Origin of the sequence: Lysinibacillus sp. CD3-6 (assembly GCF_006351725.2) — a bacterium.
Lineage (GTDB): Bacteria > Bacillota > Bacilli > Bacillales_A > Planococcaceae > Lysinibacillus.
Genome location: NZ_CP085880.1, coordinates 4,324,869 through 4,382,539, shown reverse-complemented (window position 1 = coordinate 4,382,539; position 57,671 = coordinate 4,324,869). Strand labels below are relative to the sequence as shown.

General features: G+C 38.4%; 48 protein-coding genes, 9 tRNA genes and 3 rRNA genes (2 of these 60 cut by a window edge). 50 read left to right on the top strand and 10 right to left on the bottom strand.

Annotated features, from left to right (window positions below):
• The 3 genes from cls to FH508_RS21695 all read right to left on the bottom strand — a co-directional run.
• Window positions 1–647, bottom strand: the beginning of a protein-coding gene (gene cls / locus FH508_RS21705) for a cardiolipin synthase (protein ID WP_228134195.1). Its footprint begins 811 nt before the window's first position; the window shows 647 of its 1,458 coding nt (coding positions 1–647); its start codon is at window positions 645–647; the stop codon falls past the left edge of the window.
• Window positions 648–930: 283 nt separating this feature from the next.
• The gene (locus tag FH508_RS21700) at window positions 931–1,728 is read right to left on the bottom strand and encodes a YwqG family protein (protein ID WP_228134194.1); all 798 of its coding nucleotides are present in this window, start codon (window positions 1,726–1,728) and stop codon (window positions 931–933) included.
• Window positions 1,729–1,825: 97 nt separating this feature from the next.
• A complete protein-coding gene (locus tag FH508_RS21695) occupies window positions 1,826–2,986 on the bottom strand; it encodes an MFS transporter (RefSeq protein ID WP_228134193.1) in 1,161 nt (386 codons plus the stop codon).
• 477 nt (window positions 2,987–3,463) lie between these two features.
• On the opposite strand from FH508_RS21695, the gene FH508_RS21690 reads away from it, so the two are divergent.
• Window positions 3,464–3,601 (top strand): Lmo0850 family protein, encoded by a 138-nt coding sequence (locus FH508_RS21690; protein ID WP_004232019.1) that lies wholly within the window; start codon window positions 3,464–3,466, stop codon window positions 3,599–3,601.
• 69 nt (window positions 3,602–3,670) lie between these two features.
• On the opposite strand, the gene FH508_RS21685 is transcribed toward FH508_RS21690, so the two are convergent.
• Window positions 3,671–4,858, bottom strand: a complete 1,188-nt coding sequence (locus FH508_RS21685) for an FtsW/RodA/SpoVE family cell cycle protein (RefSeq protein ID WP_228134192.1) — start codon at window positions 4,856–4,858, stop codon at window positions 3,671–3,673.
• Between the two features lie 172 nt (window positions 4,859–5,030).
• Here FH508_RS21685 and FH508_RS21680 point away from each other — a divergent pair, with 172 nt between their 5' ends.
• The 8 genes from FH508_RS21680 (at window position 5,031) to FH508_RS21645 (ending at window position 13,922) form a co-directional block, all read left to right on the top strand.
• Window positions 5,031–5,783, top strand: coding sequence for a hypothetical protein (locus FH508_RS21680; RefSeq protein WP_228134191.1), 753 nt, complete (start codon window positions 5,031–5,033; stop codon window positions 5,781–5,783).
• 201 nt (window positions 5,784–5,984) lie between these two features.
• The gene (locus tag FH508_RS21675; RefSeq protein ID WP_228134190.1) at window positions 5,985–7,064 is read left to right on the top strand and encodes a D-alanine--D-alanine ligase; all 1,080 of its coding nucleotides are present in this window, start codon (window positions 5,985–5,987) and stop codon (window positions 7,062–7,064) included.
• A gap of 11 nt (window positions 7,065–7,075) precedes the next feature.
• Window positions 7,076–8,443, top strand: a complete 1,368-nt coding sequence (gene murF, locus FH508_RS21670) for a UDP-N-acetylmuramoyl-tripeptide--D-alanyl-D-alanine ligase (protein WP_228134189.1) — start codon at window positions 7,076–7,078, stop codon at window positions 8,441–8,443.
• Between the two features lie 146 nt (window positions 8,444–8,589).
• A complete protein-coding gene (locus FH508_RS21665) occupies window positions 8,590–9,282 on the top strand; it encodes an alpha/beta hydrolase (protein ID WP_228134188.1) in 693 nt (230 codons plus the stop codon).
• 348 nt (window positions 9,283–9,630) lie between these two features.
• Window positions 9,631–11,175 (top strand): degradosome RNA helicase CshA, encoded by a 1,545-nt coding sequence (locus FH508_RS21660; RefSeq protein ID WP_228134187.1) that lies wholly within the window; start codon window positions 9,631–9,633, stop codon window positions 11,173–11,175.
• A gap of 111 nt (window positions 11,176–11,286) precedes the next feature.
• The gene (locus tag FH508_RS21655) at window positions 11,287–11,766 is read left to right on the top strand and encodes a PH domain-containing protein (RefSeq protein ID WP_228134186.1); all 480 of its coding nucleotides are present in this window, start codon (window positions 11,287–11,289) and stop codon (window positions 11,764–11,766) included.
• Window positions 11,759–13,234, top strand: a complete 1,476-nt coding sequence (locus FH508_RS21650) for a PH domain-containing protein (RefSeq protein WP_228134529.1) — start codon at window positions 11,759–11,761, stop codon at window positions 13,232–13,234. Before FH508_RS21655 ends, FH508_RS21650 begins: the two co-directional genes overlap by 8 nt.
• 112 nt (window positions 13,235–13,346) lie before the next feature.
• The gene (locus tag FH508_RS21645; RefSeq protein ID WP_228134185.1) at window positions 13,347–13,922 is read left to right on the top strand and encodes a GNAT family N-acetyltransferase; all 576 of its coding nucleotides are present in this window, start codon (window positions 13,347–13,349) and stop codon (window positions 13,920–13,922) included.
• Between the two features lie 102 nt (window positions 13,923–14,024).
• Here FH508_RS21645 and FH508_RS21640 read toward each other — a convergent pair whose 3' ends face one another.
• A complete protein-coding gene (locus FH508_RS21640) occupies window positions 14,025–14,645 on the bottom strand; it encodes a rhomboid family intramembrane serine protease (RefSeq protein ID WP_228134184.1) in 621 nt (206 codons plus the stop codon).
• 64 nt (window positions 14,646–14,709) lie between these two features.
• Here FH508_RS21640 and acpS point away from each other — a divergent pair, with 64 nt between their 5' ends.
• From acpS to tsaD, 27 genes are all read left to right on the top strand, one after another.
• A complete protein-coding gene (gene acpS / locus FH508_RS21635) occupies window positions 14,710–15,063 on the top strand; it encodes a holo-ACP synthase (protein WP_228134183.1) in 354 nt (117 codons plus the stop codon).
• Between the two features lie 91 nt (window positions 15,064–15,154).
• On the top strand, window positions 15,155–16,246 hold the full coding sequence (locus tag FH508_RS21630) for a LolA family protein (RefSeq protein ID WP_228134182.1): 1,092 nt from the start codon (window positions 15,155–15,157) through the stop codon (window positions 16,244–16,246).
• Between the two features lie 472 nt (window positions 16,247–16,718).
• A complete protein-coding gene (gene alr, locus FH508_RS21625; RefSeq protein ID WP_228134181.1) occupies window positions 16,719–17,840 on the top strand; it encodes an alanine racemase in 1,122 nt (373 codons plus the stop codon).
• Between the two features lie 472 nt (window positions 17,841–18,312).
• Complete coding sequence (locus FH508_RS21620; protein ID WP_139859927.1) at window positions 18,313–18,576, top strand: hypothetical protein; 264 nt, start codon at window positions 18,313–18,315, stop codon at window positions 18,574–18,576.
• Window positions 18,577–18,580: 4 nt separating this feature from the next.
• Window positions 18,581–18,931 (top strand): type II toxin-antitoxin system PemK/MazF family toxin, encoded by a 351-nt coding sequence (locus tag FH508_RS21615; protein WP_008177055.1) that lies wholly within the window; start codon window positions 18,581–18,583, stop codon window positions 18,929–18,931.
• A 289-nt stretch (window positions 18,932–19,220) separates the two neighbouring features.
• Window positions 19,221–19,565 carry an STAS domain-containing protein gene (locus tag FH508_RS21610; RefSeq protein WP_139859925.1) on the top strand — a complete coding sequence of 115 codons (345 nt, stop codon included), beginning with the start codon at window positions 19,221–19,223 and terminating at the stop codon, window positions 19,563–19,565.
• Window positions 19,552–20,022: an anti-sigma B factor RsbW gene (gene rsbW / locus FH508_RS21605; RefSeq protein ID WP_139859923.1), complete on the top strand. Its 471-nt coding sequence runs from the start codon at window positions 19,552–19,554 to the stop codon at window positions 20,020–20,022. Before FH508_RS21610 ends, rsbW begins: the two co-directional genes overlap by 14 nt.
• Window positions 20,000–20,785: an RNA polymerase sigma factor SigB gene (sigB, locus tag FH508_RS21600; RefSeq protein ID WP_139859921.1), complete on the top strand. Its 786-nt coding sequence runs from the start codon at window positions 20,000–20,002 to the stop codon at window positions 20,783–20,785. The genes rsbW and sigB overlap by 23 nt, the downstream gene beginning before the upstream one ends.
• A 152-nt stretch (window positions 20,786–20,937) precedes the next feature.
• Complete coding sequence (locus FH508_RS21595) at window positions 20,938–23,112, top strand: Tex family protein (protein WP_305068702.1); 2,175 nt, start codon at window positions 20,938–20,940, stop codon at window positions 23,110–23,112.
• A gap of 66 nt (window positions 23,113–23,178) precedes the next feature.
• On the top strand, window positions 23,179–23,652 hold the full coding sequence (locus tag FH508_RS21590) for a SprT family protein (protein WP_228134180.1): 474 nt from the start codon (window positions 23,179–23,181) through the stop codon (window positions 23,650–23,652).
• A 79-nt stretch (window positions 23,653–23,731) separates the two neighbouring features.
• Window positions 23,732–23,808, top strand: a tRNA-Asn gene (locus FH508_RS21585).
• A gap of 1 nt (window position 23,809) precedes the next feature.
• Window positions 23,810–23,881 (top strand) — tRNA-Glu (locus FH508_RS21580).
• A 29-nt stretch (window positions 23,882–23,910) separates the two neighbouring features.
• A tRNA-Asp gene (locus FH508_RS21575) sits at window positions 23,911–23,986 on the top strand.
• Window positions 23,987–23,991: 5 nt separating this feature from the next.
• Window positions 23,992–24,066: transfer RNA gene (locus FH508_RS21570), tRNA-Gln, on the top strand.
• Window positions 24,067–24,082: 16 nt separating this feature from the next.
• A tRNA-Lys gene (locus FH508_RS21565) sits at window positions 24,083–24,155 on the top strand.
• Between the two features lie 68 nt (window positions 24,156–24,223).
• A tRNA-Leu gene (locus tag FH508_RS21560) sits at window positions 24,224–24,309 on the top strand.
• A 29-nt stretch (window positions 24,310–24,338) separates the two neighbouring features.
• Window positions 24,339–24,415, top strand: a tRNA-Arg gene (locus FH508_RS21555).
• 19 nt (window positions 24,416–24,434) lie between these two features.
• A tRNA-Gly gene (locus FH508_RS21550) sits at window positions 24,435–24,508 on the top strand.
• Window positions 24,509–24,720: 212 nt separating this feature from the next.
• Window positions 24,721–26,272 (top strand): 16S ribosomal RNA (locus FH508_RS21545).
• A gap of 311 nt (window positions 26,273–26,583) precedes the next feature.
• Window positions 26,584–29,511 (top strand): 23S ribosomal RNA (locus tag FH508_RS21540).
• A 104-nt stretch (window positions 29,512–29,615) separates the two neighbouring features.
• Window positions 29,616–29,731: ribosomal RNA gene (gene rrf, locus FH508_RS21535) — 5S ribosomal RNA — on the top strand.
• The 16S, 23S and 5S rRNA genes sit together here with 9 tRNA genes alongside, the layout of an rRNA operon.
• Before the next feature lie 146 nt (window positions 29,732–29,877).
• Window positions 29,878–29,953, top strand: a tRNA-Asp gene (locus tag FH508_RS21530).
• Window positions 29,954–30,117: 164 nt separating this feature from the next.
• Window positions 30,118–30,447 carry a hypothetical protein gene (locus FH508_RS21525; RefSeq protein WP_228134179.1) on the top strand — a complete coding sequence of 110 codons (330 nt, stop codon included), beginning with the start codon at window positions 30,118–30,120 and terminating at the stop codon, window positions 30,445–30,447.
• Window positions 30,448–30,558: 111 nt separating this feature from the next.
• Window positions 30,559–31,011, top strand: a complete 453-nt coding sequence (gene tsaE, locus FH508_RS21520) for a tRNA (adenosine(37)-N6)-threonylcarbamoyltransferase complex ATPase subunit type 1 TsaE (RefSeq protein ID WP_228134178.1) — start codon at window positions 30,559–30,561, stop codon at window positions 31,009–31,011.
• Entirely contained in the window at window positions 31,008–31,715 is a 708-nt protein-coding gene (tsaB, locus tag FH508_RS21515; protein ID WP_228134177.1) for a tRNA (adenosine(37)-N6)-threonylcarbamoyltransferase complex dimerization subunit type 1 TsaB, read from the top strand. The genes tsaE and tsaB overlap by 4 nt, the downstream gene beginning before the upstream one ends.
• A complete protein-coding gene (gene rimI / locus FH508_RS21510; RefSeq protein ID WP_228134176.1) occupies window positions 31,708–32,160 on the top strand; it encodes a ribosomal protein S18-alanine N-acetyltransferase in 453 nt (150 codons plus the stop codon). The genes tsaB and rimI overlap by 8 nt, the downstream gene beginning before the upstream one ends.
• Window positions 32,160–33,179, top strand: coding sequence for a tRNA (adenosine(37)-N6)-threonylcarbamoyltransferase complex transferase subunit TsaD (tsaD, locus tag FH508_RS21505; RefSeq protein ID WP_228134175.1), 1,020 nt, complete (start codon window positions 32,160–32,162; stop codon window positions 33,177–33,179). The genes rimI and tsaD overlap by 1 nt, the downstream gene beginning before the upstream one ends.
• Window positions 33,180–33,643: 464 nt before the next feature.
• Here tsaD and FH508_RS21500 read toward each other — a convergent pair whose 3' ends face one another.
• A complete protein-coding gene (locus FH508_RS21500) occupies window positions 33,644–35,587 on the bottom strand; it encodes an ABC transporter ATP-binding protein (RefSeq protein WP_228134174.1) in 1,944 nt (647 codons plus the stop codon).
• A gap of 436 nt (window positions 35,588–36,023) precedes the next feature.
• Between FH508_RS21500 and FH508_RS21495 the strand changes: the two genes are divergently transcribed.
• The 4 genes from FH508_RS21495 (at window position 36,024) to FH508_RS21480 (ending at window position 39,494) form a co-directional block, all read left to right on the top strand.
• Window positions 36,024–36,659 carry a redox-sensing transcriptional repressor Rex gene (locus FH508_RS21495; protein ID WP_228134173.1) on the top strand — a complete coding sequence of 212 codons (636 nt, stop codon included), beginning with the start codon at window positions 36,024–36,026 and terminating at the stop codon, window positions 36,657–36,659.
• Between the two features lie 117 nt (window positions 36,660–36,776).
• Window positions 36,777–36,992 (top strand): twin-arginine translocase TatA/TatE family subunit, encoded by a 216-nt coding sequence (locus FH508_RS21490; protein ID WP_228134172.1) that lies wholly within the window; start codon window positions 36,777–36,779, stop codon window positions 36,990–36,992.
• Between the two features lie 20 nt (window positions 36,993–37,012).
• Window positions 37,013–37,834 (top strand): twin-arginine translocase subunit TatC, encoded by an 822-nt coding sequence (gene tatC, locus FH508_RS21485; protein WP_228134171.1) that lies wholly within the window; start codon window positions 37,013–37,015, stop codon window positions 37,832–37,834.
• Between the two features lie 307 nt (window positions 37,835–38,141).
• Window positions 38,142–39,494, top strand: coding sequence for an IS1182 family transposase (locus FH508_RS21480; protein WP_173478894.1), 1,353 nt, complete (start codon window positions 38,142–38,144; stop codon window positions 39,492–39,494).
• A 148-nt stretch (window positions 39,495–39,642) separates the two neighbouring features.
• Here FH508_RS21480 and FH508_RS21475 read toward each other — a convergent pair whose 3' ends face one another.
• On the bottom strand, window positions 39,643–40,407 hold the full coding sequence (locus FH508_RS21475; protein WP_173478893.1) for a CPBP family intramembrane glutamic endopeptidase: 765 nt from the start codon (window positions 40,405–40,407) through the stop codon (window positions 39,643–39,645).
• Window positions 40,408–40,579: 172 nt separating this feature from the next.
• On the opposite strand from FH508_RS21475, the gene groES reads away from it, so the two are divergent.
• The 7 genes from groES (at window position 40,580) to FH508_RS21440 (ending at window position 50,460) form a co-directional block, all read left to right on the top strand.
• On the top strand, window positions 40,580–40,864 hold the full coding sequence (gene groES, locus FH508_RS21470) for a co-chaperone GroES (protein ID WP_173478892.1): 285 nt from the start codon (window positions 40,580–40,582) through the stop codon (window positions 40,862–40,864).
• A gap of 56 nt (window positions 40,865–40,920) precedes the next feature.
• Window positions 40,921–42,555: a chaperonin GroEL gene (groL, locus tag FH508_RS21465; RefSeq protein ID WP_173478891.1), complete on the top strand. Its 1,635-nt coding sequence runs from the start codon at window positions 40,921–40,923 to the stop codon at window positions 42,553–42,555.
• A gap of 407 nt (window positions 42,556–42,962) precedes the next feature.
• On the top strand, window positions 42,963–43,823 hold the full coding sequence (locus FH508_RS21460) for an alpha/beta fold hydrolase (protein WP_173478890.1): 861 nt from the start codon (window positions 42,963–42,965) through the stop codon (window positions 43,821–43,823).
• Between the two features lie 366 nt (window positions 43,824–44,189).
• Window positions 44,190–45,110 carry an iron-hydroxamate ABC transporter substrate-binding protein gene (locus tag FH508_RS21455; RefSeq protein WP_173478889.1) on the top strand — a complete coding sequence of 307 codons (921 nt, stop codon included), beginning with the start codon at window positions 44,190–44,192 and terminating at the stop codon, window positions 45,108–45,110.
• A gap of 401 nt (window positions 45,111–45,511) precedes the next feature.
• Window positions 45,512–46,198, top strand: coding sequence for a response regulator transcription factor (locus tag FH508_RS21450; protein ID WP_173478888.1), 687 nt, complete (start codon window positions 45,512–45,514; stop codon window positions 46,196–46,198).
• On the top strand, window positions 46,185–48,230 hold the full coding sequence (locus tag FH508_RS21445; protein WP_217270302.1) for a HAMP domain-containing sensor histidine kinase: 2,046 nt from the start codon (window positions 46,185–46,187) through the stop codon (window positions 48,228–48,230). The genes FH508_RS21450 and FH508_RS21445 overlap by 14 nt, the downstream gene beginning before the upstream one ends.
• A 769-nt stretch (window positions 48,231–48,999) precedes the next feature.
• Window positions 49,000–50,460: an MDR family MFS transporter gene (locus FH508_RS21440; protein ID WP_370635743.1), complete on the top strand. Its 1,461-nt coding sequence runs from the start codon at window positions 49,000–49,002 to the stop codon at window positions 50,458–50,460.
• A gap of 196 nt (window positions 50,461–50,656) precedes the next feature.
• On the opposite strand, the gene FH508_RS21435 is transcribed toward FH508_RS21440, so the two are convergent.
• On the bottom strand, window positions 50,657–51,412 hold the full coding sequence (locus tag FH508_RS21435; protein ID WP_173478885.1) for a GNAT family N-acetyltransferase: 756 nt from the start codon (window positions 51,410–51,412) through the stop codon (window positions 50,657–50,659).
• A 244-nt stretch (window positions 51,413–51,656) separates the two neighbouring features.
• Here FH508_RS21435 and FH508_RS21430 point away from each other — a divergent pair, with 244 nt between their 5' ends.
• Genes FH508_RS21430 through FH508_RS21420 form a run of 3 tightly spaced genes read left to right on the top strand, consistent with a single transcriptional unit; the run spans window position 51,657 to window position 54,493 of the window.
• Window positions 51,657–52,706 (top strand): FecCD family ABC transporter permease, encoded by a 1,050-nt coding sequence (locus FH508_RS21430; RefSeq protein ID WP_173479111.1) that lies wholly within the window; start codon window positions 51,657–51,659, stop codon window positions 52,704–52,706.
• A 4-nt stretch (window positions 52,707–52,710) separates the two neighbouring features.
• Window positions 52,711–53,472: an ABC transporter ATP-binding protein gene (locus FH508_RS21425; protein ID WP_173478884.1), complete on the top strand. Its 762-nt coding sequence runs from the start codon at window positions 52,711–52,713 to the stop codon at window positions 53,470–53,472.
• Window positions 53,473–53,482: 10 nt separating this feature from the next.
• Window positions 53,483–54,493 carry an ABC transporter substrate-binding protein gene (locus FH508_RS21420; RefSeq protein WP_173478883.1) on the top strand — a complete coding sequence of 337 codons (1,011 nt, stop codon included), beginning with the start codon at window positions 53,483–53,485 and terminating at the stop codon, window positions 54,491–54,493.
• 695 nt (window positions 54,494–55,188) lie between these two features.
• Here the strand turns inward: FH508_RS21420 and FH508_RS21415 are convergent.
• Window positions 55,189–55,848, bottom strand: coding sequence for a 4'-phosphopantetheinyl transferase family protein (locus FH508_RS21415; RefSeq protein WP_173478882.1), 660 nt, complete (start codon window positions 55,846–55,848; stop codon window positions 55,189–55,191).
• On the bottom strand, window positions 55,848–57,671 hold the 3' portion of the coding sequence (locus FH508_RS21410) for a non-ribosomal peptide synthetase family protein (protein ID WP_173478881.1). 1,344 nt of this gene lie beyond the right edge of the window; 1,824 of the gene's 3,168 nt are visible here — the last part of the coding sequence; its start codon lies off the right edge, out of view; its stop codon occupies window positions 55,848–55,850. Before FH508_RS21410 ends, FH508_RS21415 begins: the two co-directional genes overlap by 1 nt.

Here is a 57,671-nt window from a genome sequence, read left to right as displayed (position 1 = left end):
AGTAGTGGGAATATGGAGGGGAAGAACACTTCAACCTCACCGCCCGCTGCAAGAAGTTCCTTGAAATGTCTTCTTTTAACATTGCGGGAGCCCATTTCATCATACAAGAGCCTCACTTTTACCCCTTGTTTTGCCTTTTTGATCATTGCGTCGACAAGACGCGTACCTAAATTATCTAAACGAAAGATATAATATTGAATGTGGATATGGTCTTTTGCTGCTTCAATATCTCTTATTAGCTGTTCAAACTTGTCCGCACCATCATCAAAAATAGCAATATGGTTGTCTTGTGTTAGTACGGCATTATTCGTTTTTAAATGCATGTAAATCATCTCTTTATAATTTTCAGCATTTTCAATGCGAAACTCGAATGTATCCTCTCGAATCGTATCAATTTGGTAGCTAATCAGGTTATCTATCCCAATATCTTTGCGTCCTTCCCACCGAAACAAATGCTTCTTCCGCAGTTGCCTGCCGACTAGTAAATATAAAATAAATCCAACTAATGGCAAGAAAAATAGGACAAGAATCCATGCCCATGTAGAAGTGGCATCTTTACGTTCTAAAAAAATAATGGTCATCGCTGATAAGATGTTAAAGATTAATACTAAAGGTACTAGATATTCTACATCTGTAAAAATGCTCATTCCTGCACCCCTCTACTATATTTCATATAATACTTAGTATAGCCTACTTTTCAGGTGGAAAGAAAGAAGAGTCCGCTATTTGTTGTTACCATAGAAAAGATTACCCCAAAATATGAAGAGGTAATCCATAGCACTTCTATAAATTGATGAAAAAACAATGCTAGAGTCTTGTCAGGACAGCGAGCACTATAACGAACAAAGCGGCAAGCCTTCATGTCGTATGGCTTGCCGATTATGTTTCTGTCGATAAGCCGCTTCAAAAGAGAAGGGGACTCTCACTAGCTTAGGAATAATATTCCCATTGAAATAATATATCCGAAAAATCTTGTTGTAGCAGTTTTTCACGATTAATAAAAAACTTCCCTACGCCACTATCTGCCCACATAATACCGAACTCATCATTAGAATCAATCTGTAGTAAAAGGATATCATAGCGTTGTAAGAGCTGTGACGTATGTCGAATGTCCTCATCTAAAAAATATGCATAACCACCTATTTTTGCTCCTGCACCTAAAAAATGCTGTAAATATATTTCGTGCAAATTAACATCATAATTTAGAGTAGCTATTAGGCTAGGTAAATGATGCACAGCTCGATAATCTAACGCAGAAACAGGTTCTAACGTGGAGTGGAATTGTAATGCTAACTCCTCATTAATAGGAAACCAATTATTTGAGGAATGTGATTGGTGATGGTGTGTTGTCATAGTAATGTTGGATTCTACTGTCGGGTAAAATCGTACCTTATAAAACTGTTGAAAAATATCTTCTTTATAATACGCTGCATTGGCAAAAATATTAGATGATATAAAAAATTGCAAAATCCCTTGTGTAGGAAAACCTTGTATTTGCGGTACTTCTGCAAAATTTATTTGAGCTAATAAACGCATAGATTCACCAGTAATGTCTTTTGGAAGTGTTTGATAATATGGTAAATAAGGTTCACCGGCAAATTTACTTTCTGTTAATGAAGTTGTTCGTTTAGCTGGCGAAATAATAATCGCTGGAAGCAGCGAACTTTCAATTTCAGAACGTAATGGGTAGAGCTCTTTAGGTAGTGACAAATTTATCGTTTTGTTCATGCGGTGTCCTCCGAGTTTACACTTTCAAACATCAATGCCTTTAACAAATAAAATTAAAAACGTCTGTTATTATAAGATACGACATTTTGTAAGTAAATTATTCAAAGCGTAAAGTTTTATTTGATGCTCGATAAATAAACATCAAACTAATTGAGATAATGGCGATTGCAGCAGCGATGTAGTAACCAAGATTCGATTCCACTGTAAATAACCACGTGAAAAATAGAGGACCGAGAATACGTCCTAAATTGTCCATAGAATAAGAAAGGCCTGCTGCTGTTCCGTATTGGCCACCTGATTCTTTGGAGGACAGTGACACAACGCAAGTTCTTGCAAGGGCATTTCCAGCTGTAAATACACAAAGTGCAAATCCTACCATCAATAGATTGCCCGTTAAAGTAAATAAAAGCATACCGATTGCAGTAACGATTTGAGCTCCGATAAGCCATGACGTTTCCGAACCATTTTTAATACGACGAACAACGCCTCCTTGTATGGCAGCATCTACAAAGCCACTAAACATAAATAAATAGCCAATTTGCAATGGTGTGATCTGAATACGATCAATTTGGAAAAGCTGGAATGTTGCTTCTACTCCTGCGAGCATAAAAGTTACTAAAAATGAAAACATAAATAAATAACGAACACGGTATTGCAGCATTTTGCCAACACCTTTTGGTACAATTGCTCGTTTTGTTACATCTTTTCGTTTTTCTGGTTCTTTTAAGACGAAAATTGCATAAATAAATAATAGCGCAATTAAAACTGCTGATGCGATGAATGGTAATTGCAAGCTATAATGACCTAGCATGCCGCCAATTGCAGGACCAAAGATAAAACCTAGACCGATGGACATGCCCATGAAACCCATGTATTTATTACGATCTTCCTCGCTCGACATGTCACCGATAAATCCTGTTACCGCTGTATAGAGTGCACCTGAGAATAAGCCACCAACTATTCGTGATACGTATAACATCGTTAAATTATCAATAAAAATTGAAAAAATGATAAAGCTGAGACTGAATCCAACCAATCCCGTCAAAATAAGTTGCTTACGTCCGACTTTATCGGATAGCTTTCCCCAAAGTGGTGCAGTAAAAAAACTTGCAAGTGAATATACTGTCAGTAAACCGCCTACATGAATGTTTTGCCAGTCGTGTTGCACGATGACTTCAGGTAAGACTGGAATAATAATTCCGAAGCCTAAGTAGACGAGAAATTGTACTGACATTAAGAGTAAAATTGGTTTTATCATTTAATTTCCTGCTTTCTTACAATATTTCAGTATGTATATTCTACCTCTCTTGTTCTTGCTAATACAAGGAAACGGAGGAAAAGCATTTTTGTTAGCTAATGTAAAAAAGTTTTTTTAGTCTTTTTTATTTCGCTTAGCGGTTATTCCACAATAAATATTCCTTCTTCTATACCCTCCTTTGGTAGAGGTTTTAACTGGTCCCAACTATCCATATTGAATGAAAAAAATAATGAGGAAATATGAATAGAACCTATGAGATGTGCAAAGAATATAGTTAAATCAAATCAGTTTTTTTTTTGCCGTACAAAATGGTCATTAAACATAATTTACATTGTAACAAAATTGAAAAATATTAAAGACGAGTTAAATGGTATGATAGATATAAATAGACTTGTCTGACATCTATAACATAGAATATTGAAACTTTTTTGGAAATAAAACGTTATATAAAATCGAGGAAAGATTGAGGTGGAATGTATGACGAAGGAAGTAGATTTGAAAAAGATTGTTTCGAATTTATCGAAGTTGGGTGTGACTGCCACTGTAACGAAGTCTCGACTTGAACTTTTAAAAGTGCTCACACCACCAACGCAAACTCCGCAAGTTCAAGCTTAACTCGTTTTACAAAAAAAGAATGGATCGTCTTTTAAAATGAAGACAATCCATTCTTTTTTATTTCAGTTTTTAATCATCTTCATCGTGCGTTGTAAACATGTAAGTACGATAATGGAAACGCATGCTAAAGACCAGTCCAATGGCGAGCGCATTGCCCATTAGTGAACTTCCTCCATAGCTAATGAATGGAAGTGGAATACCTGTAATTGGTAATAATTGAATTGTCATGCCTATATTTTCGAATACGTGGAAGGTAATCATTGCAATAATTCCTGCACATACATAAGTTGAAAAAGGATCTTTTAACAAAAGAGTTGTTTTTGTTAAATGATAGATTAACAAAAAGAAAATACAGATTACGATACTTGCACCAATAAATCCCCATTCCTCACCAATGACGGTAAATATGAAGTCCGTATGATTTTCTGCTACGTATACTTCGCGACCACGGAAACCTTTACCGAAAATTTCGCCAGAACCTATGGCGTTTAAGGAAGTGATTAAATGGTAGCCATCACTAGAAGAATATGAATAAGGATCTAGCCAAGAATAAATTCTGGCAAACTGGTAAGCTTTAAAGCCAAATGTTTTTTCTAAAAAGTCCTGCATGTAAAGCGCCATCCAAAGGAGACTTCCCCCGATAACTGCGCCCCCTAAAAAAGTAGGTAATATAATCTTCCAAGAAATACCTGCTACAATGACAAGTGCTGCGGTAATTGCAAAGAAAACGAGTGCAGATCCAAGGTCAGGCTGTTTCATAATAATACCAAGTGGTATAATCAACGTTATACCGATTTTGCCTAGTAAAATGAAGTCTGATTTTATAGATCTTAAAGAATAAACTTCATGGTGCTTACTAATAAGTCGCGCAAGTGCTAAAATATAAAAAGTTTTCATAAATTCGGAGGGCTGGATATTGCCGAGCGGTGTATGGAACCAGCTTTTTGCTCCATTTACAGGCTCACCAATCTGACCTTTTCCTTCCGGCATGAAAATAAGTAAAACTAAAAGGGCGATCCCTGCTCCATACATATACCAAGCCATTTTTTTATATTGATCGGGTTCGAAAAACATAATGACACCGATAATAACTGCACCAATTACATACCACTGTAACTGCTTTGGTACGTAGTTAATGCCGTATTGTCCAGAAGTTTGCGCAGATGCAATAGCTAACAAACTAATGACAAGGAAAGTGAAAAGTATAAAAGCGAGCGTCCAGTCAAAACGGTTCACGAAATTTCGTTTATTTTCCATAAAAGCCACCTAAAATAAAATAGTTTAAAGAGATGCGTACATACGCATGTTGAACATTAACATTATAACGCAAAAAACAATTTTACGCCTGAGTATATTGTTCTGACGACAAATAGCATAAAATGTTTCAAAAAATGATGATTAGTTTTATAATGAAGTGAAGAATGGGGTGATGGTTGTGGCTAAGAAATTAAAGTCAGCTGAAGATTTTATGTATCATATATATGTTCATATGAACGATGTCGATAAATTTGTTATTTTTAGCGGGCTTAAGCTTTCGCAATTTGTGGCTGCTTTAGATCCACTGCATCACTTACTTTTACTTAAGCATTCCTATGAAGATGGATCATTTAATATGCATACACAGTTTGATTATGTACCAGACGAGGAGGTTCCTCGTTTTGTAAAAAAGGCTACAGAGTCAAAGGAATTGTGTTGGATAGACTTTATGGATGAAAAGAGGCTAGATCAGCTGACTGCAATGGAGCAAGGAGAACTGCTTTACATTAGCCATAAAAAAGAACCGATTACATCGCCATTTTTTAATAAACTGCAAAATCGGTTTGTGTATTGTTCTTCGGATGTAGAAAAAATGACAAAGATTTATTTTCGCCATTTAAGTGATTCGGATTTACTTGTTGCAAATGTCATTAACTCGTTAATTCGTGAGAAAGAACGAAGCACGGGTTTTTGGAGACGGAAAGTAAAATCAAGTATTCCTTGTCTTACACCAGAATTTTTGAGAGCTTATCGTTCTTTTGCTAAGGATGGTGCATTGTTATCACTATATCGCATCGAGAAGCCGAAAGCTGCATATGGTATAGAAATTCGTAATTTATCAGATTATAACTTCCCAGATGAAGTCTGGGATGATTTAAATACAATTTTGAAAAATGAACACGATGAATTGATTCAAATTATTTAGCGCTATTTAGCAGGTATTTCACCAGCCAAATATCAAGGGAACCGAAGCAAGTGATAGTCTGTCATTTACTTAGGTGATAACTTTTGAATGAATAAGGCACTCAAATCTCACCGTAATTTTGACGGTGAGATTTTTATGTCATTTGTCAAGACGTTTCGTGATAAACTAATAATACTCAAGAAGTATGTGGAGGGCACAAAAATGAAAAAAAGAATCGGTTTATTATACGGCGGAAAATCAGCGGAGCATGAAGTGTCATTGTCGACAGCGTGTGCGGTCACTGGAGCTTTGAATTTCGAGGAGTATGAGATATATCCGATTTACATTACACAAAGTGGGGAATGGCGACGCGGGGAGCGTTTAGAAAAACCTGCAAGCTCGATTGAAGAATTGCAATTTGGTGATGATGCCATTGTTTTAGAAAATAATATTACAGCATTTTTAATCGATCAAAATGGCGCAGCAGTACAATTTGATGTTATTTTCCCTTTACTGCACGGCACAAATGGGGAAGATGGAACCGTACAGGGCTTACTTGAAGTATTAAATCTTCCGTATGTCGGAAATGGTGTATTGGCGTCATCAGCAGGTATGGATAAAGTGATTATGAAGCAATTGTTTGAAATTGCGGGTTTACCACAAGTGCCATATACGTACTTCATTCGCAGTGAATGGACTAATGAGCAAGAGACTATTTTAACGCGCTGTGAAGAAACATTGGCTTGGCCGATGTTTGTAAAGCCTGCCAATTTAGGATCAAGTGTTGGCATAAGTAAGGCTTCAAATCGTCAAGAGCTTATGAAAGCGATTGAGGTGGCTTTGCAATTTGACCGTAAAATTGTAGTGGAGCAAGGAATTGTAGCACGTGAAATTGAACTAGCTGTACTGGGCAATGATTATCCAGAAGTTTCAGTGCCAGGTGAGATTAAACCTATGACTGAATTTTATGATTACGACTCGAAATATAAGGATGGCTCAACGGCGCTTATTATTCCTGCAGAGCTACCTACAGATGTTGTAACAAGCTTAAAAGAACATGCAAAAAGCGCGTTTAAAATTTTAGATGGAAGCGGTTTAGTACGTGCAGACTTCTTTGTTACGGCAGATCATGACATATATATTAACGAAGTAAATACGATGCCAGGTTTTACGCCTGTAAGTATGTATCCGCTTCTTTGGCAACATACAAATGTAAGCTATCCAGAGCTTATTAATCGACTGATTGCGCTAGCACTTGAGCGTTATGAGGAAAAACAACAGCTTCAATATAAAAAAGACTGAGTGGGATTATTGTGAAAAAGACATTAAAACAATTAGCAGCATGGTTGAATGTTGAGGAGCCAGCTTTTGGAGAGACGGTAGTAACTGGTATATCTATTGATACAAGAACGATCAATCAAGGAGATTTATTTGTACCATTTCGTGGAGAAATGGCAAATGGTCATAAGTTTGTACAACAAGCTTTTGGAAAAGGAGCTGGTGCTTCGCTTTGGCAAAAAGATGAACCGAATCCACCAAAGGGTGTTCCGTTATTATTTGTCGATGACCCAGAGCTGGCATTACAGCAAATGGCACGTGCTTATCGTGACGAGCATAAGGCAACTTTTATTGGCATTACAGGCTCGAATGGTAAAACGTCAACAAAGGATATTTTAGCAGGTACGCTTGCTCCGTTTTTTAAAGTGCAAAAAACGATTGGCAATTTTAATAACCAACTAGGTTTACCGATTACGATTTTACAGCTTGATGAGGATACAGACGTTGCAGTACTTGAGATGGGCATGAGTGGCTTTGGTGAGATTGAATTTTTAACAAAATTAGCTCGACCTCATATAACGGTAATTACAAATATTGGCGAGGCGCATATGCAGGATTTAGGCTCTCGTGCAGGCATTGCTAAAGCGAAGTTTGAAATTATTCAAGGCATGCAGAAGAATGGTGTCCTTTTTTATGATGGTGACGAACCATTGCTAAAAGAACTTGTTGCAAAAGAGCAAAATTTAAATGCGAAGGCATTTGGTTTAGAACGAGGCGATTTGTTATATGCTGACAATATTGAGGCAACAGCCAATGGAAGTAGCTTTACAACGCACGGCGCGATTGAAGGTGATTTCTTTATCTCAGTTCTTGGTAAGCACCAAGTGAAAAACACATTGATTGCAATGCTTATCGCCCAAAAGCTAGGGTTAAATGATGAACAAATTCGCGAATCGCTAAAAGGTGTCACATTAACAGATATGCGCATGCAACAAGTATATGGAAATCAAGGTGCATTATTTATTAATGATGCCTACAATGCTGCTCCTACATCTGTAAAGGCTGCTATTCAGTTTATTGCAACAACGACGATTCGTCCTGAAAAGTGGCTTGTCTTAGGGGATATGCTCGAGCTTGGAGCGAATGAACAAAGCTTCCATGAAGACTTATCACTAGCTATTCATGAAGGTGAGATTGACTACGTTTGTTTATATGGTCCACGTATGGCCTATTTATATGAAGTGTTAAAAGAACGTTTTGATGCTGATCATTTACTATATGAGCAAGATGATTTTGCACCAATTATTGCAAAGCTTCAACAGGCTACGGAACAGTCCATCGTTTTATTAAAGGGCTCACGTGGCATGAAGCTAGAAACGATTTTACAAGCATTTACTTCATAATTTATTATAATGAATAGTTACCGACAGGGTAAAAATCCGCTTTTGCTGTAATAGACATCATATGCGGGTTTTTACCTTTTTTAAAAAAAAGCATAATGGCGGGCTATATTGCTCGTAAAACGTCCACTTTTATAGAGGTGAGAGTAATGGCAATAGGTGTATTATGTTTACATGGATTTTCAGGTGGGGCTTATGAAGTAGAGCCTTTTACCGCTTATTTACGTGCTAATACAAATTGGTTAATCGAAGCACCTACTTTATCAGGACATGGGGAAGAACTGAATATGAAAGGTTTTACAGCACAGCATTGGTTAATGGATGCCGAGTTGGCTTTTCGAGCGCTTTCAAAAAAAGTCGAGGAAATTATTGTTGTTGGTTTTTCAATGGGCGGAATTATTGCGCTCTACTTAGCAAAGCGATATAAAGTGAAGAAGCTCGTACTGCTCAGTGCGGCAGCTAAATATGTAAGCCCTAAGCAACTCGTAAAGGATTTTAAAATGCTGGCGACTGAGGCGTATCATCGAAACCTTTCTAATAATGAGCTGTATTTGAGATATCGACATAAGTTTAATAATGTGCCATTATCAGCAACAATCGAATTTATGAAACTTGTTCAAAAGGTGGCGCCATATTATCAAGATATTAAAGTGCCTGTTTATATTATTCAGGGGAAATTAGATGGGATTGTACCATATCATACCGCCCAATTTTTATTCGATCAATTAGCCTCCATGAATAAAAAGTTGTATTTTTCTGATAATGGAAAACATCATATTTGTTATTGTGAAGATTGTTTTGACTGGTTTACGAAGGTTTTAGTGTTTTTAAAAGAGCAATAAAGTAGTCAGATTATTACGACTCATGCGTTATCGTTGCATACGGTTCATTACCATGATAGACTAGTGTAAGCAATGGATACATTTTGTGCGAAGACTCTTCATAATTTGGTTGAAGAGTACTTTTTTTTGAACATAACGGTTTTATTCTAAGTGAATAATTACGCAGAATCAAACCGCTCGGTAAAGACCGGGCTTTCCTTTTCATATAAGAGAGCTCTACATGGAACTTTGTAGAGAAAATTTTTAAGTAACGGAAACGTTCCACAACACAGGCTCGAATTTGCCGACAACTTCATCTGAAAATGTAACCATTTGTCAACTTAAAAGGAAAAAAGGAGATTGAGAAGTTTGACAAATTTTTCAGAATTAAATATTAGCGAATCTACATTACGTTCAGTAAAACGTATGGGATTCGAAGAAGCAACACCAATCCAAGAGGGAACTATTCGTTTTGCCATTGAAGGTCGCGATGTATTAGGTCAAGCGCAAACTGGTACAGGTAAAACTGCCGCTTTTGGTATTCCACTTATCGAGAAAATCGATCCTAAAAACCCTAATATCCAAGCATTAGTAATTGCTCCAACTCGTGAATTAGCGATTCAAGTTTCAGAAGAACTATATAAAATCGGTTACGACAAGCGTGTGAAATTATTATCAGTTTACGGTGGTCAAGAAATCGGCCGTCAAATTCGTGCACTGAAAAATAAACCACAAATTATTGTTGGGACACCAGGTCGTATTTTAGACCATATTAATCGTCGTACTTTAAAACTAGAAGATGTTCAAACACTTGTATTGGACGAAGCAGATGAAATGTTAAACATGGGCTTCATCGAAGACATTAACTCAATTTTAGAAAACGTACCTGCTGAGCGTCAAACATTATTATTCTCAGCTACAATGCCACCAGCAATCCGTAAAATTGCTGAAACATTTATGCGTGAACCTGAAATTGTAAAAATTAAAGCAAAAGAATTAACAGTGGATAACATTGAACAATTTTTTGTAAAAGCTGCTGAACGTGAAAAATTCGATGTTTTATCTCGTCTATTGAATGTTCACCAACCAGAATTAGCAATTATCTTTGGACGTACAAAACGTCGCGTAGATGAGTTAGCACAAGCTTTATCAATCCGCGGATACCTTGCTGAAGGAATTCACGGTGATTTAAGCCAAGCAAAACGTATTTCAGTATTACGTCAATTTAAAGAAAATAAAATTGATATCCTAGTTGCAACAGATGTTGCCGCTCGTGGTCTTGATATTTCAGGCGTTACACATGTATATAACTTTGATATTCCTCAAGACCCTGAGTCTTACGTTCACCGTATCGGTCGTACTGGCCGTGCAGGAAAATCAGGTCTTGCAGTAACGTTTGTAACACCTCGTGAAATGGGTTATTTACGTATCGTTGAAGAAACAACGAAAAAACGTATGACACCACTTCGTCCACCAACAAATGACGAAGCTTTAGTAGGTCAACAACGTTTAGCTATTGAGACGCTTGAAGGTATTATTTCAACTAATAACTTAGGTGATTATCGTACATTAGCTACAGAAGTTCTTGAAAACCATGATGCAATTGATGTAGTAGCTGCTGCATTACGTTCATTAACAAAAGAGCCAGATGATTCGCCTGTTACAATTACAGAAGAACGTCCATTACCAATGCGCCGTGAGCGTTCTGGTGGCGGCGGCGGTCGCGGTGGTGATCGTAACGGTCGTAACAGAAACGGTGGCGGTCGTAGCTATGGCGGTAACCGTCGTGAAGGTAGTGGTGGCGGAGATCGTCGCAACAGTGGAGGCCGTCGTGAAGGTGGTCGTCGCGAAGGCGGAGCTCGCCGTGAAGGTGGACAAGGTCGTTCACGTGCACCACGTCGTCATGAAGACTAATTAATTTTTGAACCTTACAGTCAAATTGGCTGTAAGGTTTTTTTGTATTTATAATGAAACAAATTAGTGTTAGTGTACGTATACATAGGTAATTAAAAGAGGGGGAACAACATGAGAGCTGAACCAATTCATCAAATTTCTCGAAAAGGGTTAACGGTATGGCGATTGTATGGTGTTTTACAAACACTACTATTGTTAGTCATATCTGCTTTGGTATGTTACGGAACTTATTATTTTGAATGGCCTTCATTTATTTATATCATCGCAATTGCTGTTGTTTTATTAAGCGTTTTTTTATTGGTGTATTTATTTCCTAAGATTCGTTGGGAGCGTTGGCGATATGAAGTCCGTGAACATGAAATTGAAGTGCAACATGGATTATTTGTAGTAAAACGCACACTCATACCAATGGTACGTGTACAACATGTTGATACTACACAGGGACCAATTTTAAAAAGATATAGCTTAGGTAATATTTCAATCTCTACAGCTGCCACAGTACATACCATTCCTGCGCTTGTCATGAACGAAGCAGATGGACTTCGTGCGCGTATTTCGGAATTAGCAAGGGTGGCAGAAGATGATGTCTAATGAAATTTATCGTTTGCACCCTGTATCGGCTATTATTTCTAGTGTCAAAGCACTAAAAAGTATGATACTTCCTGTTGCTATTATTATTATTAGTAACGGTTTTAACTTTTCATTTAATTTCCGCAGCGAATATTTTTTTGAAACAGTGTTATTGTTTGGTGTGTGGGGAGTAGCGGCTGTGCTTGCGCTAGTTGGTGGTATCGTTAAATGGCGTACCTTTGTTTATTGGTTTGAGGATGGCGAATTACGGGTGAAGTATGGGTTATTCGTAAAAAAGAAGCGATATATTCCTTTTGAACGTATTCAAAGCTTAAATTATCATGAAGGTATTTTTCACCGTATCTTCGGTTTAGTAAAGGTGCAAGTAGAGACTGCAGGGAATAAGGGCGGTAAGCCAGAGGCAGAATTAACAGCTATTCGAAAAAATGCGGCAGATGTAATAGAGCAAGAGATGCGTCGAGCAAAAACGCAAGTAGCTAAACATCTAGACGAAGAACAATCACCTGAGCAGCAAGTCGGTGAAATAACGGCTCCTGCAATTTATCATATGTCAATGCGGGATTTACTTGTGTTAGCAACGACTTCTGGTGGGATAGGCGTAGTGTTGTCTGGTCTTGCAGCAATAGTCTCGCAGTTTTCAGATATTATTCCCTATGATGAAGTCTTCCATGAACTGGCGGATTTTGCGAAGGTGGGGGCATTTTTAGTTGCCGTAATGGTTATGTTCGTCCTTATTGTTGCTTGGTTAGTATCGGTAGTCATCACACTTGTAAATTATTATGGTTATACAGTTCGCATTGAAGATGAAAAGCTAATGATTACTAAGGGGTTACTGGAAAAGAAAAGAATTACACTACCGTTAAATCGAATACAGGCAATCCGAATTGTTGAAAATCCTTTGAGACAAGTATTTGGCTTTGCAACTGTTGTTGTAGAAAGTGCTGGTGGCAACGGTGAAAATGGTAGAGATAAGAAAATTGCATTGTTTCCACTAATTAAAAAGCAAGATTGTTTGCAAACATTAGTGCAACTTTTCCCTGAAATGAATTGGCAACCTGAATTTACAAGGGCTCCGAAACGAGCACGTCCATTTTTTTATCGCATCGACTTTTTCTGGCTTGTACCGATTATAGGCGCTTGTAGTTATTACTTCTATCCTTATGGGTTGTTGTCATTATTGTTAATTCCACTATCCATATTACTTGGCGTTTGGCAACATAGAACAGCAGGTTATATGATCGATGGAAAGCAACTTGCAATGCAATATCGTATATTCAGCCGTATTACATTGTTTATGGAGAAAAAACGGATACAATCTATGGAAAGTAGTCAAACGTATTTCCAAAAACGCAAGCAAGTAATGTCTATAAAAGCTACGGTAATGTCAGGGATGTCTGGTATGACGGGTAATGTTCCGAGCCTAGAGCAACAAGATGCCGAAACCATATTATCTTGGTATGAACATTAATAGAGAAATAAGCTAATCTTTACATGGAAATGTGGAGATTGGCTTTTTTTATATACAAAAATAGTAAAAACGCGTTTATAATAGAATAAATCGGCGAAAAGGGGTGGAATTAATGTTTAGATACAGCATAAATGAACACACATATTTAAAAATGTTAGATTTAAGCGATGTAGATGAATTATTTGCACTAACGGATCGTTCGCGAGACACTTTACGTGAGTGGTTACCCTTTGTAGACAATGTGAGATCAGTGAAAGATACGGAGCATTTTGTACGTAATGCGATGCAACAATATGTTGATAATAACGGGATACAGGCTGGGATTTACTATGATGGTAAGTTAGCAGGCGTTATTGGTTATCACCAAGTAAATTGGCAACATAAATGGACGAGCATTGGCTATTGGCTTGGTAATGATTTTGTTGGCAAGGGGCTTGTGACGAATTCTATGAAGGCGTTCATCGATTTTGCTTTTGACTATTTAAAGTTACATCGTATTGAAGTACGAGTTGCAGTAGGAAATATTCGTAGCCGTACAATTCCAAAAGTATTAGGTTTTAATGAAGAAGGACGGTTACGGGATGCTGAATGGTTATACGATCATTATGTAGATCAAGTCGTATATGGGTTAACCGCAACAGAATGGAAAAAAATAAAAATGGCTAAAGAGGATACAGTTGTACTATAATTTCAATACCATAACAGTGAGGTAACGTTTGTGAGCTAAAAAAGAGGACTAGCCCAAAGTGATGAAGATATCACAGTTTGGGTTAGCTCCTCTTTTTATAAGCTATTTGCCAGCCATTTTTTGCTTGCGCCAGCTTAAAATTCTTGTGGGATGTAAGTAAATAAGACCGAGAATGAAACCTGTCACTAAACCACCTATATGGGCATAAACATTTACATTGGACTGTAAGAAAGTCATGATGACACTGATGACGATAATCGGCAATATAAGCTTACGAAGCATTGGCATCGTGCGACGAGTATAGTAAACAAGAGCACCGAATGCTCCAAAAATCCCGAAAATTGCACCACTTGCGCCAAGGCTTGCATAGCTTCCATCATTAAGCATAAAGGTTGCCATGTTACCTACGATGCCAGATAATAAGTAAATCGTAATGAAACGTGCTTTACCAGCAATTTTTTCGAGTTCTGGTCCAAATAAAAACAGAGAAAACATATTAAATAGCACATGCATAAAGTTTGCATGCAAAAACATGGCTGAGAATACTCGCCACCATTCACCGCTTTGTATGAGGAAATTGACTTGAATCCCATAGTTCCACAGCAGCTCCCCTATAATAGGAATAAGGGTTAATACATAAAGAATTAGATTCACAGCTATTAATGTTGAAACAACAGGGTAATAACTTGTATATTGCTTAAAATTTTCTGTTCTACTAAACATAGCTCCACCTCAATTTACAATTATTATACATGGCTTTTTGGAAATAAGAAAAGGAGAAGTTCATATGATTAAAGGAATAGGTCTCGACATTGTAGAAACCGAGCGTATTGTGAAGGCAATGACACGGACGGATAAATTTAAAGACCGAATATTATCAGAGAAAGAAAGAGCACTATTTGCTTTGCATACGGAATCTCGCAAAGTAGAATTTTTAGCAGGACGATTTGCGGCAAAAGAGGCTTTTTCAAAAGCGCTAGGTACTGGTATCGGTAAAGATTGTGCATTGCAAGATATTGAAATATTAAGAGGGGAAGCTGGTAACCCTGTTTTATATTTTAAAGGAGAGCCTGTGAATGGCTTTGTCAGCATCACGCATTCTAAGCAATATGCAGCCGCGCAAGTAATATTACTGTTGTAATAAAATATATTGCCTTTTCATCAAATGACATAACTGACACATACGGTTCATATATTGTCGTAGTGGATTTGAAAGAAGAAAGGGTGAAAGCGTGGGCAACCGTTTAGTTACTTGGCTCGTCTTAATTTGTGCGATATTACTTCTGTCGGCGTGTGGTACAGCCTCACAGGAAAAAGTGTTAAAGAAAGTTAATGGTAAATGGTCAGAGACGAATGGTTATGAGTTAGATGCTAAGATGGAGATTAAATCAGGAGGAGAACCTAGAACGTATGATGTTACAGTATGGCATACTAAGCCTGATTTCTATCGAGTGGAAGTAGTTGAAAGTGGAAAAGATGTTTCACAAATGATTGTGCGGAATGCTGATGGCGTTTTTGTAGTTACACCAACATTAAACAAAATGTATAAGTTCCAAAGTGATTGGCCAAAGAAAAATAGTCAGGCATATTTAATCGGAGCACTAGCAGAAGATTTAGCTGAAGATAAAAATTTAGTCATGAAAGAAGAGGACAAAGCATATATATTTGAAGCGGCTACTAGAAATAGCTATAAAAATAGTATGCCTCACCAAGTCATTACAGTGGATAAGAAAACTATGCTTCCTACGTCTGTAGTTATTATGAATGATGTTAAGGAAGAGCAAATCCGTATTACATTTAATAATATTAAATTAGGTGTACAACATGCTGCTAAAGAGTATGCTGTTGAGCAATTTACAGAATCAGATGATTCAAAAGGCGAACAAGCTGCACCTACAAATAAAGATGAAAAAGATGCAACAGATGATAAAGGTGCTAAAGGTGAAGATGGCGAAAAAGAGGCTGTCGGTGCAGAGGTAGAGTATGAGGAGTTCCAAACGCATTATCCAGTTGTCAATTTTGAGAACACTAAAATGACGGATGAAAAGGCTATTCGTGAGGGTGGCATGGATCGTGTTATTTTAACATTCGAAGGTGATAAAGCGTTCACAGTTATGCAACAACCAGTTATGAAGGAGACGTCTATGTTACCAGTTACGTCGCCTGGCGATCCTGTAGACTTAGGGTTTACAATCGGTGCTATTACCGATACGTCTATTAGCTGGGAAAAAGATGGAGTTGCATTCTTTGTAGCTTCTAGTAAATTAACTAGAGAAGAAATGATGGAAGTTGCCGCTTCCATGACGATAAGTAGTATGAAATAATATTTAAGCTACAGCTTTCTTTAGCGGAAAGCTGTAACTTATTAGAAAAATGCACGTTTAATCACTACACTATTCTATCGATTAATACTATCTATAGAATAGTGTTATGTAATTTATAAAAAACGTACTGTTTTTTATAGGGAAAAAAAGGGAGATGGCAGCGCGTCGTCGAATTTAAGTAATTAGCTGTAAATTTTTAAGTAAGTGGAGCTAAGTATAATTCGAATTGTGGACGAGTATTACGCCTGAAATTTAACTTACATTTGCAGAAGTTCTCTACTTCGATAAGTGGAGGCTGAATGCACTGCATCAGTAGGAAGTTTTTCAATCCTTGCTGAATCAAGTTGAAGAACCCCGAAAGAAGTCATTAATATTGTAATCTGGATGTAATGAAGCCAAGGCATAATTGAATTGTTATATGGTAGTTTTTTCAATACATAACGGTTTAATAAATAAAAAAGAGGGTATTCTAATGGAGACACAGCAGCAATTTAGACCAACGAAAGCAATTGTAGACTTACAAGCAATTCAGCAAAATATAAAAAAATTAAAAGAACTACTTCAACCAAATGTACAAATAATCGCAGTCGTAAAAGCCAATGCATACGGACATGGGGATATAGCAGTAGCTCAAGCTGCTTTGGAAGCTGGCGCAACGATGCTTGCAGTGGCTACACCAGACGAAGCATTACATATTCGAGCACATTTCGAAGAACCAGACATACTAATATTAGGAGCCTCGCCAGTAGCGTTTGCACCCTATGCAGCGCAACAGCGTATTACACAGACTGTATTTTCTAGTGAATGGATACAGCAAGCTTCAACGCTGCTAGCTGGTGAGGCAAATCCTTTACAACTACATATAAAGGTTGATAGCGGGATGGGGCGAATTGGGGTTCGCACAGAGCAAGAATTGCTAGAGGTATACGATACAATCCAGTCGACATACAATGTAGAATTGGATGGCATATTTACTCATTTTGCCACTGCCGATGAGGAAGAAACAGCTTATTTCAATAGTCAGGTACAATTATTTGAAAAGCTTATCTCTACATTACCTAAAAAACCTAGACTAGTACATGCATCGAATACAGCTGCGGCATTAGTGAAAGATCATCATTTACACTATGACGCTGTCCGTTATGGCATCTCTATGTATGGGTTAGCACCATCTTCTTACGTTGAAGGAATTTTACCATTCCAATTAAATCCTGCATTTTCACTTGAGAGTGAACTTGTGCATGTTAAGCAATTAAAAGCTGGTGATTCAGTAGGTTACGGAGCTTCGTTTATTGCCCAGACTGATATGTGGATTGGAACGATTCCAGTAGGCTACGCAGACGGTGTTATTCGTAAGTTAGCTGGACAAGAGGTACTTATAGACGGACAAAGAATGCCGATAGTCGGACGAATTTGTATGGACCAATGTATGGTTGCTCTACCAAAAGCATATGCTATAGGTAAGAAAGTAACGCTCATTGGTCGTCAAGGGCAGGAAGTTATTTCAATGGATGAATGGGCAGCGAAGCTCGAAACTATTAATTATGAAGTACCATGCATTATTACAGCCAGAGTTCCTCGAGTATACATTTAACTTGTTTTACAAAAGTTACTTTTAGAAGTATTAGTTAAATGAGTAGGTTGCAGTGTGGCTGAATCATCTTAATAGTTCCAGTGCTGGTGGAATTTTAACGACAGTTTTCAAGCAATCCATAAAAAGCCTGGACAATTATGCAGTAAAGCGTAATTGATAGTAGTTATAGCAGTCATCAAAAAAATAATTTCCATTATACTTCGCAGTTATAGAATATTTGTCGAAATTACTAATTGTATGGGGAACTTAATCCTGTTCGGTTATAACGTAGGCATATAGAGGATTTAAGCAATAGGCACCGATGTCCTTTAGACATTTGGAAGCAGTATATACCATCGACAACCAACGAAATTTTACAATTTGTTCTTCAAATTGTCAGATATTTTGTCATTTCATGTCTTTTCAACAATATCTTTCAATGGTAGAATGAGTAGTAATGAAAAAGTGTATGGTTCCGTTGGAGGTGCTTGCTGTGTACGAGAAAAAGTTAAGAGAAGCTACAATTGCTGTTCAAGATAGACTGTTTCTACAAACAAAGGAAGTAATTGAAGGTGAATCTTTTGTGCGTTTTTTGTCGCGCAAAAATTTAATGCAGGAGCAACCAAATCAAATACGGGAAGCTATGATGAAAGGATATGTTGAAATGTCTCATATTAATCTGATGATTGCAAGTGAATGCTTGCACGCGGAATATGAAGCACAACATACGGTGGAGCGTCTCGTTAGCGGGGGATGACACTTTGAATGTAAAACGTGGTGACGTTTTTTTTGCAGATTTATCGCCGGTAGTTGGGTCCGAACAGGGTGGCACTAGGCCGGTATTGATTATTCAAAATGATATTGGAAATCGATTTAGTCCAACTGTCATCATCGCAGCAATTACTGCACAGATTCAAAAGGCAAAGTTACCGACACATGTTGAAATAAATGCTGAGAAGTATGGATTTGAACGTGACTCGGTCATTTTGCTTGAGCAAGTACGTACAATCGATAAGTCTAGATTGACTGATCGTATTACACAGCTCGATCATGCAGTGATGGAAAAAGTGGATGGAGCGTTGATGATTAGTTTAGGGCTAGTTAAATTTTGATATACATATGTGTATAGAAACATCAGGGATTTTACATCCTGGTGTTTTTTTATTTATTTGCGTTATCATAAAGTTAGTTTACTATTTAATAGTATTAATAGAATGAAAAAAATTGCAAGTCATATTGATTAATAAGTTTGTAGAAGATTGTTGAGGCTTTTCTATTACCTCAAAAAAAAATTACAGTTATGATATTAAATATAATTATTTATGTTTAACATCCGATAAATGTGGGAATAGAAAAAAGTCGAATAAATATGGTGGAATAAATTTGGTGGAGGTGTGCTGTATGGACATGGTGGTACATTTTAAAAAAGAGGGTACGAAATTATATGGGTTTGTTGAAGGTGAGATTGATACGTATACAGCCTCAGGTCTTCGTGAGGAGCTAGAGGCAGTTAAGGTTACAAAAGGGATGGAAATTAAATTAGATTTATCGAAAGTTAATTATATGGATAGTACAGGACTAGGGATTTTTGTAGCTTTCTACAAAAGAGCTTTGCGTGAAGAAGGTAAAGTGAAAATTGTTGGACTATCTAAACGATTACAAAGATTATTTGAAATTACTGGCTTAAGTGAACTGATGGATATTGAAACTGATAAAAAGGTGGAATTAAGCAATGAAGGAATTTGATTATATTGAAATAAGGGTTCCTGCAAAACCTCAGTTTGTCAGTGTCATTCGTTTAACTGTTTCTGGATTAGCGAATCGTATAGGTTTTAGCTACGATGAAATTGAGGATTTAAAGATTGCTGTTAGTGAAGCGGTAACGAATGTTGTGCACCATGCTTATAAAGATGCTGAGGAAGGCGAAATTGTAATAGGTTGTGCCCTTTATGAAAACAAGTTGGAAATGATGATTGCGGATTATGGAAACAGCTTTAATTTTGAAGAGGTTAAAACGAAAATAGGGCCTTATCATCCTGAAGATAGTATTGCAGGGCTTAGAGAGGGCGGTTTAGGACTTTATTTAATGGAAACTTTGATGGATGAGGTGATGATTAATAACGATGGTGGCGTAACTGTTTTCATGACAAAGTACGTCGCTAGGGAGCAGGTGGAAAAAAATGTCGAAAGAATCACTACATAAATCTTCTTCAAAGGAAGATGTATTAAAGTGGATAGCACAGTACCAAACAACTGAGGATGAAGAAGCACAAACCAATTTGGTTATTCATTATCGAAATTTAGTTGAATCCATCGCACGCAAATATTCGTATGGTAAATCTTATTATGATGATATTGTGCAAGTAGGAATGTTGGGGTTACTAGGTGCAATTAGACGTTTTGATGCAAGTTTTGGCCGCAGTTTTGAGGCATTTGCAGTACCAACTATTGTTGGAGAGATTAAGCGATTTTTACGAGATAAAACATGGGACGTACATGTGCCAAGACGAATTAAAGAGATAGGGCCACGTATTAAATCGACTGTAGAATCGTTAACAATAGAATTCCAACGCTCACCTTCTATTCAAGAAATTGCTGAGCGTTTAGAGGTACCAGAAGAAGAAGTTTTAGAAGCGATGGAGATGAGTCGCAGTTATCAAGCACTTTCAATGGATCATTCAATAGAATCAGATAATGACGGAAGTACTGTCACTCTAGCTGATATTATGGGTAAAGAAGATATGGGTTATGAAATGACCAATAGAAGGATGATTGTTGCTGATGCTATGGAAGTTTTAAATGAACGAGAAAAGCAAGTTATCCAGCTTACTTATCTAGAACAGCTTAGCCAAAAAGAAGCGGGAGAACAATTGGGCATTTCTCAAATGCATGTATCAAGAATTCAACGAAAAGCAATTAAAAAATTACAAGAAGTCGTTCTTGCAAGTGGTAGTGTACCGCTGTGAGGATGACATGAAGGTGTTTATTACTAGCGGATTACTCCATCCGATAGCAATAAGCACCTTATATTTTTGTCTGCTTTTTCCATTAGATAGACTATCCTTGGTTTTTTATTGAAGTGTAGTGGTAAAATGAAAAGAAAAAAGGTAGTGATAATGTGGAACAAAAACAAATGTTACAGCTTATTGCAAAGGATGTAGCTATCAGACCAAATCAAGCAGAGGCAGTGATAAAATTATTAGATGAGGGCAACACCGTTCCGTTTATCGCGCGTTATCGAAAAGAGGCTACGGGTTCTTTGGACGAGGTGCAAATTAAAGCTGTAGAAGATCGTTACCATTACATACAGCAACTTGAACAACGTAAAGAAGAGGTTCTTCGTTTAATTCAAGAACAGGATAAGCTAACTCCTGAGCTTGAAAATGCTATCCAAATTGCGACTGTTCTACAGCGTGTTGAAGATTTATATCGTCCATATAAGCAAAAACGACGTACGAAGGCGACAATTGCAAAGGAAAAAGGATTAGAACCTCTAGCCGACCTTTTGCTAGAATATCGTAATGGAGCATTAGACCAGTTAGCTCAAGACTTTGTAGACAATGAAAATGTTGCAACGGTAGAAGATGCATTAGCTGGGGCGCGTGATATTTTGGCGGAGCGCTTTGCTGATGATGCTGGGATAAGACAAAAAATTCGTGCCTTTTCTTGGAAAGATGGCGTGCTTGCAACAACATTAAAAAATTCGGAATTAGATGAAAAAAAGGTTTTTGAAATGTATTACGAGTATGAAGAACCTGTTAACCGTATTGTTCCTCACCGTATTTTAGCAGTGAATCGTGGGGAGAAAGAAGAGGTTATAAAGGTTGCGATACAAGTACCGATAGATCGCGTATTAATGATTATGTGGAAAGAATGGATACCTGCTACAGGTTCATCTCCTGCTATTGCGGAGGTGAAGCTTGCAATTGAGGATTCTTACAAACGTTTAATTCAGCCATCTATAGAAAGAGAGTTACGCAATGAATTAACAGAAAAGGCGGAGGCGCAAGCTATTCATATTTTCTCAGAAAATCTACGTAACCTTTTACTACAGCCGCCACTAAAGGGCAAATATGTATTAGGCGTGGACCCAGCTTATCGAACTGGTTGTAAATTAGCCGTTGTTGATGAAACAGGAAAAATGCTAGAAGTTACAGCGATTTACCCTCACCCACCAAAACCAGATGTGGCAAAATCAAAAGCTGTGGTGAAAGAAATTTTAGCGAAGTATCCTATTACGATTATTGCGATTGGTAACGGTACAGCCTCACGTGAAACGGAGCAGTTTATTGCTGATGTATTGAGTGAATTAAAAACAGATGTGGCTTATGTGATTGTTAACGAAGCTGGTGCATCCGTTTATTCAGCGTCAGAGATTGCACGTTCTGAATTTCCTGATTTACAAGTTGAGCAGCGTAGCGCCGTTTCGATTGCACGCCGTTTACAAGATCCGTTGTCAGAATTAGTGAAAATTGAGCCAAAAGCAGTAGGTGTTGGACAATATCAACATGATGTTTCTCAAAAGAAATTATCGGAGTCGTTATCATTTATAGTAGAAACAGCGGTCAATCAAGTCGGTGTTGATGTAAATACAGCGTCAGCTTCATTAATGCAATATGTTTCGGGCCTATCGAAAACGGTTGCTGAAAATATTGTGAAAGTACGAGAAGAAAATGGGCAATTTACAACGCGCTCACAGCTTAAGAAAATCCCGCGACTTGGTGCAAAAACATATGAACAAGCAATAGGATTTTTACGTGTGCCTGAAGCGAAAAACCCATTTGATGCTACAGGTATTCACCCAGAGAGCTACAATATTGCTGAGCAAATTTTAGAAGTAGCTAATATAAATAAGAAAGAATTAGGAACACAAAAGGCAGAGGAAGCCATTGCATCCCTTAATGTTCAAGAATTAAGTAATGCATTAGGAATGGGCGTTGTTACTATTCAGGATATCGTGGATACATTAAAGAAGCCAAGTCGCGATCCTCGCGATGCCTTTCCACAACCACTACTTAAAACAGATGTATTAAAAATGGAAGATTTACAGGTAGGAATGGAATTACAAGGCACTGTACGTAATGTAGTCGATTTCGGTGCATTTGTTGATATAGGTGTTAAGCAAGATGGGCTTGTGCATATTTCGAAGTTGCAAAAGAAGCGCATTAAGCATCCATTAGAAGTTGTGGCGCTAGGTGATATTGTCACAGTTTGGGTGGAGCAGATTGAGGTAAATAAAGGACGTATTTCGTTAACAATGTTACCTCCAGAAAAACAAACAATTGAAAAGTAGTAATAATTTACTGCCACACTGTCTATACTGCGCAGTGTGGTATTCTTATTGTTAGAGGTGATGGTATTGAACAATGAGGAACTGCAACAGCTTGTAATGCGAATTTCATTAGAACATTTTCATAAACCATTTATGCATCGGGCATACTTTAATACAAGACTGCGTACAACAGGTGGTCGCTATCTTTTACAATCACATCATATTGAAATAAATCCAACAGCATATGAAATGTATGGTGTCAGTGAGGTAGAAGGGATAATACTTCATGAATTATGTCATTACCATTTGCACATAGAGGGGAAAGGCTACCAACACAGAGATAAGGATTTTAGAGATTTATTAAAAAAAGTGAATGCTCCTCGATTTTGTTCAGCGTTACAGAAGCCTACAGCTCGGAGTGCAAAACAACGTTCTCAATATAAATATGCATGTATAAAATGCCATCAATTATATGTAAGAAAAATACGATTGAATGTAAAGAGATACTGTTGTGGCAAGTGTTCAGGGCAATTAAAGTTAGTTGAACAAAAAAAGTTTTAAAAAAAGATTGACGTTTACTGAGCTTATCCTTATAATAGTAAAAGTCGACAAGATAAAGACGACAAAACAATATGATTATTCCGAAGTAGCTCAGTTGGTAGTAGCACCTGACTGTTAATCAGGTTGTCGCAGGTTCGAGTCCTGCCTTCGGAGCCATGGCCCCTTGGTCAAGCGGTTAAGACACCGCCCTTTCACGGCGGTAACACGGGTTCGAATCCCGTAGGGGTCATTTTCATAAATATAAATAATTGTAACAATGGTCCCGTGGTGTAGCGGTTAACATGCCTGCCTGTCACGCAGGAGATCGCCGGTTCGATCCCGGTCGGGACCGCCACTTATTGGGGTATAGCCAAGCGGTAAGGCAACGGATTTTGATTCCGTCATGCCTAGGTTCGAATCCTAGTACCCCAGCCATTCATTTCTTATATATGAGCCATTAGCTCAGTTGGTAGAGCATCTGACTTTTAATCAGAGGGTCGAAGGTTCGAGTCCTTCATGGCTCATCTTTTTTAAGAAAAAAGGTTGATTTTTCTAGTTATCATAGTATAATAAGAAAGTTCCTATTTTGAATGCGGTCGTGGCGGAACGGCAGACGCGCTAGGTTGAGGGCCTAGTGGGGGCAACCCCGTGGAGGTTCAAGTCCTCTCGGCCGCACCAAGTCAAGTTAGTTCAGTTATTTTACACTTGCGCCCGTAGCTCAATTGGATAGAGCGTCTGACTACGGATCAGAAGGTTGTGGGTTCGACTCCTGCCGGGCGCGCCATAATAACATTTTAATATTTGCGGGTGTAGTTTAATGGTAAAACCTCAGCCTTCCAAGCTGATGTCGTGAGTTCGATTCTCATCACCCGCTCCAAAAAAACATTTCAAAAAAATGTTGACATCATAAACGATTGATGATAAGATGTAAAAGTTGCTAAAAACAAACGGCGACATATGAACCTTGAAAACTGAACAAGCAAAACGTAATCAATATAGTTTTTAGTAGCTAACTTCGTTAGCGAACGAAACAAAATTTTGGACATCAAAATTGATGCCAGCAAAACAATTTGAGCTAATTAAATTTCTTTTATGGAGAGTTTGATCCTGGCTCAGGACGAACGCTGGCGGCGTGCCTAATACATGCAAGTCGAGCGGACAGATAAGGAGCTTGCTCCTTTGACGTTAGCGGCGGACGGGTGAGTAACACGTGGGCAACCTACCCTATAGTTTGGGATAACTCCGGGAAACCGGGGCTAATACCGAATAATCTTTTGTCTCTCATGAGACAATTCTGAAAGACGGTTTCGGCTGTCGCTATAGGATGGGCCCGCGGCGCATTAGCTAGTTGGTGAGGTAACGGCTCACCAAGGCAACGATGCGTAGCCGACCTGAGAGGGTGATCGGCCACACTGGGACTGAGACACGGCCCAGACTCCTACGGGAGGCAGCAGTAGGGAATCTTCCACAATGGGCGAAAGCCTGATGGAGCAACGCCGCGTGAGTGAAGAAGGATTTCGGTTCGTAAAACTCTGTTGTAAGGGAAGAACAAGTACAGTAGTAACTGGCTGTACCTTGACGGTACCTTATTAGAAAGCCACGGCTAACTACGTGCCAGCAGCCGCGGTAATACGTAGGTGGCAAGCGTTGTCCGGAATTATTGGGCGTAAAGCGCGCGCAGGTGGTTTCTTAAGTCTGATGTGAAAGCCCACGGCTCAACCGTGGAGGGTCATTGGAAACTGGGAGACTTGAGTGCAGAAGAGGATAGTGGAATTCCAAGTGTAGCGGTGAAATGCGTAGAGATTTGGAGGAACACCAGTGGCGAAGGCGACTATCTGGTCTGTAACTGACACTGAGGCGCGAAAGCGTGGGGAGCAAACAGGATTAGATACCCTGGTAGTCCACGCCGTAAACGATGAGTGCTAAGTGTTAGGGGGTTTCCGCCCCTTAGTGCTGCAGCTAACGCATTAAGCACTCCGCCTGGGGAGTACGGTCGCAAGACTGAAACTCAAAGGAATTGACGGGGGCCCGCACAAGCGGTGGAGCATGTGGTTTAATTCGAAGCAACGCGAAGAACCTTACCAGGTCTTGACATCCCGTTGACCACTGTAGAGATATAGTTTTCCCTTCGGGGACAACGGTGACAGGTGGTGCATGGTTGTCGTCAGCTCGTGTCGTGAGATGTTGGGTTAAGTCCCGCAACGAGCGCAACCCTTGATCTTAGTTGCCATCATTTAGTTGGGCACTCTAAGGTGACTGCCGGTGACAAACCGGAGGAAGGTGGGGATGACGTCAAATCATCATGCCCCTTATGACCTGGGCTACACACGTGCTACAATGGACGATACAAACGGTTGCCAACTCGCGAGAGGGAGCTAATCCGATAAAGTCGTTCTCAGTTCGGATTGTAGGCTGCAACTCGCCTACATGAAGCCGGAATCGCTAGTAATCGCGGATCAGCATGCCGCGGTGAATACGTTCCCGGGCCTTGTACACACCGCCCGTCACACCACGAGAGTTTGTAACACCCGAAGTCGGTGAGGTAACCTTTTGGAGCCAGCCGCCGAAGGTGGGATAGATGATTGGGGTGAAGTCGTAACAAGGTAGCCGTATCGGAAGGTGCGGCTGGATCACCTCCTTTCTAAGGATTTTAACGGAATGTTTCGTTTAGGACGAAACAATGATTACGTCTTTGCTGTTCAGTTTTGAAGGTTCATTCTTACGAATGAAATACTTCAAAATTTGTTCTTTGAAAACTGGATAAAACGACATTGAAATTGTAACAAACACATTTATTTTTTTAAGTTTTTTTATAGGCTTAATAACATTAAAAGGTTTCGAGATACGAGTAAGACAAGGAAGCGATTGAGTGAGTGAAGGAGCGTACTTTCGTACGTGACTGATTGAACGAATGAAGCTGACGCTGTATTACGATGTATATCGGAAGCTGTAGGTTAAGTTATTAAGGGCGCACGGCGAATGCCTTGGCACTAGGAGCCGAAGAAGGACGGCACTAACACCGATATGCTTCGGGGAGCTGTAAGTGAGCTTTGATCCGGAGATTTCCGAATGGGGGAACCCACTACGTTTAATCGCGTAGTATCTTGACGTGAATACATAGCGTCTTGAAGGCAGACCCAGGGAACTGAAACATCTAAGTACCTGGAGGAAGAGAAAGAAAAATCGATTCCCTGAGTAGCGGCGAGCGAAACGGGAAGAGCCCAAACCAAGAGGCTTGCCTCTTGGGGTTGTAGGACACTCTATACGGAGTTACAAAGGAATGAGTTAGATGAAGCGACTTGGAAAGGTCCGCCAGAGCAGGTAAAAGCCCTGTAGTCGAAAGTTTATTCCCTCCAGAGTGGATCCTGAGTACGGCGGAACACGTGAAATTCCGTCGGAATCCGGGAGGACCATCTCCCAAGGCTAAATACTACCTAGTGACCGATAGTGAACCAGTACCGTGAGGGAAAGGTGAAAAGCACCCCGGAAGGGGAGTGAAAGAGATCCTGAAACCGTGTGCCTACAAGTAGTTAGAGCCCGTTAATGGGTGATAGCGTGCCTTTTGTAGAATGAACCGGCGAGTTACGATTACGTGCGAGGTTAAGCTTTAGAAGGCGGAGCCGCAGCGAAAGCGAGTCTGAATAGGGCGAATTAGTACGTGGTCGTAGACCCGAAACCAGGTGATCTACCCATGTCCAGGGTGAAGGTGAGGTAACACTTACTGGAGGCCCGAACCCACGCACGTTGAAAAGTGCGGGGATGAGGTGTGGGTAGCGGAGAAATTCCAATCGAACTTGGAGATAGCTGGTTCTCTCCGAAATAGCTTTAGGGCTAGCCTCGTGATGAGAATACTGGAGGTAGAGCACTGTTTGGACTAGGGGGCCATCCCGGTTTACCGAATTCAGACAAACTCCGAATGCCAGATATTTATACACGGGAGTCAGACTGCGAGTGATAAGATCCGTAGTCAAAAGGGAAACAGCCCAGACCACCAGCTAAGGTCCCAAAGTAATCGTTAAGTGGAAAAGGATGTGGCGTTGCACAGACAACCAGGATGTTGGCTTAGAAGCAGCCATCATTTAAAGAGTGCGTAATAGCTCACTGGTCGAGTGACGCTGCGCCGAAAATGTATCGGGGCTAAACGATTCACCGAAGCTGTGGATTGACATCTACGATGTCAGTGGTAGGAGAGCGTTCTAAGTGCGTTGAAGTCAGACCGGAAGGACTGGTGGAGCGCTTAGAAGTGAGAATGCCGGTATGAGTAGCGAAAGACGGGTGAGAATCCCGTCCACCGTATGACTAAGGTTTCCTGAGGAAGGCTCGTCCGCTCAGGGTTAGTCGGGACCTAAGCCGAGGCCGATAGGCGTAGGCGATGGACAACAGGTTGATATTCCTGTACCACCTCCTCACCGTTTGAGAAATGGGGGGACGCAGTAGGATAGGGTAAGCGCGCCGTTGGTTGTGCGCGTCCAAGCAGTAAGGCGTGTGTGTAGGCAAATCCGCACACTGTAACGTTGAGCTGTGATGGCGAGTCCGTATGGACGAAGTTCCTGATTTCACACTGCCAAGAAAAGCCTCTATCGAGGTGAGAGGTGCCCGTACCGCAAACCGACACAGGTAGTCGAGGAGAGAATCCTAAGGTGTGCGAGAGAACTCTCGTTAAGGAACTCGGCAAAATGACCCCGTAACTTCGGGAGAAGGGGTGCTCTTGAGCGTGCAAGCGCACGAGAGCCGCAGTGAATAGGCCCAGGCGACTGTTTAGCAAAAACACAGGTCTCTGCAAAACCGTAAGGTGACGTATAGGGGCTGACGCCTGCCCGGTGCTGGAAGGTTAAGAGGAGTGGTTAGCGCAAGCGAAGCTGCGAATTGAAGCCCCAGTAAACGGCGGCCGTAACTATAACGGTCCTAAGGTAGCGAAATTCCTTGTCGGGTAAGTTCCGACCCGCACGAAAGGCGTAACGATCTGGGCACTGTCTCAACGAGAGACTCGGTGAAATTATAGTACCTGTGAAGATGCAGGTTACCCGCGACAGGACGGAAAGACCCCGTGGAGCTTTACTGTAGCCTGATATTGAATTTTGGTACAACTTGTACAGGATAGGTAGGAGCCAGAGATCTCGGAGCGCCAGCTTCGAAGGAGGCGTCGGTGGGATACTACCCTGGTTGTATTGAAATTCTAACCCATGCCCCTTAGCGGGGCAGGAGACAGTGTCAGGCGGACAGTTTGACTGGGGCGGTCGCCTCCTAAAAGGTAACGGAGGCGCCCAAAGGTTCCCTCAGAATGGTTGGAAATCATTCGTAGAGTGTAAAGGCACAAGGGAGCTTGACTGCGAGACCTACAAGTCGAGCAGGGTCGAAAGACGGGCTTAGTGATCCGGTGGTTCCGCATGGAAGGGCCATCGCTCAACGGATAAAAGCTACCCCGGGGATAACAGGCTTATCTCCCCCAAGAGTCCACATCGACGGGGAGGTTTGGCACCTCGATGTCGGCTCATCGCATCCTGGGGCTGTAGTCGGTCCCAAGGGTTGGGCTGTTCGCCCATTAAAGCGGTACGCGAGCTGGGTTCAGAACGTCGTGAGACAGTTCGGTCCCTATCCGTCGTGGGCGTAGGAAATTTGAGAGGAGCTGTCCTTAGTACGAGAGGACCGGGATGGACACACCGCTGGTGTACCAGTTGTCTTGCCAAAGGCATCGCTGGGTAGCTATGTGTGGACGGGATAAGTGCTGAAAGCATCTAAGCATGAAGCCCCCCTCAAGATGAGATTTCCCATTACGCAAGTAAGTAAGATCCCTCAAAGACGATGAGGTAGATAGGTTCGAGGTGGAAGTGTGGTGACACATGGAGCTGACGAATACTAATCGATCGAGGACTTAACCAAAAAAGTTTGTAACATTCAATGAACCGTTTATCCAGTTTTGAAAGAATAACATCTTTCAATTAAGAGGGTTTCAAGATACGATGTATATTGAAAGCCGAACATAGTCTAGTGATGATGGCAAAGAGGTCACACCCGTTCCCATACCGAACACGGAAGTTAAGCTCTTTAGCGCCGATGGTAGTTGGGGGCTTCCCCCTGTGAGAGTAGGACGTCGCTAGGCAATTAGACAGTCAGCTGAGTGCTGACTGTTTTTTGTTTTCATAAAATAGGTCTAGGTCTATTAAAAACTATTATTTTTATCTAAAAATATAAAAATAGTATTGTACTTTAAAATATTATATGTTATATTTATATATGTCTTAAAGAGGTCCCGTGGTGTAGCGGTTAACATGCCTGCCTGTCACGCAGGAGATCGCCGGTTCGATCCCGGTCGGGACCGCCATTAATTTAAATATACAGTTCTTATGATATGCATATATCGTAAGAGCTTTTTTTTTACTTTGAACTATCAAAATGGATAATTGCTAATTCTATATAATTGGGCACAAAATCATTTTGAATTGCATATCTATAGACAGTATAGATTTTGTAACGGAGGATGGAGGTGTGTTCATAGGATTACGCTTCTGCATATTTTGGTTAATTTCAATACTTGAAGTTGCTTGTGGAAAACCGTTTATTGATATAGAGGAAGCTAATTCATATCATTGGCAAAAATATATGAATGAAAATGAATTTGAACAATTAACGGAAGGTATGACCTATATGGAAGTAGTGGAAATTGCCGGTGGTCGAGCTAGTGAGAGGGTTAGCAGTAATTATTATCGCTGGAATGATGAAGTACTTTTGACACAAGCATATATCGTTCAATTTAAAGATAATAAACTTGTAGGAAAAGAGGAAATTGCTGTGAAGGGATATTCCACAAGGGAGTAAACACGTCTTCAACATGAAGGCGTGTTTATTTTTTTGAAATTAACCCGAAACTTTGAACATTTGCGCGTGTTTCGGTAAACTAGAAGTAATGAGCTAGGAGAGGACTTAGAGATGAAATTTGAAATAATAATGAATTCACTAGAAGATACAGAGCAATTTGCCATGAAGCTAGCAAATTTACTTGTGGCACAAGATACAATTACATTAGAGGGCGACTTAGGTGCTGGGAAAACGACATTTACAAAAGCTTTAGCAAAAGGTCTCGGCGTAACTAGAACGGTTAATAGCCCTACATTTACTATTGTGAAACAATATGAGGGACGTTTACCCTTTAATCATTTAGATGTATATCGCTTGGCGGAAAGCGATGAGGATCTTGGGTGGGACGAGCTATTTTATGGTGATGCGGTATCTGTTATCGAATGGGCACATTTAATTGAACAGGATTTACCCAAAGAGCGGTTAGGAATTGAAATTTACCGTGTTGGTGAAAATGAACGACGATTTGTGTTAATGCCTTATGGTAAGCGATATGAGGCAATATGTGAGGAGCTAATGAGATGATTTGGTTGGGAATTGAAACAGCTAATGCGCCACTTTCTGTTGCAGTTGTTAAGGACGGAAAAGTGTTGGCAGAGGTTGTACAAAATATAAAAGTAACGCATTCTGCAGGAGCAATGCCAGCGATTGAAACGATTTTAGCTAATGTTGGTGTCAAGCCAAATGAGTTAGAAGCCATTGCCGTATCAGAAGGACCAGGGTCATATACAGGTGTACGAATAGGTGTAACGCTTGCTAAAACATTAGCATGGACATTACAGAAGCCATTAGTTGGTGTTTCAAGTTTAAAAATATTAGCAGCAAATGCAGCACTTTTTAATGGACTAATTTGTCCTATATTTGATGCACGTCGAGGCAATGTATATACAGCTGTTTATAAGGGACCAAAGCTGGATGTAGTTATAGAGGATTATCATGATCATATTGATGGACTGTTAGCCCGTTTGAAGGATTTAGATGCACCTATATTATTTATAGGGGTAGATGTTGATCTATTCTGGGATAAAATTGTTGAAGTCATTGGACATAATGCCTATCGTGCACCTCTTCATGACGACTTGCCACGTGCGAGTGCAGCCATTCATCTAGCTAGCATGGAGAACTTACCGAATGTGGAGGAAGTCCATCATTTTATTCCGCAATATAAACGTATTGCGGAGGCTGAAGCAAATTGGTTAAAAGAACAAAAGGAGAAGGCACATGAGTAGTAATGTAATGTATCGTAAAATGGTATCTGAGGATGTTCCAGCGGTATATGCGATTGAACTTGCTACATTCCCGACGCCCTGGACATTGGATTCTTTTTACTATGAGATGCATGAAAATCAATATGCACATTATGTTTTAGCAGTAGATGAGAACAATACTATAATAGGTTTTTGTGGAATGTGGATGGTCATAGATGCGGCTCAAATTACAAATGTGGCTGTTACTGAAGCAGCTCGTGGTCGAGGAATTGGAGAAGGCTTAATGCGGGAAGCGATGCGTATTGCACGTGAGCATGGAATGGACGTTATGAGTCTAGAGGTACGTGAAACGAATATAGTGGCACAAAATCTTTATCGCAAGCTTGCCTTCCAGGATGGTGGCATACGTAAAGGTTACTATACAGATAACGGGGAGGATGCCCTAGTCATGTGGGTGAATTTATAATGGAAAATCGAGTTATTTTAGCAATTGAGTCCAGCTGTGATGAAACGGCAGCGGCTATTATTCGTAATGGTTCTGATATTGTTTCAAATGTAGTTGCTTCACAAATTGAGAGCCATAAGCGTTTTGGTGGCGTAGTACCCGAAATTGCATCACGTCACCATGTTGAGCAAATTACGGTTGTTATTGAAGAAGCGCTAAAACAAGCAAATATGAAGCCATCTGACCTAGATGCAGTAGCGGTTACAGAAGGTCCTGGTCTTGTAGGGGCACTGTTAATTGGCATTAATGCCGCAAAGGCGTTTGCATTTGCTAATAATGTACCAATTTTAGGTGTACATCATATTGCGGGTCATATTTATGCCAATGCACTTGTCCAACCAATGGAGTTTCCACTTCTAGCCCTTGTTGTATCAGGGGGACATACAGAACTTGTTTATATGAAAGAACATGGTTCATTTGAAGTAATAGGAGAAACGCGGGATGATGCGGCAGGCGAAGCCTATGATAAAGTTGCACGTGTATTAGGCTTGCCTTATCCAGGAGGTCCTCGTATTGATCAGTTAGCACATGAAGGACAAGAAGCGGTCGCTTTTCCACGTGTATGGCTAGAGGAAGAGTCGTATGATTTTAGTTTTAGCGGTTTAAAATCAGCAGTAATTAACTATAAGCACAATATGGATCAACGCGGTGAAGCGATTTCCCCGACTGCTGTTGCAAAAGGCTTTCAGGAAAGTGTAGTAGAAGTACTAACTGCAAAAACATTACGGGCAGCGCGCGAATACAAAGTGAAACAAGTAATCGCAGCAGGTGGGGTTGCAGCTAATAAAGGTTTGCGTACATCCCTTGAGGCGGTATTTGCTAAAGAGGGTATTCCTTTTTTTGTACCTCCATTGAAGCTATGTACAGACAATGCGGCAATGATAGGAGCAGCTGCAACACCGATGTTCGAGGCAGGCATTCGTGGAAATATGATGATGAATGGCCGCCCAGGTATGGAATTAAAATCATGGGTTGAATAAATATTTGAATGAGAGGGCTCAGAGTTTTTTGAGCCCTCTCTTTTTTTATTTATATAGAAATATTAACATGAATAAAATTGCGAAAAATGCTAGAAAATATATACCTATAATAGAGAAATAATTAATTGACAAATTTTTCAGAAAATTATCCACAGGAACTGTGAAAAAAGTGCATAAAAAAACTGCGAACATTCGTACTTATGCACAAATTGTGGATAACTTGTGCATAAGTTGTGATTATTCTATATATAGTAGCGCATTTTACACAGAACTATGTGGATTAAATAATTTGAAATTGTGGACAGTGTGGAAAAGTCTGTTGATATGTTGGTATTACTAGTTTTATAGTGTGTATAAAGTTGTGGGCATTTTTTGTCGAAAAATAGCACTTGACCAATATATATGAAAAATAAAGACGAGTAAAGAAAAAAGCCATATGACATAGCATATGACTTTTTGAGAGTTTATAAAATAATCTTTTCTAGTTCCTCATTTAGCTCGAGCCATTCCATTTCAATAACTTCATGCTGGTCTTTTATAGTAGCTAACTCACCTTGAAGTTGTGAAATTTTCTCATGGTCAGTGAAAATTTCAGGATCACAGAGAGTCTCTTCTAAACGAGCGATTTCTGTAGCAGCCTCTTGCATATTGATTTCTAATTCTTCTATAGAACGTCTAATTTGGCGCTCACGTTTTTTTGCCTCTTTATCTATTGTAGAGGTAGAGGTCTTTTCAGGAGCAGTTGCTTGTAATTGCGGTTGAGAAGCAGCCTTCATTTGAGCAATTTCAAAAAGTTCCTGTTTTTTTTCAAGGTAATAATCGTAATCACCTAAATACTCAAATGAACCTTCGCCTGAAAGCTCCACTACTTTCGTTGCAATTCGATTAATAAAATAACGGTCATGCGATACGAAAAGAAGTGTTCCAGGGTAATCAATTAAGGCATTTTCCAATACTTCTTTACTATCTAAGTCTAAGTGGTTGGTAGGCTCATCGAGAACTAAGAAATTCGCCTTTTGCATCATTAACTTTGCTAATGCAAGGCGAGCCTTCTCACCACCAGATAAAGAATTGACGGCTTTATCCACATCTTCTCCACTGAATAAAAAGCGGCCAAGTACAGTGCGAATGTCTTTTTCATTCATTAAGGGCCATTCATCCCATAGCTCTTTTAAAACACTTTTATTGCTCGACAGCTTTGCCTGTTCTTGATCGTAATAGCCAATTTGCACATTAGTGCCATAACGTATTTCTCCAGCAAGTGGGGACAGGTCTTTGACAATCGTTTTTAATAATGTCGATTTACCAACACCATTAGGCCCTACTAGTGCTATGCGATCTTCTCGAAACGTTCGTAGTGAGATACCACTAGATATTTGCTTGTCACCGTAGCCGACAGTTAAGGAGTCAATAGAGAGCACATCATTGCCACTTTGTCGTTCTATCGTAAAGCCAAAGCTAGCTGATTTTTCGTTACCGTCAGGAGAGTCCATCCATTCTGTACGTTCAAGCATTTTGCGTCGGCTTTGTGCCATTTTTGTCGTAGAAGCACGGGCTATATTTTTTTGAATAAAATCCTCAAGTTTTGCTTTCTCATCTTGCTGGCGTTCAAACATTTTGACATCGCGCTCATAGGTTTTCGCCTTTTCGTCTAAATAAGCACTGTAGTTTCCAGTATATTTCGTAACGCGATGACGAGAAACCTCATAGACGATAGAGACAACTTGGTCTAAAAAGTAACGGTCATGGGATACGATTAAAATAGCACCTTCATAGCCTTTTAAATAAGTCTCTAACCAAGAAAGTGTTTCAATATCTAAATGGTTAGTTGGCTCGTCGAGAATTAATAAGTCTGGCTTACTTAATAGAAGCTTAGCAAGAGCTAAACGAGTTCGTTGACCACCTGATAATGAGCTAATTGCTTTTTCATAATCCTCTGGGTAAAATTGCATACCATGAAGAACAGAGCGCGTATCAGATTCGTATTGATAGCCGCCTGCATCTTTAAAATCATGCTGTAATTGGTCATATTCGGACATGACCTTTGCATACATTTCTGGCTTTTCGTAAACCGCTGGATCAGCCATTTGCTGTTCAAGCGAACGTAATGTTTTTTCTTGTCCAAGAAGCGGTTCGAAAATTGTCATCATTTCGTCCCAAATTGATAAAGTTGAATTTAGACCCGCATGTTGTTCTAAATAGCCAACTTGTACGCCCTTCGGAATAATAATATCGCCAGAATCATATGACAATTGCCCAGCGATGATTTTTAGTAAAGTGGATTTACCAGCTCCGTTACGTCCGACTAATGCTACACGATCACGGTGTTGGACTTCTAGTTTGACACCACTTAAAATTTCATCTGCAATAAAGGATTTATATAGTTGATTGACTTGTAATACAATCATTCTTGACACCTCAATTCTTTCTTAGTGTAAAGGATGACGGAATTGCTTGCAATGCCAGTGCTTTACTTATTCTAAGCTGTCATGTAAGATTGAAACGATTTCTCTTTAGTTAGTGGCGTAAAACGCGCAGTTAACTAAAGGGAAATCCTCCAGTTGATGTGAAAATATTAACTCGCTTTAGCAGAAGTCATCCATTTATAGAAGTGGAAGATGAATATTAAATATGCATTGAACTCAGTGTGGGTTGAAACCCGTCTGAATCAAGTTAACAGCCAGCGAATGCCCTAGATTTCATTGGGAGCCTTTTTTACATGCTCACAAAAAATTATGAGACGCAAATACGCTGAGAGATGTAACTGATTCATATAAGCATGTTTTAAAATGAGTATTCAAATACGCTTAGGTGAATTTGATGTGTTTATAAGGAGGAAAAAGTTTGAAACAAGAAGTAAAAATTCCACAAGCCACAACGAAAAGACTTCCTCTTTACTATCGATTTATCCAAAACTTTGCGCAAGAAGGAATGGAACGTATTTCATCGAAGGAATTGAGCGAGGCGATGAAAATCGATTCTGCAACGATTCGTCGTGATTTTTCTTATTTTGGTGCGCTTGGCAAAAAGGGATATGGCTATGATGTTCAGCATCTATTGAAGTTTTTTAGCCAAACACTTGATCAGCATGAAACAACAAAAGTAGCGTTAATCGGTGTGGGGAACTTAGGGAATGCATTTTTAAAGTATAATTTCCAAAAAAATCATAATACGCATATTGTAGTTGCATTTGACTCAAAGGCACCAAAGGAAGGGAAAATGATAAGCAATATTCCTGTGTATCATCCCGACTTATTAGAAGAAAAGTACGCTGAATATGGAGCAGACCTTGCTATTTTAACTGTATCTTCACGCTCGGCTCAGAAGATGGCAGATCGTTTAGCTGCAATGAATGCAAAAGGCATTTTAAACTTTACACCAGAGCGTATTACCGTACCAGATACTATGAAATTATTAACGATAGATTTGTCGGTAGAATTACAAGCGCTTATTTACTTAATCCGAAATAGCGATAAATAAAGGGCATTCACAAATTTGTAAACTGTTACAAATGATGGTGTTTAAACTATTGAAATAAATTCGCCAAACGAAAAAATTTAAGTTAAAATGATATATATATAAGAGGAGGTGGCTGCAATGGTTGTGCACTTAAGTGCTTTCACACCAGTTAGCCTAGTTATTATCGGTGTGGTTGCAATTTTAATATTCGGACCAAAGAAATTACCTGAGCTAGGTAAGGCAATGGGTTCTACACTTCGCGAATTTAAAAATGCAACAAAAGGTTTAGCTGATGACGATGATGATACAAAAAAGAAAATAATTGAACATAAAGAAAATGATAACGTTAAGTAAGTTAAGGATGTCAATTTAATATGAATCCAAGAGAATTAACAGTTGTAGAGCATTTAGAAGAACTAAGAAAACGGCTCTTTATTTGCGCTGTTTTCTTTGTTATTGCACTTATAGTTGGCTTTTATCTAGCCGAACCACTTATTAAACATATTCAATATAGTAAAGAAGCGGAGCAACTAACTTTAAACGCATTTAAAGTGACCGATCCACTTGTCGTATATTTACAAGTGACGGTTGCAATCGCATTTGTGATAAGTTCACCGTTGCTTCTTCATCAACTTTGGTTGTTTATTACACCAGGTTTACATGAGACAGAACGCAAGGCAACTTTAAAATATATTCCATATTCGTTTTTTCTATTTTTAGCAGGAGCTTCATTTTCATATTTTGTGTTATTTCCCTATGTCATGCACTTTATGATGGGTTTATCTACAGAATTAGAAATACAGCAAACAATTGGTATTAACGAATATTTTTCATTTTTATTTCGTTTAGTCATGCCGTTTGGAATCATTTTTCAGTTACCTGTAGTGACGTTATTTTTAGCGCGTTTAGGTATATTAAATCCTGAACTGATGGTGAAATTCAGAAAATATGCATATTTCGGGTTAGTCGTTATTGCGGTATTTCTTGCACCGCCAGATTTTATTTCAAACGTTATCGTAGCAATTCCGCTATTTGTAATTTATGAGGTTAGTATTATCATAGCACGCAGAGGCTATCGCAAGTTTTTACAAGCCGAGGCATTGCTTTTAGAGGAAGAGCGTAAAGAAGCAGAACGCGAGCAAGTTGAGCGTTTGTTAGCTGAGCAGCGACGACAAATTGAAGAATTAAATGACTAATAAAAAGAGCTAGATGTTTTCACATCTAGCTCTTTCAGACTGTAGACAAACTCGAAAAATTTCGAGTTTGCCTACAGTCTTTTTTCATTTTAAAATAAAAATAGATGTCTACTGCCGTTGATTTCCGCTACGTTCGGGCGCTTTCCGCGGGCACACACGTAAGCCGCAACCCTCGCTAACGCGCGGTTTGTTGCGTCTTACGTTCTGTGCTTTCCCGCAGGAGTCGCCCGCCCTTCGCTCCAATCAACTTGATATGAATTGCTATCAATCAACTATAAATAAAATAATCTATTTGAGGTGATGGAAAATGATGTCGAAAAATCAAATCAATGAACGTGACCAATTAGAAATGCTGACAATTGACCAATTGGTGCCACAAGACCATTTAGTTCGAAAACTAGAGGCAGCGATTGATTTTTCGTTTATCTATCCATTAGTCGAAAACCTCTATTCATCTTTAGGGCGTCCAAGTATTGACCCCGTTGTTCTCTTTAAAATGACCTTTATTCAATACGTTTTTGGTATTCGCTCTATGCGTCAAACTATCAAAGAAATTGAAACGAATATGGCCTATCGCTGGTTTTTAGGTTTTGGCTTCCATACAGAAGTTCCTCACTTCTCTACCTTCGGTAAAAATTATGCACGACGCTTCCAAGACACAAATGTGTTTGAACAGATATTCTATCGTATTCTAAAAGAAATTATGAATCGAGGGCTCCTTCATGCGGACCATGTATTTATTGATTCGACGCATGTAAAAGCGAGCGCCAATAAACGAAAGTATGATAAAAAAGTCGTTCGAAAAGAAACACGTGCTTATGAAGAGAAACTCCAACTGGAATTAAATATTGATCGTGAGGAAAACGGAAAAAAGCCCTTCCCTCCAGAGAAATTTGAAAAAGATGAATGGAAAGAAATCAAAGAAAGTACGACAGACCCTGAGAGTGGTTATTATGTTAAGGATGAACGGACTAAGCAGTTTGCGTATTCATTTCATGCAGCGACAGATGAAAAAGGCTTTGTATTAGGAACGATTGTGACTCCAGGAAATGTGCACGATAGCTATGTATTGCAGCCACTTGTTGAAAAAATCATTGAAAAAGTGAAAAAGCCATTAGCGATTGCTGCGGACGCTGCTTATAAAACACCTGCCATCACTAACTTTTTATTAGAGAATCAAATGTTACCTGTTCTCCCTTATACACGTCCTAAAACAAAAGATGGTTTCTTTCGAAAGCATGAATATGTGTACGATGAGTACTATAATTGTTATCTTTGCCCACAAGGGCAGGTATTGAAATATACGACAACGACGAAGGAAGGGTATCGCCAATATAAATCGAATCCAACGATTTGTGCGAATTGCCCCTTGCTATCACAATGTACAGAAAGCAGGAATCATCAAAAACTGATTCAACGGCATATATGGGAAACCTATATGGAAGAAGCTGAACATTTCCGCCATTCTTATGATATTAAACAAATTTATGCAAAGCGCAAAGAAACGATAGAACGTGTCTTTGCGGATGCAAAAGAAAAGCATGGTATGCGATGGACAACCTTAAGAGGTCTTAAAAAATTGTCCATGCAGGCGATGCTTACTTTTGCTGCCATGAATTTGAAAAAGCTTGCTACTTGGACATGGCAAGCTGCTTCATAGAGAGGAAATGCTCGAAGAGTATGGTCAAAATTAAAGTAAGAACCCATTTTTTACAAAGAAAATAACAAAAAGGGATTAAGAATTCTATTCTTAATCCCTTTTGTCGACAAGCTGAAAGAGCTAGATGTTTTCACATCTAGCTCTTTTTTTATTGCATTTTTTGCAGTTCTTCTAAAAACTTTTGCAGCGGTTCTGCGTTAAATTGTACGAGTGTTACGAAGCCGTTCAGCATGACATGGGCAATAATCGATGTCCAAATCCGTTTTGTTTTGTGGTATAAGAAAGCAAAGATTAGACCACATATGGTATATAACAGAATATGTGAGAAATCGAAATGAATTATTGCAAAGAAAATAGCACTGACAATGGCTGCCACCCAGAAATTAGTCGTTTGGACGAGTGAGCCAAAAATAACACGACGGAAGACGAATTCCTCTAAAATTGGGCCAAAAACAACAATCGCTAAAATGGCAATTGGAGCACCTTTTGCTATCGCCACTATATCAGCGGTGTTTTCTGAGCCACCCTCGATCCCGAATACAGCCATTTCAATAGCAGCACCAATCATTTGTCCAAAGAACACAAGGAAGAAACCTAGGACACCCCATAAGATTGTAAGGGGAATAGACTCTTTTTTACCTTGATAGATATTCCAAAACGCTTTATCGCGAGTAGTTAAAAACAAACTTAAAACTAATGCAATGGCAAAGCTGAGAGCGATATACCAGCCTTGTGTAATAGGGGCCGCTTGCTCAGGAGGTAAACCTGTTGTACTCATCACGAATTTATGAAACGGTAAAAGTAACCATTTGCCTGATAATTGCATGATAATGTAAACAATTAAAACATAGAGAGCGGTTTTTTTATGCTGTACGTTTTTTAAAGTATTATTCACAGTCAAAATCCTTTCCATTCATAAGCTACCTTTCTATTGTAGAGGAATATGGAAAGAAAACAAAATTTTTCGTAGTTCTGGCTTGCAAAAAGACAGTTGATTGATTATCATAATAAATGTATTAGCACTCGTTGATATAGAGTGCTAATAAACATATAAGAAATATTTAATTAATAGGAGGTTGTTTCACTTGTTAAGACCACTAGGAGATCGTATTGTCATCGAACTAATCGAGGTAGAGGAAAAGTCTGCATTTGGAATTGTACTACCAGACTCTGCAAAAGAAAAACCACAAGAGGGTAAAGTAGTAGCAGTTGGGACAGGTCGTATATTAGAAAACGGACAACGTGTAGAGCTTGACGTTAAAGTTGACGACCACATTATTTTCTCTAAATACTCAGGTACAGAAGTTAAATATGAAGGCAATGAATACTTAATCTTACGTGAAAGTGATATTCTTGCAATTATTGAATAATAGTTATTATATTAATTAGGCTTAACGAATATTCCATTTCAGGAGGGTAAATTCAAATGGCAAAAGATATTAAATTCTCAGAAGAAGCTCGTGCATTAATGCTTCAAGGTGTAGATAAATTAGCAAATGCAGTAAAAGTGACATTAGGTCCTAAAGGTCGTAACGTCGTTTTAGAAAAAAAATTCGGTTCACCATTAATTACAAATGATGGTGTAACAATTGCAAAAGAAATTGAACTTGAAAATCCATATGAAAACATGGGTGCAAAATTAGTAGCAGAGGTTGCTTCTAAAACAAATGAAATCGCTGGTGATGGTACAACGACTGCGACAGTTCTTGCGCAAGCGATCATCCGTGAAGGTCTTAAAAACGTAACAGCTGGTGCAAACCCTGTAGGAATCCGTAAAGGAATCGACAAAGCGGTAGCAGCAGCACTTACAGAATTACATGCTATTTCTCGTCCAGTAAGCAACAAAGAGGAAATCGCACAAGTTGCGGCAATTTCAGCTGCTGACGACGAAGTAGGCCAACTAATTGCAGAAGCAATGGAACGTGTTGGTAATGATGGTGTTATTACAATTGAGGAATCTAAAGGTTTCACAACGGAGTTAGATGTAGTAGAAGGTATGCAATTCGATCGTGGCTATGCGTCTCACTACATGGTAACAGATACAGATAAAATGGAAGCGGTTCTTGATAACCCATACATTTTAATTACTGATAAAAAAATTACGAATATCCAAGAAGTTTTACCGCTATTAGAACAAGTGGTACAACAAGGTCGTCCACTATTAATGATTGCTGAAGACGTTGAGGGTGAAGCTCTTGCAACACTTGTAGTGAACAAACTACGTGGTACATTCAATGCTGTAGCCGTAAAAGCACCAGGCTTCGGCGACCGTCGTAAAGCAATGCTTGAAGATATCGCTATCTTAACAGGTGGTCAAGTCATTACAGAAGAATTAGGCTTAGACCTTAAAACTGCTGATATTACATCATTAGGCCGTGCTGCGAAAGTTGTTGTAACTAAAGATTATACAACAATCGTAGAAGGTGTTGGTGGTACTGAAGCAATCGAGCGTCGCGTTGGCCAAATTCGTGCACAGCTTGCTGATACAACTTCAGAATTCGATAAAGAAAAATTACAAGAACGCCTTGCAAAATTAGCAGGTGGTGTAGCAGTCATTAAAGTCGGTGCTGCAACTGAAACAGAATTAAAAGAACGCAAACTTCGCATTGAAGATGCATTGAACTCAACACGTGCAGCAGTAGAAGAAGGTATCGTATCAGGTGGTGGTACTGCACTTCTAAACGTTTACGCAGCAGTTGAAAAAGCAGCTGATGCAGTTGATGGCGATGTAGCAACAGGTGTGAAAATTGTGCTTCGTGCATTAGAAGAGCCAGTTCGCCAAATTGCAAACAATGCAGGTCTTGAAGGTTCAATCATTGTAGATCGTCTAAAACGCGAAGAAATCGGTGTTGGTTTCAACGCAGCAACAGGCGAGTGGGTAAATATGATGGAAGCAGGCGTAGTAGACCCAGCAAAAGTAACACGCTCAGCACTACAAAATGCAGCTTCTGTAGCAGCGCTATTATTAACTACTGAAGCGGTTGTAGCAGATATTCCAGAACCAGCAGCACCAGGTATGCCTGATATGGGCGGCATGGGTGGCATGGGCGGTATGATGTAATACAGCCCTTAAACACTTGATAGGACTTGGTTTTAAAGTGAAATGCTAACATAGAGTACTATAATCGAAGCTTCTCATGAGTTGTGTAAACTTTTGGGAAGCTTCTTTTTTCATTTCTTTTGTCACGGGAGATAGAAGTTCTTAGTGATTGAATCATCTGAATGGTCACGTCTATCCATGATTTGTTCGAGTGCGACACCTGCTCCTTTCAATAGTGAAGTGTGTATGTCTCGACGAGTGCGGTGTTAAGTCTAGGTTTCACTTTGCGATTGTAAGCATTAACTAACAGTTGAATGATTTTTGTTTAAATATCTTTGTAAAACCTTAAAGCTATATGGTAAGTTTATTTAAAATTAATAGATCAAAGAATATAACAAAATAGATGAAGTTGAGGGAGAGTAATAGAATTGAAGAAGTTTCAAATAACAGTAGAAGGCAATACTTTTCACGGATATGAATATGGTGATAACAGCCTTCCTTCACTTGTTTGTCTACACGGAATGACTGGTGATTTAAAAAGTTTTTCTGGGCTTATTGAATACCTAATAAATGATTTCCATCTTATTCTTATAGATAGTCCAGGCCATGGAGAAACGGATTCACTAAAACGGGAGGAGGATTATATGTTTTCCTCCTTAGCAAAAAGTATTTATCAAGTAATACAACAAATTACGAATAAACCTTTTTACATGATTGGACATTCTTGGGGGGCAGACCTTTGCCTACATATCGCAAAAATATCTTCTGCTAAGGTAAAGGGCGTTATTTTATTAGATGGAGGATATGCGTTTCCTGAACATGTTGATGGACTGACAGAGGAAAAAGCTTTGATAGATTGGAAAGAATATGTTGAGTCCAGTATATATGGTTCTTGGGACGAAGTGGTCAAAGAATACCAAAGTTATACAACACGGCAATGGGATACAAATCTTAATGCATTAATAGCATCTAGCTTTAAAAAGGTTAATGATAATTATATATTTAAGGCTGACGTTTTCAGTATTTTAGCGATTATTAAGGCATTTTATAAAGAGCCTTGTTCAACCACTTTTGAAAGGATTGAGTGTCCTGTCTTATTACTTCATGCAACCATTCTACCGACAGATTCAGCCCGACAAAAGGGAATACAGGAAATTAAAAAAGGTATTAAAAAATTAACAGTAATAGGTATAGAAAACACTAAACACCAACTTCATTGGGACTTTCCTGAAAAAGTTGCTAATGAAATTCTATTGTGGAAACAAGAAAGTAAACACGAAGTTTATTAACAATATTTTCTTCCTCAATAAATTGCGTTTGTAGATGACGATAATTAAAGTAGCCTTGTTAAATTGCTTTTAACAAGGCTATTTTTTATCTCGTTAATTAGCTATCAAATTGTTTAGTTACTCGTCGTACTTGGCTTTTGGCACCATATTTTTAAAGTCAGATATAAGTATGTAGTTCCTCATTACGTTTCATCGTATTTTTATGGATCTTTATTGAGAGCGATTGCTGATAGAAAAGGGAATTTATCTTAAGCTACTATTGACAAAAGATTAGAAGGAGACTATCATTTTTAAATAACAATGATAATCATTATCATTGTTCTGTGATAAACGATAATGATAATAAATCTAAAGGAGAATCTTAAATTGAAAAGATTTATAATACCTTTCATTTTGATGTGTGTGCTTTTTCTTAGTGCCTGTGGCAATAGTACAAAGAATCAGGCAGCAGGGGATGCAAATAAAGAGGATAAAAGTGAAACAATTACATATCAATCTGAAAATGGACCTATTGAAGTACCCGCTCATCCGAAAAGGGTAGTAGTTTTAACTGGTAATGCAGGTGACGTAATCTCATTGGGCGTCAATATCGTAGGGGTAGATGAGTGGTCTAAGGCAAGTCCGTTATTTAAAGAGCAATTAAAAGATGTTACAACTGTGTCAGATGAGGATTTAGAGACAATTATTGAATTAGAACCAGATTTAATTATTGGAGGCAGCGATAATAATAACTTAGATAGGTTGAAAAAAATTGCCCCAACAGTTACCTATACGTACAATAAAGTCGATTATTTAACACAGCATTTAGAAATTGGTAAATTGCTAAACAAAGAAAAAGAAGCTCAAGACTGGATTGATGACTTTAAAAGCCGTGCCACTACTGTAGGAAATAAAATTAAAGCAAAAGTTGGCGAAAATTCAACGGTGACTGTAATGGAAAGTTATGATAAAGATATAGGTATTCTTGGAAATAGTTGGGGAAGAGGCACAGAGGTTCTTTATCAGGCAATGGGTCTGAAAATGCCTGAAAAAGTAAAAGAAATGACAACTAAAGAAGGATACTACATGATATCATCTGAAGTATTACCTGACTATGTTGGAGACTACTTGGTTGTGAGTAAATACAATGACCAAGATAATTCCTATCAAAAAACAGAACTATATAAAGAAATGCCTGCAGTGAAGAACGACCATGTAATTGAAGTGGATGGAAATGCCTTTATGTTTAACGATTCTCTAACTTTAGATTACCAGCTGGATTATTTTGAAGAACAACTTTTAAAGTAAGCTGTTTTTTAAGTGATAATTACTTTAAATTGAAAATACAAAAATGCAGCTTCTGAAGCGGTAGTAGCAGATATCCCAGAGCCAGTAGCACCAGGTTTGCCTGATATGGGTGGCATGATATGCTTATACCTTTGAGTTTGGAAAGCTAAAAATGAAATACTAACATGGTAAAGGAAGCCTCTCATAAGTTCATTGAACTTGTGGGGGGCTTTTTTTGTGCATTATTTGTCTATTGGTTTTTGGGCTAGCCATGCATATGAAAATAGATAGGTCTATTCGGCATAATTAGTCTATAGAGGAAAAGAATAAGAAAATCTTAAGAATTGGTGCATGAGTTTGTTAAGATTTACTTAGTATTATAAGCTAAGACGAATCCTAAAGAGATGGAGGAGTGAATGTAATTGAACATTTTGATTTGTGATGATGATAAAGAAATTGTAAGGGCTATTAGCGTCTATTTGGAGAATGAGGGCTATCAAGTATACAAAGCTTACAATGGTATAGAGGCAATCGAACTTATTCGAGATCACGTTATTCACCTAATTATTATGGATATTATGATGCCGAAAATGGATGGCATTACGGCGACAATGAAAATTCGACAAGACAATATGATTCCGTTAATTATGCTTTCTGCTAAGTCGGAGGATTATGACAAAATACTCGGGTTAAATATTGGTGCAGATGATTATATGGCAAAGCCGTTTAATCCATTAGAACTTGTCGCAAGAGTGAAATCGCAGTTAAGAAGATATACGGCATTTGGCAGTCTTGATGTGAGCAGCCATGTATTTCAAACGGGTGGGCTTATGATTGATGATGAAAAGAAAGTCATTACCGTAGATAAACAAGCAGTTCATTTAACCCCAGTGCAGTATAAAATTTTAAAGCTTCTTACAGCAAATACGGGGAGAGTATTCACAATCGAAGAGATTTATGAAAAGGTATGGAATGAAAGTGCCGTTAATCCAGAAAATACGGTGGCAGTACATATTCGGAAGATTCGAGAAAAGATTGAAATAAATCCGAAAGAGCCGAGGTATTTAAAAGTTGTATGGGGAGTTGGATATAAAGTTGAAAAATATTAGTCATGCACTTATTACGAAAGTAATTGTGTTTCTTATTGCCATCGCTTGTTTAACTGGTACAGCGAAGGTAATCATCAATATGGAATTAAATGAAGTACATCTTAGTAGTATCAACCAAGACAATTATTTTGAGAGCATAGCATTTGCTGATGAAAGTTATAGCCTTATTAGCTCTTTAGCGCAATTAATCGGAACGTATAAAAGTGAAGAAAATATTTTAAGTGGTAAGACACTAACAAAAGAAGATATTACACAAATTGAAGAAGATTTATATAATGAGTTTCAATATTCATACAAATATAATCCGAATTTGAGTGAAGTGGAAAATAGACACAACTATCAAGAAGAATATGCTGATGACATAAAAAGTAAAAAAGAAGAAAGAATGAGAGAACAAGCACGATTATTTTATCGTTTACTCAGCACAATAGAAGCAACTGAAGGAATCGTCTATTATGCGAGCGATGGTGAACATGTATTCTCTAATAGTGAACTAGATAAAAAAGAGCAATTTGAGTCATTTGGTGTATATATGCTATTTGATGATTATCAACAAAAGCTTTATCCACATGAAATGAAAAAAAATAAGTACTTAGATTACATTACACAAGATGTGGAAAAGTTGAATCCACAAAAAGACGCTATTTATGTGGCGTATCAAGAATCTTACTTAGAGCAAAAAATGCAAGAATGGGAACAGAATAAAGAGGTTGCTAAAAGTTATCTTAATGAATTTATCTTATTTCTAGCAGGGTTTATCTTATCATTTATTTACTTAGTAATAGTTATTGGAAGAACCTCATTTAAAGATAAAATAATTCATTTTCATGTCATTGATAAACTATATAATGATGTCAATATTGTATTAGTTGCTTGTTTATCAGGGATGTGGGTGGCAATGATAGTTGAAGTGATAAGAGAAATGAACATACTGCTCACGGTACCTATTTTTATCATTGTATTGCTGCTGATTTTATCGCTCGTTAAGCATGTGAAAAACAGATCACTACTTCAACATACACTCATATATCAAATACTCAAAAAGATTTTTATGATGATAAAACATGTTTTTGATAATGGCAGTATGGCTGTGAAAATTGTGCTACTTGTTATTGGATATCCTGTAGTAGTTGCAGCAACATTTTTCATGTTTCCTATCACGCTAGGTTTAGCTGCTTGGTTTGCAATGAAAAAGGTGAAGTTGTTTAATCGTATTAAAGAGGGCGTAGAGCAAATTAAAAATGGAGATTTTCATCATCGAATAGAAGTAGATGGAAAAGGTGAGTTTAGCCGACTTGCAGAAAATATTAATAGTATTACAGATGGCTTAAAAAAATCGGTGGATAATGAGATTAAGAGCGAACGTTTAAAAACAGAACTCATTACAAATGTTTCGCATGATATCCGAACGCCTTTAACGTCTATTATTACGTATGTCGATTTATTAAAAATAGAAAAAGATCCACAATTAATTGCTGAATATATAGACGTTTTAGATCAAAAATCAAAAAGGCTCAAGCACTTAACCGATGATTTATTTGAAGCGGCAAAGGCGTCAAGTGGTAGTATGCCTGTCCAGCTAGAACGGATTGATATCGTATCATTACTAAAGCAAGGAATAGGGGAAATGGGTGAGAAAATCGAGGCGTCATCATTAAACTTTAAATTAGCCCATCCTACAGAAAAAGTGTATGTGAAGGCTGATGGTAAACTCCTCTGGCGCTCCATTGAAAACCTATTCTCGAACATCTTTAAATACGCACTGCCTGCATCAAGGGTATATATTGATGTAGAAGATCTAGGTAATGAACTACTGGTCACATTTAAAAATATTTCCGCATATGAATTAAATATTTCCGTCGATGAGCTAATGGAACGTTTTACACGAGGCGATGAATCAAGATCAAGTCAAGGTAGCGGATTAGGGTTATCGATAGCGGAAAGCCTTATTCACATCCAACACGGTAAATTTTTAGTGCAAGTAGATGGTGATTTATTTAAGGCGATGATTTATTTACCGAAATTTGAATAAGAAATGCAAAGGAATAGGATGCAGAAGTGTATCCTATTCTTTATTTGGTGCTGAATTCTTTTCTTTACAACTACAATAATTTTTTCTTATTTTTGAAAACTTTGACTTCTGCTAATAAGTCCGTTATAATTCGTTGTGTAATAAAAAATGCTTTAAGGAGGATTTAGAAAATGACACTACGATTCCCAACTTTGAACCAGTAATTGAATACTGTCAAAGGCTCTGTTTGTGGCAGAGTAAACGGGATTAGTCTGTCCTTTTTTAATTATCTTCATTTCATATTACGAAATTGTTATTCACTAGATTGCAGTAATTTGTCCCCACATAGTTGTGAGGGCTAGTTATGTGATTTAAGTGGCTAAAAATATGTTAATGATAGAAAGGCGACTTGTTCTTCCTTTCTTTATTTTTGTCTAATTTAACCTTTTATTTGGTTTTACCAAAGGTAGGTTTCTTGTTCTTACTGACAACTCAATAAAATATGGATGGTTCTTTCCCTTTACTTTTAAGATCACAGGCAGGTGCTTGTGATCTTTTCGTTTTTTAGCGGGCGTTATCCGTTGAGTAGAACGATTGCCATTACTGGGATGGTTGATGAGGTATTGATTTGGGTAAAATTGGTTTGGATATTGTTATTATCGATTATTTAATCCTAGGTTAGTTTAACAATAATTAAGAAGGGAGCAATTCTTAATCCGATGGTGTAAGAAGAATAAAGCTCATAAAAAAACATGCTAGAAGGAGTAATTAAATGGATCAAAATCAACCTATGAAATATGAATTCCTGTCACAGGATCCTAATGTTAAAACATTACCGATTATGCTATCGCTAATTATCGGTGCTTTTTTTGCAGTTTTAAACGAAACATTATTAAACATTGCATTAACGACATTAATGCATGAATTCCACATTACGTTGCCAACTGTACAGTGGATGGCAACTGGATTTATGCTTGTTATGGGGATCGTCATTCCGATTTCTGCCTTAATGTTACAGTGGTTTACAACGAGGCAATTGTTCATTGGTGTTATGGTTACGTTCACAATCGGAACAATTATTTGCGCAATTGCACCGAGCTTTCCTGTTTTATTAGTAGGTCGGTTAATCCAAGCAGTTGGAACAGGGCTATTAATGCCAATTATTTTTAATGTCTTTTTATTATTATATCCACCAGAAAATCGCGGCAAAATAATGGGGATTGTTGGTTTGATTTTTACGTTTGCACCTGCAATCGGACCGACTTTATCTGGTGTTATTGTTGAATATTTAGGCTGGCGCTATTTATTTATTATAGTGATTCCTTTCGCCTTATTTTCCATTGTTTTTGCTTCTAAATATTTGACGAATATTTCGGAGGTTACAAAACCGAAAATTGATGTTCTGTCTATTATCTTTTCAACGATTGGATTTGGGGCAATTATTTATGGGTTTAGTGCTGCTGGAGAAAAAGGTTTCCTTAATTCAACTGTATATGTGACGATTATCATCGGCATTATTGGTGTTGTATTTTTCTCTTTAAGACAGTTTAAGCTGAAAGAGCCTGTTATGAATTTACGGGTATTTAAATATCCAATGTACACGCACGCAGTATTTATGTTTGTAATTATAATTATGGCGATGTTTGCATCGGAAATCATTTTACCGATATTTATGCAAGGTCCATTAGCTTTAACTGCGGCAACAGCAGGTCTTGTTCTACTACCTGGGAGCTTACTAAATGGACTTATGTCTCCATTTATGGGGCAATTGTTCGATAAATTTGGACCTCGTGTATTAATGATACCTGCAACACTAGTTTTAAGTGCTACAGTGTTTACGTTAAGTAGGTTAACAGCTGAAACGCCTATTTGGATTATCGTATTATGCTATATTTTATTAATGCTAAGTGTGTCTGCCATTATGATGCCAGCACAGACAAATGGTCTAAACCAACTGCCTAAGTCTTTATATCCGCATGGTACTGCGGTCATGACCACGTTGCAGCCTGTTGTAGGGGCGATAGGTGTTGCTGTGTTTATTAGTATTATGAACGCTAAACAAAATCACTTTTTAACAAAGGCGGCCAATCCAAGCGATCCAGCTACAATTAGTCAAGCGATGGTAGCGGGTGTAGAACTTGTTTATCTTATTGCTTTTGTCATAACGATATTAGCCATTATTTTGTCATTTACCGTTTACCGTGCGGTTCCAAAAGAAATGGTGGAACCAACATCAGACTCTAAATCTTAATCAATTTTCGGTTAGAAGTCCGCAAATCGAAGCTACTCATTAGTTTTTGTAAACTTTTGAGTAGCTTTTTTTATGAGCGGATTCTTAGAAATGAAAGAGCATTTCATAGAAAGGGGAAGGTTTTTGTGAAAATCTATAAGCTAGTATGAACATGCGAGGGGCTCAATTAGGTGCCTTCTTTAGGAATCTAGCTAGATTAATCTCCTTCGACCTGTAACACTTCATATTGAAAACCTTGATATACATAGTTTTGTTTTTGATACATTTCTCTAGCGGTATCTTCCCCATCTGCTACTAAAATAACGATTTTATGTTGAAATTTTTGCATGACATATTGTTGAAGTTGGGAACCTATTCCTTTACGTTGAAAGGCTTCTAGTACAAATAAGTTATCAATTTCAACTGTTGCTTCTTCCTCAATAAGTTCCATAGAACCAACTGGGATGCCGTCATAATAGGCTAAGAGCTGATATTTGGAAGGATCATGAAAACGCTGTTTTAGAAATGCTTGTTTTTCTGTGGCGAAAGTTTCGCCATATTTTAAATCCTCTTCATACTGTAGCTTTAAAAAAGCTTGTAAATTGTTTTCTGTCACAAGCTGGACATCAACATGTCGATGGACGTTCGTTGCAAATTGGCTTGGCTCAATTGAATATAATTCAAGAAACCCAATGTCATAATTTTTTTCAGTTAAATACATATGAATATCGCTTGATAGCTTCTCATTAGCTGGAAAAATGAATTTTAAATGCTTCTGATCATGTTTCTGATGGAAAATCCGTAGCATCTGTTCCGTTTTCTTAAATGCAGTTAATGCAGGCATCGTTTTAAATAAAATAAAATTACTATCATACCGACTTAGCATTTCTGGATAATGAACATGCTGGCAAAGTTCATCTTCAAAAATGATATGACCAATTTTTTCTATATGGTCAAAAGTAATGTTGTGCATTGTAAATCTCCTTAGCGTATTTATTAAATTGCTTTTAGAACAGGAAAAATTAAAACCCCGTTGCTGTAAGTGTGAATGCAATGGGGTTTTTTATCAAGGTAAATTATGGATAATATTATTTTAAATTTCATGTTGTTTTTCACAACATTATAAATTAATATAGTAATTGATAATGAAAATCATTATCAATTAAGTGTTAGATAGAGGTGAAATTTTGGATAAACAGGATGTTAGCAGAATAGGAATGGGCAAAATATATTATGTGATTATCCTACTTTTAATTGGTGCCATATTTATTTCTGCCGTTTATTCTGTATCAATTGGGCAAGTCAGTATCCCCTTCAAGCAAACAATGAGCATTCTATTGCACGCTATGTCCAATGGCAAATTTGGTTCGCTTGATAGTGTGGACAGTGAATCCTTTTTGAATATTATTTTACAGGTGAGGATGCCACGCGTGATTTTTGCCTTACTTATTGGCATAGGACTTGCTTTATGTGGGACTGTTATGCAAGCAGTCGTACAAAATCCACTTGCTGATCCATACATACTTGGTATTTCATCAGGCGCATCATTAGGCGCAACATTTGCCATTTTAGTCGGGTTCGGAAGTAGTGCACTATTATCACAGTTTGGTGTAGCGTTCGGAGCATTTGCTGGCGCAATGATTACGTCAATGGCAGTGCTTATATTATCAAGTATTGGTGGGAAGGCAACGTCAATAAAACTCGTCTTATCAGGTGTTGTCATTGGAGCTTTGTGTAGCTCTTTCTCAAGCCTTATTATCTTTTTTGCAAATAATGCGGAAGGGATTAAGACAGTTACTTTTTGGTCAATGGGAAGTTTAGCCTCTGCAAGCTGGGAAAAAACACCGATTTTGGCGATTGTAATTGTACTTGGAGCATTGTTGTTCCTTTTCCAATATCGAGTGCTCAATACAATGCTATTAGGTGATGAATCAGCTATAACGTTAGGTATCAATTTAAGCGTATATCGTAAATTTTATATGATTCTCACGTCGCTCATAACAGGCACAATGGTTGCCTATGCAGGCATGATAGGCTTCGTAGGATTAATTATTCCTCATATTACAAGAGGTCTATTTGGTGCAGATCATAAACGATTAATGCTAGGGACATTACTTTTAGGCGGACTTTTCATGATTTGGGCAGATGTTTTGTCGAGAACTTTAATACAAAATGTTGAATTACCTATTGGGATCATTACTTCTGTTATAGGATCACCATTATTTATCTATATGATTGTAAAAAAAGGTTACAACTTCGGAGGGTAGAAAAATGGAATTAGTTGCACAGGAAATGGAAGTTAGGATCGGCAAAAAGGAAATCGTTAAAAATATATCTATTCAAGTTAAAAAGCAACAATTTGTGGGCTTAATCGGACCAAACGGATGCGGAAAATCGACTTTATTAAAAAGTATATATAAAAGCCTTGTTCCACAGAAGGGAATGGTGTTTTTAGATAATCTAGATGTTTTAAAAAGCTCAGAAAAAAAGATTTCAAAACACTTAGGTGTAGTTGGTCAGTTCAATGAGATGCATTTTGATTTAACGGTTCAGCAAATGGTGTTGTTAGGCAGAACACCACATAAAAAAATGCTTGAGTCTGACACACAACAGGATTTTGATATTGTAGAGGAAGCGTTGGTACGTACGAACTTACTAGATTACAAAAATCGTAGTTTTTTATCATTGTCTGGTGGTGAAAAGCAACGTGTCATTTTAGCAAGAACAATTGCACAGCAGCCAAAATTTATGATTTTAGATGAACCAACAAACCATTTAGATATTCATTATCAAATTGAAATTTTATCTTGTGTAAAGGGGTTAAACATTGGTGTACTAGCAGCGCTGCATGATTTAGAGATGGCAGCACAGTACTGCGATTATCTTTATGCAGTAAAGGATGGGGAAATTTATGCACATGGTACACCAGAAGAAGTACTTATACCAGATACAATTGAAGCTTTATATCAAATAAAATGCCAAACATTCATTAATCCTGTAACAAAGGGATTAGGATTTGCATATGGTCTTTAGGAGGAACTCAATGATGAAGAAACTATTAGTAGGCATCAGTTTAGTAGCGATATGTATATTAACAGCATGTGGTAACACAGCAAAAAATACAACGGAGGAATCAAAAGCAACAGAGCATTATCCGCTGACAGTTGCTAATTATTCAAAGGCAGAGGGTGGCTCTACTTGGGAAAAGAAAGATCAAGTATTTGATAAGGCACCTGAAAGAATAATGGCCAATACACGTCCAGCAGCAGAATTATTATTGCATTTAGGCTTAGGTGATAAAATCGTCGGTGTTGGTGCAAACTTTGGAGCGGTTGATAAAGCTGTAGAGAATGAGTATTCAAAGTTAAATATTTTAAGTAATGAGTACGTTGGAAAAGAAGTTACATTAGGTACGAATCCAGATTTAGTTTTTGGCAGAGGCGGTTTGTTTGATAATGCTGAATGGGGAGTAGGTACAGTTGATTCACTTAATGAATTAGGCGTGAAAACTTATGTATTAGAATCATCAGTGACAGGTGGTACGTATGATTCTATTTATAATGACATTAAAAATATCGGTGAAATCTTTAATGTTCAAGACAAAGCAGCGAGCTTTATAAAAGAGTTAAAAGATAGACAACAAGATATTTCTTCAAAATTAGCAAGCATTAAAGACGAAAAAACATTTGCTTATTTGCATACGAACGATCCAAAAGAGCTTTTTGTTTATCCAGCACATGATGAGACGTTTTTTAACGATGCATTTAAAATGGTGAAATTAGATAATATTTTCAAGGATGAGACAGGGGATGTTAGCATTGAAACGTTAATTGCTGCAGATCCAGATGTTTTAATTATTCCTAACTGGGATGGTTCAGATCTTACAAAAGTGAGGGAAGAGATTTATGCAAATCCGAAACTATCTAGTATGAAAGCCATTAAAAATAAGCAGATGTATATTGTTGATTACAATTATATGTTCGGATATGGTTACAACACGATAGATGGTATGGAAGCTTTAGCAAAAGAAATGTACCCTGATTTGTTTAAATAATGGAGATAGTTTTTTGAATGGGAAACGTTGATTGAGTGCCTGGCACTTAGCCATAATGTCGGCTCCTAAAATCGGAAAAATCCACTACGCTTTCCGCGGGCACGATGTAAGCCGCAACCCTCGCTGACGCGCGGCTTGTTGCGTCTTACAACTCGTGCTGTGCCCGCAGGAGTCTACGTGGATTTTTCCTTAGAGCTTTAAAAAAATGCAAGGAAATTGTTTGAGTGCCTGGCACCGCGCATCCGTACCTAGTACAGTATCGGCTCCTAAATCGGAAAAATCCACTACGCTTTCCGCGGGCACGATGTAAGCCGCAACCCTCGCTGACGCGCGGCCTGTTGCGTCTTACAACTCGTGCTGTGCCCGCAGGAGTCTACGTGGATTTTTCCTTAGAACTTTTAAAAAAATGCAAGGAAATTGTTTGAGTGCCTGGCACCACGCATCCGTACCTAGTACAGTATCGGCTCCTAAAATCGGAAAAATCCACTACGCTTTCCGCGGGCACGATGTAAGCCGCAACCCTCGCTGACGCGCGGCTTGTTGCGTCTTACAACTCGTGCTGTGCCCGCAGGAGTCTACGTGGATTTTTCCTTAGAGCTTAAAAAAATGCAAGGAAATTGTTTGAGTGCCTGGCACCAAAAGACAAAAGGCATCACTTCAGTGAAGTGATGCCTTTTGCCATACGCTGAGCATAGTTAGAGAAGCTGATGTCTATGCAAAACGGTTAAATTTATATGGGGTGCGCAATCCCAGCAGATGGAGATAGGGTGTCGTTCATCAAGATAAATCAACTGTGTAGATATGCTTTGAAATACCTGTTCATCCGTCGTATCGATTAAGTGTGGTGATGGATGTGGACATAAGGTAGTTTTAAAGAGAGCTTCCTTTAATGTCCACAGTTCATAAAATTTTATTAATCGTAGCGGTTCCACAATTTCGTCAATGCCTGCTATTTCATTCTCTGTCATGGCATAGTGCATAACTTCTTTCGTAACAGGCTTAATTTCCTCCACATCAATGCCAACATGACCATTTTTCGTTAAGGCCATGACAAGCCAATCTCCTGAATGGGAAAGATTAAAATCACCATTCCAATCATCATTTCCTACAGCATAAGGTCGACCATGTTCATTTCTTACAATTTGTACATCTTGTGTGGCAGTCAAATGCTGAATTGCCCATCTGGAAATAATGCTTCCTAATAAGGCTCGTTGTCGATCCTGCCACTGTTGATATTGCAAAATTTTAGTTTGCTCAACAGGAGAAAGTTTTGCATAATACTGTTCCCATTCAAATGTTGCTAATGGTGGTCCAATGGGGAGTGCAAATACTTGTACACCATTGAATTTTAGCATTATCGAACAGCTACTGGCTTAGGTTCAGGGAAATAACCTAATTCGATACCGTACATAATCATCTTGCGAATAAATGCTGAATTTGGTTCTGCACATGAAATATCCGTGCCCATTAAAAATTGCTGTGTTTTTTCACTATTAAATATAAATGGTGAATCACTTGCGCCATCACCTTCAAGCTGAGCTATTGCTAATGATAAATATTCTTGTAATTCTTTAGGGTGCTCCGAATGTAAAAGCCAATCTTCATATTCATTTGCTGCAACAATATCTAGCTCATAGCCCATATCTTTTATTGTATCTATCAAGTCAAGATAGGCTAAGGGTACAGGGTTACATAGGTGGAATATGTGCCCATTGGATTTTGGTTGACGTGCTAAAGCTATAAGTGCTTGGCTAGCATAATTGATTGGCGTAAAATCAACATGCCAATTTGCTGTCGGTGTTTTTCCTAAATGAAGCATCGATTTCATCATTCGGTAAAATGCATTATCATCTATATTGCGCTGGAATTTTCCTGTTTGGGAATGACATGTTAAATTGCCAACACGATAAATGGAAACAGGAATGTTATCGTTCACTGCATTTCTAACAAGATTTTCAGCCTCTAACTTACTTTGGGTATAAACATTTGAAAGGGAAACATCGTAATCAAATTCACCAAGTGCTTGTTTTTCTCCCCATTGTGTTGCTGCAAGTTCCTCTGGAATACCAATCGTTGAAACATAGTGGAAATGGACACCTGCTTTTCTTTTAGCAAGCTCTAGTAAATATCTAGTCCCTTCCACATTGACATCATTAAAATGCGTGGCAGCCCCGAAATGTCTTACATCTGCTCCGCAATGGATAATAGCATCAATTTCTTCAGTCAGTGTAGCGTAATCTTTAGCTGATAAATCAAGTTTTTCTTTACTCAAATCGCCTTGGATAACAGTTACACGATTTTGCAGCAATGCCACAATGTCTTCATTGAAGTAAAATGCCATGCTATCTTTTAGTTTTTCATCAAGTGTAGTATGTGCGCTTTGTCTTATTAAGCAGTAAATATGAGTATTTGTATTATTTAAAAGCTCATATAAAATATGACTTCCTAAATAGCCAGTAGCGCCTGTCAACAGTACCGATTGCATGGCTAAAGGTGTTGCTGTTTGAGCAATAGCAAGACGGCTTGGTTCCATCAAATCTTTACGTACAAAGTCTTCAAGCTGCTTTGGTGTATCATTCGTTTCGGGTTGATAGTTACAAATGTAATGATCTAGTTCTGCAATCGTTTGATATTGGAAAAAGTCTTGTATTTTTAAAAACGGAATATGCTTTTTCACTTGTACTAAAATTTCAAGTACTTTTAATGAATGTCCACCGATATGAAAGAAATTATCATGAATACCGACACGTTCAATACCAAGTACATGTTGCCAAGCAGCGGCTAGTAGTTCCTGTATTGGATTCTCAGGTGCATCGTAATGACTTGGTAAAGGCGTTGTTACCTCGATAGCTGCTAATTGTTTTCGATCGATTTTGCCAGTAGGGGACAACGGCATTTCCTGCACTTCAATTAATCGTTCGGGCACCATATAGTCTGGTAAATGACCAGCTAAATACTGTCTAATGGCTGTTTGTTCTTCCTTACTACCGCCGATTAAAGTGTAGTAGGCAAACAAGCTATTATTTCCATCGCCCATTTTCTTGGCAAGTATAACAGCCTCTTGAATGCTTGGGTGATTACTTAATACCGTTTCAATTTCCCCTAGCTCGATTCGGAACCCTCTTACTTTAATTTGAGAATCTTTACGTCCAACAAATTCAATTACACCGCTCGGTAA

Excerpts from the sequence above, each read along its gene's own strand:
- FH508_RS21700 (WP_228134194.1), bottom strand. The coding sequence starts at position 1,728 with ATGAACAAAACGATAAATTTGTCACTACCTAAAGAGCTCTACCCATTA.
- FH508_RS21695 (WP_228134193.1), bottom strand. The coding sequence starts at position 2,986 with ATGATAAAACCAATTTTACTCTTAATGTCAGTACAATTTCTCGTCTAC.
- FH508_RS21690 (WP_004232019.1), top strand. The coding sequence starts at position 3,464 with ATGACGAAGGAAGTAGATTTGAAAAAGATTGTTTCGAATTTATCGAAG.
- FH508_RS21685 (WP_228134192.1), bottom strand. The coding sequence starts at position 4,858 with ATGGAAAATAAACGAAATTTCGTGAACCGTTTTGACTGGACGCTCGCT.
- FH508_RS21680 (WP_228134191.1), top strand. The coding sequence starts at position 5,031 with ATGGTTGTGGCTAAGAAATTAAAGTCAGCTGAAGATTTTATGTATCAT.
- FH508_RS21675 (WP_228134190.1), top strand. The coding sequence starts at position 5,985 with ATGAAAAAAAGAATCGGTTTATTATACGGCGGAAAATCAGCGGAGCAT.
- FH508_RS21665 (WP_228134188.1), top strand. The coding sequence starts at position 8,590 with ATGGCAATAGGTGTATTATGTTTACATGGATTTTCAGGTGGGGCTTAT.
- FH508_RS21655 (WP_228134186.1), top strand. The coding sequence starts at position 11,287 with ATGAGAGCTGAACCAATTCATCAAATTTCTCGAAAAGGGTTAACGGTA.
- FH508_RS21650 (WP_228134529.1), top strand. The coding sequence starts at position 11,759 with ATGTCTAATGAAATTTATCGTTTGCACCCTGTATCGGCTATTATTTCT.
- FH508_RS21645 (WP_228134185.1), top strand. The coding sequence starts at position 13,347 with ATGTTTAGATACAGCATAAATGAACACACATATTTAAAAATGTTAGAT.
- FH508_RS21640 (WP_228134184.1), bottom strand. The coding sequence starts at position 14,645 with ATGTTTAGTAGAACAGAAAATTTTAAGCAATATACAAGTTATTACCCT.
- acpS (WP_228134183.1), top strand. The coding sequence starts at position 14,710 with ATGATTAAAGGAATAGGTCTCGACATTGTAGAAACCGAGCGTATTGTG.
- alr (WP_228134181.1), top strand. The coding sequence starts at position 16,719 with ATGGAGACACAGCAGCAATTTAGACCAACGAAAGCAATTGTAGACTTA.
- FH508_RS21610 (WP_139859925.1), top strand. The coding sequence starts at position 19,221 with ATGGACATGGTGGTACATTTTAAAAAAGAGGGTACGAAATTATATGGG.
- rsbW (WP_139859923.1), top strand. The coding sequence starts at position 19,552 with ATGAAGGAATTTGATTATATTGAAATAAGGGTTCCTGCAAAACCTCAG.
- sigB (WP_139859921.1), top strand. The coding sequence starts at position 20,000 with ATGTCGAAAGAATCACTACATAAATCTTCTTCAAAGGAAGATGTATTA.
- tsaE (WP_228134178.1), top strand. The coding sequence starts at position 30,559 with ATGAAATTTGAAATAATAATGAATTCACTAGAAGATACAGAGCAATTT.
- tsaB (WP_228134177.1), top strand. The coding sequence starts at position 31,008 with ATGATTTGGTTGGGAATTGAAACAGCTAATGCGCCACTTTCTGTTGCA.
- rimI (WP_228134176.1), top strand. The coding sequence starts at position 31,708 with ATGAGTAGTAATGTAATGTATCGTAAAATGGTATCTGAGGATGTTCCA.
- tsaD (WP_228134175.1), top strand. The coding sequence starts at position 32,160 with ATGGAAAATCGAGTTATTTTAGCAATTGAGTCCAGCTGTGATGAAACG.
- FH508_RS21500 (WP_228134174.1), bottom strand. The coding sequence starts at position 35,587 with ATGATTGTATTACAAGTCAATCAACTATATAAATCCTTTATTGCAGAT.
- FH508_RS21490 (WP_228134172.1), top strand. The coding sequence starts at position 36,777 with ATGGTTGTGCACTTAAGTGCTTTCACACCAGTTAGCCTAGTTATTATC.
- tatC (WP_228134171.1), top strand. The coding sequence starts at position 37,013 with ATGAATCCAAGAGAATTAACAGTTGTAGAGCATTTAGAAGAACTAAGA.
- FH508_RS21480 (WP_173478894.1), top strand. The coding sequence starts at position 38,142 with ATGATGTCGAAAAATCAAATCAATGAACGTGACCAATTAGAAATGCTG.
- FH508_RS21475 (WP_173478893.1), bottom strand. The coding sequence starts at position 40,407 with ATGGAAAGGATTTTGACTGTGAATAATACTTTAAAAAACGTACAGCAT.
- groL (WP_173478891.1), top strand. The coding sequence starts at position 40,921 with ATGGCAAAAGATATTAAATTCTCAGAAGAAGCTCGTGCATTAATGCTT.
- FH508_RS21440 (WP_370635743.1), top strand. The coding sequence starts at position 49,000 with ATGAAATATGAATTCCTGTCACAGGATCCTAATGTTAAAACATTACCG.
- FH508_RS21435 (WP_173478885.1), bottom strand. The coding sequence starts at position 51,412 with ATGCACAACATTACTTTTGACCATATAGAAAAAATTGGTCATATCATT.
- FH508_RS21430 (WP_173479111.1), top strand. The coding sequence starts at position 51,657 with ATGGGCAAAATATATTATGTGATTATCCTACTTTTAATTGGTGCCATA.
- FH508_RS21425 (WP_173478884.1), top strand. The coding sequence starts at position 52,711 with ATGGAATTAGTTGCACAGGAAATGGAAGTTAGGATCGGCAAAAAGGAA.
- FH508_RS21420 (WP_173478883.1), top strand. The coding sequence starts at position 53,483 with ATGATGAAGAAACTATTAGTAGGCATCAGTTTAGTAGCGATATGTATA.
- FH508_RS21415 (WP_173478882.1), bottom strand. The coding sequence starts at position 55,848 with ATGCTAAAATTCAATGGTGTACAAGTATTTGCACTCCCCATTGGACCA.